Consider the following 57,671-nt stretch of genomic DNA (forward strand, 5'->3'; position numbering starts at 1 on the left):
TTCGTGACCGATGGTCAGCCCTTTAGCCACCGGGTATTCACCCCGCAGGATGTGCACGTCGGTGCCGCAGATCGTCGTGGTGGTAATGCGGACCAGCGCATCCAGCGGCCCGACTTCGGGGATCGGTTTGTCATCCAGCACGATGCGGTTTTTCTCAACGAATATCGCGGCTTTCATGGTTGCCATCGGGGTTCTCCTAAGCGTTCACGTGCGCTTGAGTTCAGCACGAACCTCAGCCTGCACCCGGTTTACGGACGGGAGGTTGATCATGGTCAATACTTAGAGACTGGATGTACGTCGCACGAGCCGCACGTCGGGCGGCTAATCCACGGGAGGTTCATCATGTCTGGTCAATCCCGCTTCATGCTGGTTGCATCACCGCTGATGGAACACAGCCCTGCTTTCGACAGGGCCGCTGCGCTGGCCAAGGCCGAAGACGCCGCGCTGCACATCGTCGCCTTCGACTATCTTGAAGGCCTGGCAACCGCCAGTCTGGTCAACGAAAAGGCCCTGGAACAGATGCGCCTGGGCTACGTCGATCGCCATCGCCAATGGCTTGAGGAACAGGCCCGCCCCTTGCGCAAAATCGGTGTCCACGTCACCACCGAAGTGGCCTGGGTCGAACGCCCGCTGGAGGAAATCCTGATTCACCTCAAAGAGCTGCCGATGGACGTGCTGATCAAGGCGCTGGAGCACGAATCGCTGCTGTCGCGGCTGATGTTTACCCCGCTCGATGTGCATTTGCTGCGCGAATGCCCGGTGCCTCTGCATTTCGTCAGCCACGCCGTGCACGCTTTGCCGCGAAAGATCGTCGCGGCGGTCGACCCCTTTCATCGCGATGACCATTACAAAACCTTCAACGACCGAATCCTTCACGAAGCGGCGAAACTGGCGAGCGCCTGTAATGCCGAGCTCGATGTGGTCTACGCCTATGACCTTTCATCCATCAGCGCCGACGAATTCGGCTTTGACAACGGGTCGGCATTCTTCTCGTCGGGCAAGGCCAAGACCGTATTCGATTACCAGGAGGATGCCTTCAACGACTTGGCCGAGCGCAACGGCATCGCGCCGGAGCAGCGGCACATGATCATGGGCAACCCGGCCAAGGTCCTCACCCGCTATGCCGACGCCTATGACGTTGACGTGATTGTCATGGGCCGGATCGGCCATCGCGGCATGGGCCGGCTGATCGGCAGTACGGTGGAGCATCTGCTGTACAAAATGCCGTGCAGCGTTTGGGTGGTGTATACCGAGCGGCTGGATGAGTAATTGATCCCTACAAAACACCACAAATCTAATGTGGGAGCGGCGGTGCGACGATTCGACTTGCTCGCGAAGGCGGAGTGTCAGGCAACATCATTGTCGACTGAGACACCGCCTTCGCGAGCAAGCCCGCTCCCACAGGGGTTTTGCATTGTCATAAAGCTTGTTCAGGTCAACGCCGCGTAATCACCACCTCAAGGTATTCACTCGGCACCACCAGCGATTTTTCTCCCGCTCTGTTCATGCGGTTGATCAGTTCGGTCAGGTCGTTTTCCAGCGCTTGGGCGCCTTCGGGAGGCAGCGCTGCGAATGCTTTGTGGACCGGGCCGTACCAGCTGCGGAACGTGTCGATGAAATGCGCGGCCGAGCGGTAACGGAAGTTGAAGGTCTTGCGCGTCACCTGGAGCAGAAAGTCACGCTCGTCGAACTGCGTGTGCAGCCAGGCTTCGGTGCCCCACTGCGAAGGCGGTTGAGCGCCCGGCGGTGGCGGCAGGTGGCGGCCGAGGGTCTTGAACATCTGGCCGACAAAACCTTCGGGCGTCCAGTTGGCGAGGCCGATCCGCCCTCCGGGGCGACAGACCCGCGCCAGTTCCGCGGCGGCCTTGGGCTGGTCCGGCGTAAACATCACACCGAAAGTCGAAAGCACGACATCGAAGCTGGCATCCTCGAACGGCAAGGCTTCAGCGTCGGCCACTTGAAACGTCACGTCCAGGCGTTCCGCCCTGGCCCGGTCTTCGCCGCGTTCCAGCAGCGCGGCCACATAGTCGGTAGACGTGACGTGGCAACCACGGCGCGCGGCAGCGAGCGTCGCATTGCCGTTGCCGGCGGCCACGTCGAGCACGCGTTCATCGCAAAGCAGGTCGCAGGCCTCGGCCAGTTGCTCGCCGACAATCTGCAAAGTGGTGCCGATCACGGCATAGTCGCCACTGGCCCAAGAGGCCATTTGACGGTTTTTCAAGGCAGTAAGATCAATGGGTGTACTCATGAATTCCGCTCCGTTGCGGGTTGGAACGCAACCCGGCTTATTCGGCCGTGGTGGGATCGATGATGGCCGTGACCTGGGAAATGCGGTTGGCCGGGAAATCGCTCTGCCTGGCGTGCTCCTTGATCAACTCTTCGTTGGGCGCGATGTACACGCAGTAGAGCTTGTCGCCGGTGACATAACTCTGCTGCCACTGCACCTCTGGCAAGTCGCGCAACGTCCTGCAGGACTTTTGCGAAGCCGCTTTCAAATCCCTTTCTGACAGTGTTCCAGCACCTGGATTCTCGCGTTCTATGACGAACTTCGGCATGGCAACCTCTCATTCTTGTTATTGATGACAGGGTCGGCAGACCCTGAGTGCCAACTATCGCGCCGGGCAACGCTGGCGTCCTGCCCGATCGTCGGCCAACCCTGCCCGATCGTCCGGAGATTTCAGGCTCCGGCGCGACAGGCTCACAATCAAGCTCCCCACCCAAAGCTGCCCGCCAACACGGGAAAACCACCATGGACGCCCTGTCTCAGACGCTGCGCGTCGTCCGCCCGGTCGGCGCGATTTTCATCAATGCCAGGTTCACTGCACCCTGCTACCAATCGCCGAGCGCCGACACGGCGGCGAAGGTGTGCTGGCGGCCAACCTGTTACGCAGCAGTAACAGCTCGTTGATGCGGATTGCCGAAGAGGTGGGCTACCAGACCGACACGGCGTTCAACCGGGCGTTTCGTCGAGAGTATGGAGCGCCACCGGCGGCGTGGCGGCGCAGTCAGGAGAAAAAACCAATGGCCCACAGCGTGCAGCCTGTGAGCCATTGATTTGAAGGTTTATGCGGCGGGTGCGGAGGCTTTGGCGTCGGCCTTGGCCTCTTCCAGCAACTGCTGAATCATCTTCTCCTGAGTCTCGTAGCGACCTTCACCGAAGTGGGTGAAACGCACCTGCCCCTTGGCGTCGATCAGGTAGTGAGCCGGCCAGTACTGGTTGTCGAAGTTGCGCCAGATCGCGTAGTTGTTGTCGATGGCCACCGGGTAGGTAATGCCGAGCTTTTTCACCTGATCCTTGACGTTGTCGATGATGCGCTCGAAACCGTATTCAGGGGTGTGGACGCCGATCACCACCAGGCCATCCTTCTCGTATTTTTTCGCCCAGTCCTTCACGTACGGCAAGGTGTGCTGGCAATTGATGCAGTCGTAGGTCCAGAAATCCACCAACACCACTTTGCCTTTCAGCGAATCGTTGCTCAGCGCCGGTGAGTTGATCCATTCGACCGCCCCGGACAGCGACGGCATGGCGCCTTTGGCGTTGTCCATGGACGAGTCTGCGTTGACCTTGCTGATGAAGTAATCGACGACTTTCGGCACGGTTTCCAGCACGCGTTGCTCAACCGTGGTCACGCCTTCGGACGAGGTGCCGGCCAGCAGTGTTTTGTCGGCACCGGTGGAAATCACCACCGCAGCCGCCAACACCGCAACACCCGAACCACGACGCAGCCAACCGGTGACCGGGATCGACGACTTCAATCGATTGACCAGGCCGCGACCAGCGAAGATCAAGGTGCCCAGGGACAATGCGCTGCCCAGGCCGTACGCCACCAGCAACAGGCTGGTTTGAGCGTTTGCGCCTTGCAGCATGGCGCCCGTGAGGATGACCCCGAGGATCGGTCCGGCGCACGGTGCCCAGAGCAGACCGGTGGCAACGCCGATCATGATCGAACTCAACGAGCCGGACATTTTGCGGGTGTCCGGATCGAGGCGGTTGCCCAGCGCCACGAAGGGACAGGCCAGCCAGTCACCGACACGGGCGGAAATCAGCGACAGGGCGAACAACGCCATCACGATCAGCGCTACGTGGCGACCGGTGTTGTTGGCGTGTATCACCCACTCGCTGCTGACCACGGCCAGGCTGGAGATCAGGGCGAAGGTCAGGACCATGCCGCCGAGGGTGAGCAGGATCGAGGAACGTGTGCGTTTAACACCGGCGAACAGGAACGGCACGACCGGAAGGATGCAAGGGCTGAGGACGGTCAATATGCCGCCCAGGAAAGCGATGAGAAACATGGTTGTCACCTTGAAAATGGTGGTTAGGATTCGAAATTCACCCCTCACCCTAACCCTCTCCCCAAGGGGGCGAGGGGACTGACCGAGTGGTTTGGTAGAAATTCCGCGACCTGAAAGCCTGAGTCGAACTCACACTCTGAAAAGCATGGAGATCGGCTCCCTTTCCCCCTCTCCCCCCGTGGGGAGAGGGCTGGGCTGAGGGGTCGATTCCACTGACACCCTCAAGCCGTCTGGGTATCCAGCAACTGCCCCTGCGGCGTACGGCCCGAACCATCCTCTGCCAGAAAGGCGCTCCCACCCTTCTCCGCCACCGGCGTCAGCTGAAAGCAAGTCGCGCTGCCACAGCTTTTTTGTTCAACAGCAGCGTTGGCATGGGCAGCGGCGCCAGCCACGGAGAAGGCAATGGCAGTCAAAAAGCGGGTGATGTTGTTCATGACGTGCTTCCTGTTTCAATTGGGATGGACAATGGGTCAGCGCAGGACTCAGTTGTCTGAGTTGCAGCCATCAGCAAATTTTCGATAGTCCAGAACCTGGGTTTTGTTATGGGAATCCAGGTAAGTCAGCTGGGCATCCACAACCCCACAGGAAGTCGAGGCGTCCTGTTTCAGCGACACCACTTTCTTGATGTCCAGGTGCGTGCCGTAGGTGTAGGTTTTAGCGGTGATATCGGCTTCGGCGCGGGCCGACAAGGTGCAGATGTTCAGGGCGGCAAACAAGCAAGCGGCGTAGACGGCTTTGGTGTTCATGGTGGTTTCCTCAAGGCTTCAATAGGTCAATCGTTGATTTGGCCGAGGCGACTTGGCTTGCCTCGATGGAACCTATTAGAAGCCCGCGAGGTATCCCGACTGTGTCGGGAACAGACGCGTGTAAATCGGTACGTATCAAAACCGGGCCGGGATACAGAGCGATACAAATGCCCTGAAAATGGGTGTTTTTGCGTCCACGTGTATCCGCCGATATGCCAGATACACTGCAATACAAAGGGCTACGGGCGAACGGGCCAAGGCTCGATAGACTGCGCGACATCCCCCATCTACAGAGGCCTGGCCAAATGCAACACGTCGATCACATTCTTATCGTGGACGATGACCGCGAGATCCGGGAACTGGTAGGCAACTACCTCAAGAAGAACGGCCTGCGCACCACCGTCGTGTCGGACGGACGGCAAATGCGCACCTTCCTGGAGTCCACGCCGGTGGACCTGATCGTGCTCGACATCATGATGCCGGGCGACGATGGCCTGATGCTGTGCCGTGAGTTGCGCGCCGGCAAGCACAAGGCCACGCCAGTGCTGATGCTCACCGCACGCAACGATGAAACCGACCGCATCATCGGCCTGGAAATGGGCGCCGACGATTACCTGGTCAAGCCGTTCGCTGCCCGTGAACTGCTCGCCCGCATCAACGCCGTGCTGCGCCGCACACGGATGCTACCGCCCAACCTGGTGGTCACCGAAAGCGGTCGCTTGCTGGCCTTCGGGCGCTGGCGCCTGGACACCTCGGCCCGGCACTTGCTCGATGAGGACGGCACGATGGTCGCGCTCAGTGGCGCGGAATATCGGTTGCTGCGGGTGTTCCTCGATCATCCTCAACGGGTGCTCAATCGCGATCAACTGCTGAACCTGACCCAAGGCCGCGATGCTGACCTGTTCGACCGCTCCATCGACTTGCTGGTCAGCCGCTTGCGCCAGCGCTTGCTGGACGATGCCCGCGAACCGGCCTACATCAAAACCGTGCGCAGTGAAGGCTATGTGTTTTCGCTGCCGGTGGAAGTACTCGGGGCGCCATCATGAGCTTCACCGTTCGTTGGCCCCGCACCCTCGCCTCGCGGCTGTCGCTGATCTTCCTGATCGGCTTGATTCTCGCGCAGGCGCTGTCTTTCGGCGCGCAGTACTACGAGCGCTACGAAAGCACGAAGAACACCATGCTGGGCAATCTGGAAACCGACGTCTCGACCTCCATCGCCATCCTCGACCGCTTGCCGGCCGAAGAACGCATGAGCTGGCTGCAACAACTGGATCGACGTAACTACCGCTATTTGTTGAACGAAGGCTCGCCGGGCATGCCCATGAGCGATTCGCCCATAGCGATGACTTCGATCAAAGAGGCCATCGGCAAGGATTACCCGATGACGGTGACCGACATCCCCGGGCCGGATAAACATTTTCAGGTCCACCTGAAACTCGCGGACGGCAGCCCGGTAACCATCGACGTGCGACCCTCGATGGTGCCGTTGTCGCCGTGGTTACCCATCGTGTTGCTGGGGCAACTGGCACTGATGCTGATCTGCACCTGGCTGGCCGTGAGAATCGCCATCCGCCCCCTCACCCGCCTCGCCCAAGCGGTAGAGACCCTGGACCCCAACACCCATGCGGTGCACCTGGACGAAAAAGGCCCGACCGAAGTCGCCCATGCCGCCAAGGCCTTCAATTCGATGCAGGCGCGCATCGCCGCTTACCTGAAGGAGCGCATGCAACTGCTGGCGGCGATTTCACACGACCTGCAAACCCCGATCACCCGCATGAAACTGCGTGCCGAATTCATGGACGACTCCGCCGAGAAAGACAAACTCTGGAATGATCTTGGCGAGATAGAACACCTGGTGCGCGAAGGCGTGGCCTATGCCCGCAGCGTTCATGGCGCCACCGAGGAAAGTCGCCGCACCCATCTGGATTCGTTCCTCGACAGCCTGGTGTTCGACTATCAGGACATGGGCAAAGACGTGCAGCTCGACGGTAAAAGTGACGCGGTGATCAACACCCGGCCGCACGCCTTGCGGCGAGTGCTGGTGAACCTGACGGACAACGCGCTGAAGTTCGCCGGCACCGCCGAGTTGTGGGTGGAAAAGAAGGCTGACGGCAGTTTGTCGGTGAAGGTGATGGACCGCGGGCCAGGGATTGCCGAGGAAGAATTGGCCCAAGTGATGGAACCGTTTTATCGCGTGGAGAACTCGCGTAACCGCAGTACCGGCGGGACCGGGTTGGGGTTGGCGATTGCGCAGCAGTTGGCGTTGGCGATCGGGGGATCGTTGACGTTGAGTAATCGTGAGGGGGGTGGGTTGTGCGCGGAGCTTAGATTACCGGCTCAGTAACATGATCGTTCCCACGCTCTGTGGGAACGATCGGTTACTGTGGCGAAGGGGCTTGCCCCCTCTCCACGGGTGACCTGAGCGTCAAGATCCTGCGCGACGACAATCGTCCCGGCACCCTGACCCTGGATGAATACTGCGAACGTCCGCACGCGCTGGTGTCGTTTTCCGGGGATTTGACCGGGGCCATCGACAACGACCTCGCGCGCATCGGCCGCTCACGCCGGGTGGTGCTGGCGGTGCCGCAATTCGCCGGCCTGCGCGCCTTGCTGGCCGGCACCGATATGCTCGCCACGGTGCCGGACTACGCGGCGTGCGCGCTGATCGAAGGCAGCAGCCAGTTGCGTGCCGACGACCCGCCGTTTGACATCGTGCTGTCCGAACTGTCCATGGTCTGGAACGGGGTCAACGATAACGATCCGGCAGAACGTTGGTTGCGCTCGCGAATTGCCCAACATATGTCGGCGCCGCTGCCGGGGCACTAACCGATGGGAAAGATGCGGGGTCGGTCTCTCGCAGGTACACCGGCAAGTCAGTGACCGGCGGCATGACCGGAATCTCGAAATACATCTGGATCACCCAGCCGCGGTGATAACTGGCGTGATTGACCACATGCATCAGTATCGCGCCGGCGCTCATGATGCCGCTTTCCCCCGAGACAAAACTGAACTCGACGGGTTTATCCAGCGAGGCATCGGTCTGTCGTTCGCTCCAGTCGCAATACCAGTGATCGATGACCTTTTGCGCCAGGCGCAGCTCAGCGAGGTCGGGATGCAGCAGATCGTGTGACGTCTTGAAGCCGTGCCCTCGGCCTTCGAGGTGGGCCTGCCAGATGCAGTCCACTACGTAGATGTGGTTCAGGGTGCCGATCATGTTCTTGAACACCGACACGCGCTCTTTATTGACCTCACCCGGCGGCAGTGCGGCCAGGCTGTCAAAGAGGCGTTGATTGGCCCAGCGTTTGTAATCGGCAAGCATGCGGGCAGTGCGTACGTTAATCATCGCAGGTCTCCCATTGTGATGGGCGCACTGCCAAGCATAGCCCTCAGGGCGAGCGGCATTGCAAACGCTGATTACCGGTCACTTCGCCGTAACACGGACTGTGTAGCAGCTGCCGAGCCTGCGAGGCTGCGTTCGGCTGCGAAGCAGTCGTAAAACCTGAGACCGCGTTGCATCAGGTAGACCGCATTCGCCGGACTACGACGGCTTCGTCCGATCGCGGCCCGCGCCGAACGCAGCCTCGCAGGCTCGGCAGCTGCTACACCGGTCGTGGTGTGGCTAATATCGTCGTCACCCGATCAGCCAGCGCCAGGCAACTGGTCAACCCCGGCGATTCGATTCCGAACAGGTTCACCAGCCCCGGCACACCATGCTCGGCCGGGCCACTAATGACGAAGTCGGCCGCCAGCTCGGTCGGTCCGGTGATTTTCGGGCGGATGCCGCTGTAGGCGGGTTGCAGGCTGTTATCGGGCAACGCCGGCCAGTAGCGCCGGATCGCCTGATAAAACCCATCGGCTCGGCGTGGATCCACACGATAATCGACGTGATCGACCCATTCGACGTCCGGCCCGAAGCGCGCCTGGCCGCCCAGATCCAGCGTCATGTGCACGCCCAGTCCCGCACTTTCCGGGGCCGGGTACACCAGATGCCGGAACGGCGCCCGGCCGCTGAAACTGAAATAGCTGCCCTTGCACAATCGTGCCTCGGGAACGTGCTGCGACGGCAGACCTTCAATCCGGCTCGCCACCTCAGGTGCCGGCAGTCCGGCGCAATTGATCAACTCGCGGCAGCTCAAGGTCATCGGTTGGGCGCCGCCCATCTGCAGTTCGAAACCTTGCTCGGTGCAACGGGCCGACGCCAGTGGCGTATGAAAAACCAGCGACGTGCCGCTGGCCTCGGCATCCGCCTGAAGCGCCAGCATCAGGGCATGGGAATCGACAATCCCGGTGGACGGCGACCAGAGCGCAGCGACGCAGGACACTGCCGGTTCAAGTTCCCGCGCCTGTTCGGCCTCCAGCCATTGCAGGTCATCGACGCCGTTGCTGCGACCCTGCGCCAACAACTTCTGCAAGGCCGCGCACTGACCGTCATCCGTGGCCACGATCAGCTTGCCCAGGCGCTGGTAATCGACGCCGCGCTCATCGCAAAAGGCGTAAAGGCGTTGTTTGCCCTCCACGCACAATTGCGCCTTGAGGCTGCCGCTCGGGTAGTAAATGCCGGCGTGGATCACTTCCGAATTGCGCGAGCTGATGCCCACGCCAATGCCCTCGCCCGCCTCGACCAGGATCACTTCCCGCCCGCTGCGGGCCAGGGCTCTGGCGACCGCCAGCCCGACCACTCCGGCCCCGACCACCACGCATTCGATATCGATGCTCACCTGCCCTCCGCTCCTTTCACGCCAGCCCTCGTTCCCGATAATCGATCAGGCTGGAGAATATCGCCAGCAGCATGGCCATGACCACGAAGAAGATCAGCACCAGGAAATACGACCCGGTGAACGCTGAACATGCTGCGCATGACGAGGCAAGCGTGCAGCGATGCTGCAAAGGCAAGGAACCATGTCCGTGTGTTCTCGATTCAATGGACGTTGTTTTTCGTAGGAGCATGGCTTGCCCGCGATGGCGATCTCAAGAACGCCATCGCGAGCAAGCTTTGCTCCTACAGTGCCTGGCTGCTACCCAGGCTTGTGGTTATCCAAAACCCGATTGACCGCTAACTCACCCAACATGATCACCCGTTGCAGCACCAGCACCGTTTGCCGTCGCGGGCCGTCCGTTACGTCGGCGAGATCGTTGACCAGGGCGCTGGCTGATGCCAACGATTCACAGGCCTCGACGAGCAACGTTTCGTCATCCACCGCTGCGTCGATGGTGAAAATGGTGCTGGGTTTGCGGGGCGGTATCTGCGTTTTCGACGCCCCGGGGTTGAGGTAAAAGCTGAGTGCGCGGTCGGCCGCCTCTTTCATTTTCTTGGGGTCAAGATCAATAAAGGCGTCGTAGGGTACTGGACCGGTATTCGGGGGGTTGGGCGTAACTTTGAACATAGATGAAGCTCCTTGTTGCAGATTTTAAGGAGCCATCACCCTCGCTACCAAACGAAGGGTGGCGGCCATACGCGGGTTGGTAGACCGGCTGCAACAGGAAACCCGGCGCTCACAAAGGAGCCCCACGCATGACCACCATAAAAGCAGAGTCCCAAAAAAGAGACGGCATAAGGTGTTGCCATACGGCTGTTACAAGGCGGGCTACCAAACCCGATCACTGTTTTGCAGTGACCGGGAAACGATATAGCCTGCCCCATAGCCGCACAAGCCGGCGGATTCTGGCGTACGCGTAGGTAACGACGCAAGGTGTTGTAGCCGCTTATGACGTAACACCGAGTGTCTTTAAACGCGTGTCGTTAAACAGGTTTATGCACTGCGCCAGATCCGACGCCATCGCGAGCGAACTTTGCTCCTACGGTGCGCATCATAAAAATGACAATTAACTGTCATTTACCTGAACAAGTTCTAACTTCAATAACAGGATCCGACGTTTTTCCATTCAATTGCGTTTTAATCAACTATTGAAGGTTGACTTCACCCACCTGCCTGAGTAAATTGCGCGGGCCGGTTTCACAGGCCTTTTTTCAACTCACAAAAGAATCCAATGGACACAGTATCTAGTCGCTGCCGGGTGACTGCGAATTCGCAGGCTCTGGCACATAACCCAGAACATGACGGGACTCGACTTTTCGGTCGGGTGAGCTGCGCTAGAGCTTGATGCTCCACCGTAACTTGCCTCGCCGGCGTCAGTCCGGTCCAGAGGTATGTTATGAACTTCAAATCCACTGTAATGCCCGGCGTACGCGCCTTTGCCTCGACCATGCGGGTCAAGCTCTGCCGTGAGCGTCCTGCCACAGCCCGGGCCAGCGCACCGTTTTCCAGCCCATCCTCCCCTGCCAAGTCGCAACGGCGTGCCAACTGGCGCGTCTGCCCGATGACGGGTCAGCTTCAGCAACGCTGGAGCCTCGACGATAGCCAGGAACCACCGAGTCGGCGCATCGCGCGCCTGTTCCAGCAGGCCGGCCTGATGTTCGGCCTGTTCCTCGGGGCGCGCACTTTCAATTGAACTGAAGGCACTTTAAAAGCCCTCCCTTAACGTTTTCCTTATCAAGGAATTCGGCAACTTCTTATTGCCTGTTAAATAGTGAGTTAGTTATGGACGAAGCCAGTAGACGGTTCGCTGCCCGTCACTTTTCAATCGACGGACAGCGAACATCAACTATTAAAACGCAACGATCAGAATCGATCGCTTATTGGCGGCTCGACATACGTGCGCTCGTCTTTAATTAGCTGAGGTAACTGTGTGTCGTGCCGCGAACCGGCGGCAGGAGCACAGCAATGACCCTTGTAAAAACCGCAAAGAAAACCGCCCAAGGCGCCAGCAACGACAATGCCAAACTGTCGATGCGCGCCGCCCGGGAAGCGCAGAACGGCCTGGCCGTCACGCTGACCAACCTCAACGCCACCACTGATGGCCTGACCGAATTCGAAGCCCAGGGCCGCCTCGCACGCAACGGTCACAACGAAGTGGCCCACGACAAGCCGCCTCACGCCCTCATCCAACTGCTCAAAGCCCTGAACAATCCCTTCATCTATGTGCTGCTGACCCTGGCCGGCATCAGTTTCTTCACTGACTACTGGCTGCCGATCAGGAACGGTGAAGCGGATGACGCCGACCTGACCAAGGTCATCATTATCATGACCATGGTCAGCCTCAGCAGCCTGCTGCGGTTCTGGCAGGAATACCGTTCGGCCAAGTCCGCCGAAGCCCTCAAGGCGATGGTGCGCACCACCGCTACCGTGCTGCGCCGCGAGCACAAGGACGGCAAATCGGTGCTGCGTGAAGTGCCGATGCGTGATCTGGTGGCTGGCGATATCGTTCAGTTGAGCGCTGGCGACATGATCCCGGCCGACATCCGCCTGATCGAATCCCGCGACCTGTTTATCAGCCAGGCTGTGCTGACCGGTGAAGCCTTGCCGGTCGAGAAGTACGACACCCTGGGCAATGTGGCGCAAAAGTCCGCCACCAGCACCGCGCCAGATCAGTCGAACCTGCTGGACCTGCCGAACATCTGTTTCATGGGCACCAACGTGGTCAGCGGCACGGCCAAGGCTGTGGTGGTGGCTACCGGGGCTCGGACTTACTTCGGCTCACTGGCCAAAGCCATCGTCGGCTCGCGGGTGCAAACCGCGTTCGACCGTGGGGTGAACAGCGTCAGTTGGTTGCTGATCCGCTTCATGCTGGTGATGGTACCGATTGTGTTCCTGCTCAACGGCTTCTCCAAGGGTGACTGGGGCGATGCGTTCCTGTTTGCCCTGGCCGTTGCCGTTGGCCTGACCCCGGAAATGCTGCCGATGATCGTCAGTGCCAACCTGGCCAAAGGCGCCATGGCTATGGCCAAGCAAAAAGTGGTGGTCAAGCGCCTCAATGCGATCCAGAACTTCGGTTCGATGGACGTGCTGTGCACCGACAAGACCGGCACCCTGACCCAGGACAAGATCATCCTCGAACACCACGTCGACAGCCACGGCCGGCGCGACGATTCGATCCTCGAACTGGCGTGGCTCAACAGCCATCACCAGAGTGGTCTGAAGAATCTGATGGACCAAGCCGTGGTGCAATTCGCCAACGTTAATCCAACGTTCCGTGTGCCGTTCGCCTACAGCAAAGTCGACGAATTGCCGTTCGACTTCGTCCGTCGGCGCCTGTCGATCATCGTCAAGGACAGCCGCGACGATCACCTGTTGGTGTGCAAGGGCGCGGTCGAGGAAATGCTCAGCATCGCCTGCCACATCAATGAAAGCGGCCAGGTGGTCGCGCTGGATGCACAGCGACGCAAAGACTTGCTGGCCCTGGCCAACGAGTACAACGAGGACGGTTTCAGGGTACTGCTGGTTGCCACCCGCGAAATCCCGAAAACCCAAAGCAAAAACCAGTACAAAACCGCCGATGAGCGCGACCTGGTGATTCGCGGCTTCCTGACCTTCCTCGATCCGCCAAAGGAAACTGCCGGCCCGGCCATTACCGCACTGCGCGACATGGGCGTGACGGTCAAGGTGCTGACCGGCGACAACGCCGTGGTCACCTGCAAGATCTGCCGTGAAGTCGGCCTCGATCCAGGCACGCCGCTGCTCGGCCAAGACATCGAGCACATGGACGACACCACCCTCAAGCTGCGGGTCGAAGAACGCACGGTGTTCGCCAAGCTGACACCGCTGCAAAAATCCCGGGTGCTCAAGGCGCTGCAAGGCAACGGTCACACCGTGGGTTTCCTCGGCGACGGCATCAACGACGCCCCGGCGCTACGCGATGCCGACGTCGGGATCTCGGTGGACAGCGGCACGGACATCGCCAAGGAGTCGGCGGACATCATCCTCCTGGAAAAGAGCCTGATGGTGCTCGAAGAAGGCGTGCTCAAGGGCCGCGAAACCTTCGGCAATATCATGAAGTACCTGAACATGACCGCCAGCTCCAACTTCGGCAACGTGTTCTCAGTGCTGGTGGCCAGTGCGTTTATTCCATTTTTGCCGATGCTGTCGATCCACCTGCTGCTGCAAAACCTCATGTACGACATCTCTCAGCTGACGTTGCCGTGGGACAAGATGGACAAGGAGTTCCTGCGCAAACCGCGCAAGTGGGATGCGAAGAACATCGGTCGCTTCATGCTATGGATCGGGCCGACCTCGTCGATCTTCGACATCACCACGTTTGCCCTGATGTGGTACGTGTTCGCCGCCAACAGCGTGGAAATGCAGAGCCTGTTCCAGTCTGGCTGGTTCATCGAAGGATTGCTGTCGCAGACGTTGGTGGTGCACATGCTGCGCACCCAGAAGATTCCGTTCTTCCAGAGCACGGCTGCATTGCCGGTGATTCTCGCGACCGGCGTAGTGATCTGCCTGGGCATCTACATCCCGTTCTCGCCGCTGGGCGCGCTGGTCGGCCTGGTGCCGTTGCCATGGGAATACTTCCCTTGGCTGGTGGGTACTTTGCTCAGCTACTGCGTGGTGGCGCAGACCATGAAGACGATCTACATCCGCCGGTTCAAGCAGTGGTTTTGATCGCCTGAACACCACCAATCCCCTGTGGGAGCGAGCCCGCTCGCGAAGGCTGCGGGTCAATCAACATCGATGTTGGTTGACAGTCCGCTTTCGCGAGCAGGCTCGCTCCCACAAGGGACATGCGTTAACCCTACCGAAAAAAGGAGAGTTCTCATGTCGGGAACGACTCTACTGATCAACCTCGCGGGCGCCATTGCATTGTTGCTGTGGGGCACGCACATGATTTCTTCGGCGCTGTTGCGCGGCTTCGGCACGCCACTGCGCCACTGGATGGGCCGGCACCTCAACCACCGCTGGCTGGCCCTACTCGCGGGCATCGGCATCACCGGCGTCTTGCAAAGCAGCACCGCCGTCAGCCTGATGGCCACCTCGTTCACTGCCGCCGGCACCCTGGGCCTGGCCCCGGCGCTGGCGGTGATGCTCGGCGCCAACATCGGATCGACCCTGGTGGTGCAGCTGCTCAGCGCTGACATTTCGATCCTTACACCCATCGTTTTACTGACCGGCCTGACCGTCTTCCGGCTGCGGGATGACTCGCGTTTCGAGAGCGTCGGCTGTGCATTGATCGGCCTGGGGCTGATGCTGATGGCCCTGCATATGCTCGGCTCGACACTGGCCGACGTGGAAGGCACGCCCGTGTTCCAGCTGATCATGCAAAGCCTCGACGGCGACCTGCTGATTGCGCTGCTGGTAGCGCTGATCCTTACCTGGCTCTGCCATTCGAGCGTGGCCGTGGTGCTGCTGATCGTGTCCCTGGCCGCCACCGGAATGCTCTCGGCAACGACCATCGTCGCGCTGGTGCTCGGGGTGAACATTGGCGGTGCGTTACCGTCGGTGATCAATGCCGGCTCGAACATCGGCCGACGCCTGCCCCTCGGCAATCTGCTGGTGCGGGCCTTGGGCGCGGCAGTGGTGTTGCCCTTGGCCGGGTGGCTAGCTTCGCTGAATCTCGACCCGGCGGCGCGGGTGGTTTACCTGCACACCGGCTTCAACCTTTTGCTGGCGCTGGTGTTCATCGGTTTCACCGAGCCCATGGCCAGACTGCTGACTCGCCTGTTGCCGGAGCCGGCGCGGGATGTCGATCCGGGCATGCCGCGCTACCTCGACGAAGCCGGGCTGGAGGTGGCCAACATCGGCCTGTCCAACGCCTCCCGCGAAGCCCTGCGCATCGCCGACATGCTCTCGGCCATGCTTGAGCGCACGCTGCAGCTGTTCCATACCTCGGCGCCGGCCTGTGCCGATGAGGTGCGGCGCATCGATCAATCCACGGACCTGTTGAGCGCGGCGATTCGCGCCTATCTGGCGGACATTGGCCAGGAAGGCATCAGCGACAGCGATGCCGATCGCGCCCAGGAAATCCTCACGTTTGTGATCAACCTCGAACACGCCGCGGACATTCTTTCCGCCAGCCTCACGGAGTTGGCCGTGCGCCGCTTGCGCCGCGGTGAACACTTTTCGGTGTTCGAGTTGCGCAACATTGCGCCGTTGCACGAGGCGCTGCTGGAAAGCCTGAGCCTGGCGATCACCGTGTTCCTGCGCGAAGACATTGCCACCGCGCACCAGTTGATCAGTCGCAAGGAGAGCGTCCGGCGACTCGAAGCCGACGCCAGCCGTCAGCACTTTCGCAAACTGCAGGAGGACAAAAACACCTGGGCTGAATCCGGCGACATCTTTCAGCGCGTGCTGCGTGACTATCGTCGGGTACACCACCACATCGCCGCCCTCGCCTATCCGCTGCTGGAACGGGCGGGTGAGCCGTTGGGCGATGATCAGGCCAAGGAGGCCTCGCCATGCGCGTCCTGATATGTGCCGGCCGCCATTACGCCGACAGCCGCCAATGCCGCCGCGTGCTCGACGCCTTCCAGCGCCTGCACCCGGTGCAGGTGCTGATCCATGGCGGCAATCAATACCTGGGCGCCGACATCGAGGAATGGGCCCGTGAACACGGCGCCGACATCGTGCGCTACCCACCCAACTGGCAACGCCACGGCAAACTGGCCGAACGCCTGCGCAACCACTTCATGCTGCACGACAGCCGCCCCGACGTGGTCATCGCCCTGCCCGGCGGTGAAGACACTGAAGAACTGGTCGCACAGGCGCGGGGGAAGGGTTTGCAAACGTTATCGGTAGCGGATTGGGGCTAAATCCAGATCTGTCTGTAAAAGAGGAGCCGTGTGGGAGCGGCGAGGGGTTGAGTTTTTTTCAGAAGCAGGCGTTGGACTGATAACGCTTCGGCAGGGAACTCCTGACGACCGCCACGCGTCCTACAGATGTGGTACTTCCTTTTTTTGCTTCACGCTTTCAGAGGACACCGTCATGCGCCGTCTGATTATCATCTCTTCACTAGTGCTTTGTTTGCCCGTTGGTTCAGCCATGGCCGATGTAGATGCAAAAGATGTCGCCACCTCGGCTGGGGTATCCGCATCGCTGTACTCGACGTTCAAGGATGACAAACGGGTGATTCCGGCCCGAGATGACGCCTCCAGCTTCGTTGCCAGTGGCGGCGCGATTCGTGGTGTTTATCTGGAGTCGTACTTAAAGCAGATTCGTCTGGAAAATCCCGGCCTCAACGCCAGCGACGAAGACCTGGCCAGAGCAATCCTCGTCCAGCAAGGCGTAGCTGCGGATCAATAAATGCTGAAAAAGTAGCGGTGGGGCTTGCGGCACCCGGATAGTGTTTGCAGCCCTACCTTGCTTCAGCACCCGTGGATAATCGCGCCCAACCCGCCACCAGTTGCGCGCTGATGCTCACGCCGCCGCACACCACAATCACCACATCATGGGTTTCGGCAATCGCCGGATGGTTCAGGTATCCAATCGCCAACGAAACGCCGCACGCCGGCTCGACCAACTGACGCAGGTCGTTGGCGTAACGCACCACGCCCATGATCGCCTCGTCATCGCTGAGCACCACGCACTCGTGGGGGAAATCGAGGATGTGCTGCACCGGCCAGGCGGCCACCAACGTAGCGCCGAGCGACCGGGCGACCGTATCGATCCGGGCAAATATAACCGGATGTCCAGCACTGACAGCGGCGGCAAAAGACGCAGAACCCTGGGTTTCACAGGCGATGATCCGGCAGTCCATGCGCTTGTGGCGGATCAATCCGGTGAGAATCCCCGCCAGCAATCCTCCGCCCCCTACCGACATCACGAGCGCATCGACCTGAGGGCAATCCTCGAGGATTTCATCGACCATCGTGCTGTGCCCTTCCCACAGCACCGGGTGATCGAAGGCTGGCACGTATTCGGTGTCCGCGCCCTGCGCGAGTTCCTTGGCCCGTAGATTGGCTTCGTCCCAGACCTTGCCGTGGACGATCACCTCGGCACCGGTTTTCCTGATCCGTGCGCGGGTGGTTTCCGGCGTGGTGTTCGGCACCACAATGCAGGCTTTCAACCCCAGTCTGGCGGCAGCCACGGCGGTGGCGAACCCGGCGTTGCCGCCGGAAGGACAGATCACTTTGCGTTTCCCTTGCGCCGCCGCCTGGCTGCACAAAAGCCCAATACCGCGAAGTTTGAAGGAGCCGCTGGGCTGCAGGTTTTCCAGCTTGAGCCAGATTCGTCGGGCTGGGGTCGACAGGTCTGGATGCAGAATCAAGGGCGTTCTGATGTGAAGCATGGAGGTGCTCCTTAAGGGTGAACGGTCCTAATCCAAGCTTAGTTCACCCTGCCCGGCGGCTACCGCTTCAGCGATAACGCGGTGCTGCCGTGGAGTTGCCGAACAAGCCTGACAGCGTCTGGCGCTGGGCTTCGTAGGCGTCCCACTGGTCGCCTTGGTGCAGGCCCGGAATGGTCACCACTTCGCCTTGCGCCAGGCCCTTCAACGCGGCATCGACCATGTCCTGGGCAGACATCACGATCTCTTGCGGCAGGTTTTCCACCGGGTTGCCGGCCTCGCTCCAGAAGTCGGTGGCGGTAGCGCCGGGCAATACGGCCTGGATATGTATGCCTTTGTCGGCCAGCTCGCGGTGCATCGATTGGCTCAGGCCGAGGACAAACGCCTTGGTCCCGCCATACACGCCGTTGAGAATTTCCGGGGCGATGGCAACGATCGAGGCGATATTGATCACAGTTCCGGTGCCACGGGCAACGAAGCCTGGCACCACCGCGTAAGCCAGGCGCATCAACGCGGTCACGTTGAGGGTGATCATGTCTTCCATGTCATCCACCGGGCTGCCGAGCAAAGGCATGACAGCGCCGACCCCGGCGTTGTTGACCAACAGGGTGATACTGGCGTCGGAGCGTAGAATTTCTTCGACCCGCCGCAAGTCGGCCTTGTCTTTCAGATCAGCGGCAACCACTTCCACGGTGCGACCGGTTTCGTTACTCAGGTGGTTGGCCAGGGCGTTCAATTTCGCCTGGCTGCGGGCGACCAGAATCAGGTCGTAACCTTGCCGGGCGAGACGGTCGGCATACACCGCGCCGATGCCCGAAGAAGCGCCAGTGATCAGAGCGGTACCTTTGGATGAGAGAGCCATGTCGATTTCCTTCACAGTGAGGCGATAACTTCGCCGGGTGTGAACCGTTATAAAGGGTCTAACGCCCGTCTCAAATGACGTTTAAAGTACGTTTTTCGGACATCACCTTTTGAGGACATCTCGATTACTTCCGTCGCATTTGTAGTGTTTGAAGGGTTCCAGTCCATGGCGCTGGCGGCCATGCCGGTGTTCGAGTACGCCAATTTCAGCGCTGGCGAAGCGCTTTATGACGTCAGCGTATTGTCTGAAGACGGCCGCACATTGCGCGCTTCCGGTGGGCTAAGCGTCGGCACCGAGGCCTTTGGTGAGCGGGTGTTCGACACGGTGATCGTGGTGGGCGGCGATGCCATCCTCGAGCAGGCGCCCGAGGGCGTACTGAACTACCTGCGCGCAAACGTTAAAACCGCACGGCGCACGGCGTCGATCTGCTCCGGGGCGTTCGTCCTGGCCCAGGCCGGTTTGCTCGACGGACGGCGGGCCACCACCCATTGGGCTTATGCACGGGAGCTGCAAGCGCGGTTTCCGTCGATCAAGGTCGAAGAAGACCGCATCTACGTCATCGACGGTTCGATCTGGACCTCCGCCGGGATGACCGCCGGCATCGACCTGGCGCTGGCCATGGTGGAAAAGGATCACGGCGCCGCGCTGGCCCGTTCCGTGGCGCAGAAACTGGTGATGTACCACCGCCGCGCGGGCGGCCAGTCGCAGCACTCGGCGCTGCTGGAACTGGAAGCGAAATCCGACCGGATTCAAACCGTCCTCGGCTATGCGCGAGAACACCTCACCGAGACGTTGTCGGTCGAGCAACTGGCAGACGTCGCGCGCCTCAGCCCTCGGCAATTCAGCCGGGCTTTCCGGGCGGAAACCGGTCAATCACCGGCCAAAGCCATCGAGAACCTGCGCCTGGAAACGGCGCGGCAGATGCTGGAACGCGGGCGCCTGACTCTCGATCAGATCGCCGAAGAGTCCGGCTTCAGCGACTGCCGCCGCATGCGCGAAGCCTTCCTTCGGGCGTTCGGGCAGCCGCCGCAGGTGATTCGGCGTAATGCCAGGGCCGGGTTGAACGCGTGAGGGGCGCCGGGCCTCTAAACTGAAAAAAACAGACGAGGTGCTTATGAAAATCTCGACCAAACTGGCGTTTTTCGCCGTTGTTTCCACCCTCGCCTACCTTGGGCTCGCGGTGTGGGGGCTTGGCGGATTCTCGGCGTTTTTCTCTCATGGACCGTTGGTGGTCATTGTGTTGGCCGCTTTGGTGATGGCCATCGCGTCCTTGTTCACTGAGGTCAACCTGAGTTCCGGTGAACGTGAAGACCGGGCCAATCGTTGGGTGCTGCCGGCGTTCGGGGTGATTGGATTATTGAGCGGGTACCTGCCGGCCTACACCGACCGGATCGATTTCTGGACCTTTGGTGGCGAAGGTGTGCGCTGGCTCGGGGCATTACTGTTCATCATCGGCGGCACGCTGAGGTTGTGGCCGGTATTTGTGCTGGGCAAGCGTTTCAGTGGACTGGTGGCGATTCAGCTGTCTATCAATATGCCTTCAAAATAAAGATCATCAAGACAGTTACTCCCACATTAGATTGCATGCAGGCGGATTTTGTCGTCTTGATCCACATGGGCGACGACCGACTCATAGCTGGCGAGCGTGGCGTGCGGAGTCTGGAGCGGATGGTCGTGGGTTTCGGTCACCACGATCAGGCCAGCGCCCGCCGCCTCGGCGGCGAGAATGCCCACGGTGGCGTCTTCGAAAATCAGGCAATCGGCCGGTTCAACGCCCAAGCGCTTGGCCGCCAGTCGATAACCCGCGGGATCAGGCTTTCCGACACTGACGTCTTCGGCAGTGACCATCACCAAAGGCTGCGGGATACCCGCCGCGGCCATCCGCCGCAGCGCCAATGCCTTCGGCGCCGAGGTGACGATCGCCCACTGGTTGGCGGGCAGCGACTTCAGGAAATTCGCCGCGCCAGGCACCTCGATAATCCCCTCGACATCCTCGATTTCCGCCTCGGTGATGAACGCCGCTTCAGCCTCGGCATCCACGCCGGGCAACGCCAGACGATTGATGGTGTCGATGGCGCGAACGCCATGGATGGTGGGTAGGAAGGAGTCGACATCGACGCCGTGGCGCAAGGCCCAGGCCGCCCAGATCCGCTCGGCAGCGGCGATGGAATTTAGGACGGTGCCATCCATATCGAACAGAAAAGCGCAGTACGGGGTATTGAAGACAGATTCTTGAACAGACAAGGGGGAGCTTCCTCTCGCAAGTGCCAGGCGGGTTCGCCGAGCAATGTAGCATTTGCGAGGGAGCTGCCGAAGGCGGCCCGTGCCTTCGGAAACGCCTGCAGAGGATTTCGTTGCTAAGCGGGACGCAGTGCCTCAACGGGCGGGGTGCCGTAGCATGTCGCACCAAGTGTGCCGATTCTTGAAATGTAGGCCTGCCACAACGCGCATCGTGACAGGTTGTAGTGGTCTGATGTGCCGCAGGTTTTACAGGGTACGTTTTGACTTCAAGGCACCTTCCACACAGTCCAGCAACTGCCCAAGCGCCCACGGTTTCTTGATGAACGACACCGAATGCCTGACCCCGGCGCTTTCCGGCGTTTCGAAACCGGACATGATCATGATCGGCTTGTCCGGCCAACGGTCGCCAAACAGATTGGCCAGGTCCGCGCCATTGAGTTTGCCCGGCATGGTGATGTCCGTCAGCAATAGACGGACGCCTTCGGAGTGTTGTTCCAGATACTTCAACGCGGCATCCGCGCTGGCCTGCGGTTCAACCACAAAGCCTTCGTCCTGAAGAATTTCGCAGAGAAACTCCAGAATCAACGGGTCGTCCTCAACCACAAGAATCAACCCGCCAGGAAGGTTATTGCCCGCCGTCGATACTGGACTCATGACCGTGACACTCCCTGATTGCCTAAATGATTTCGCGGGCTTAAATCCGCTACCTATCAGGTATGAGCAGCGGACTTCGCGGAAATTCATTTTGATGTAATCGGGCAATGAATCAGGCGCCATACAGCGCTGTATGGGCGCCTGCAAACCAGGGTCTGGCCTCGAAGGAGGGTGTTGGGATCAGTACGACGGAGCGTCTTTTTTCATGGCGTCCTTGGACATCGCGTCCTTCTTCATTCCGTCCTTGGACAGGGTGTCTTTCTTCATCGCGTCCTTGCTCATGGAATCCTTGGTCATGGCGTCCTTTTTCATCGTGTCTTTGTGCATGGCGTCTTTAGACATTGAATCCTTGCTCATGCTGTCGTTGCTCATGCTGTTATTGGTTGTAGCATCGGCGGCAAACACGCTGGCGGTGCCAAACGCCAGGCACATGGACAGTACGGTGGTCGCTAACTTTTTCATGATGAAACTCCTTGAAGCACAGGTTGCGAATGAGCGCAGCGGGTGCCGCGCAGTGAAGTGGCCAGGCGCCATCAGCTACCACCGAACCAGTTGTAGCCCTGGTCTTCCCAGTAGCCCCCCGGATAGGTGTTAGTGACGAACATCGCCTGAATATGTTTGGGATTCTTGTAGCCCAGCTTGGTGGGCATGCGCAGCTTCATCGGGAAGCCGTATTCGCGAGGCAGCACCGCGCCGTCATAGGTCAGCGTCAACAAGGTTTGCGAATGCAGTGCGGTGGCCATGTCGATGCTGGTGTAGTAGTCGTCCGCGCATTTGAAGCCGACATACTTGGCATCCGTGTCGGCACCGACCCGCTTCAGGAAGTCGCTGAACCGTACGCCGCCCCAGCGCCCGATCGCGCTCCAGCCTTCGACGCAGATGTGTCGGGTAATCTGTTCGGTCTGCGCCATGGCTCGCAGCTCTTCGAGCCGCCAGCTGCGCTTGTCCGCGACCATGCCGGTCACTTCCAGTCGATAACTCGCCTCCTCCACCGTCGGCGCCTCGTCGATGCCGTAGAAGGCATTGAACGGAAACGGCCGGGTGATCATTGACTCGGGATAGGTCGGCGCCAGGGTATTGGGGTTGAACAACCAGCCCTGCACCCGATCGTTGAACCGGGACATGGAGGACAACGCGGTTTCGACGCTCTCGTTGTCGGTGAGGTTGCAGCCGGACAACATGGCCACGCCGCCAAGGGTCAGGCCGCGCATCAGGAACGAGCGTCGTGAGCGGTCCTCGATCTGCGGTGCAATGATTTTCCTGGCATCCGTCAGGATGGACGACTCGTCCAGCCCTGAGCCTTCGATGCGCTTTTTCATACGGGCTCCTTGCGACCGACAATCATCGCCCACAACGTTTTTGGAACCAGCGCGACCATCACCAGATGAACCGCTACAAAGGCCACCAACAGCGCCATCGCGATGAAATGCACGTGCCGTGCGCCTTCGTAACCGCCCAGCAGTTCACGCAACAGCGGAAACTGGACGGACTGCCACAACACCAGCCCGGAAATCACCAGCAGCGTGATGTCGACCATCACGAACAGGTACGCCACCCGTTGCACCTGGTTGTAATGACTCAGATCGGCATGCCCCAATCGCCCTCGCAACCCCGCCCACAGGTCATGCAGGACACCTTTAGGCGAAACCGGGAAAAAGCGCCGTGTCAGACGACCACTGACGAGGTTGATGATCAGGTACACAAGACCGTTGACGGCCAGAAGCCACATCGCCGCGAAATGCCATTGCAACGCCCCGCCGAGCCAGCCACCCAAGGTGATCGTTTTGGGAAAACTGAAGTCGTACAGCGGGGAAGCGTTATAGATTCGCCAACCGCTGGTGACCATGACCAGCACCGCCAGGGCGTTCAGCCAATGGGTCAGCCGTAGCCAGCGGGGATGTGTGCTGACCGTGGGTGAAGCAGGTAACTGCGACATGATGGGCTCCCGGCGGTTGATCGTTGGTGCCGATTATGTGAGCCGATAGATCGCCAAATCCTCACGTAAAGTTAAATTAAACGTGATAACTCCCCCCCAATAACCGGTGGTCCGCCCTTGGCTCAATTGTGGTTAAAATGCCGCCCCAACAAATTGCTGGCCCTGCCCGATGAACGCTGACGCTCTATCCACCCTCCACGCCCATTTAATGACGGCCCTGGCAGCGGCCCCCGCCGAAACCCGCCGGCTGTTCCACGGCCGTGGCCGGCGCTGGCCGGGGCTGGAGCAATTGACCGTCGACTGGTTGCAAGGCGTGGTGCTGGTGTCGCTGTTCAAGGAACCCGAAGCGTCGCAGCTGGAAGCGTTGAAACAGAAGCTGATGGACGTCACGCAATCGCCTGCGTGGACGCAATCCGGCGCGCACACGCTGTTGCTGCAACATCGCTACCTGCTGCAAAGCACGACCGAGTGGCTGTTGGGGGACGCAATCGACGAGATGACGATCACCGAGGGTGGTCTGCGTTACCGGGTGGACCTGGGCCGCAAACAGAACACTGGCCTGTTCCTCGACATGCGTTACGGCCGCGACTGGGTGCGGGCCAATGCCCAGGGCAAGCGCGTGCTGAACCTGTTCGCCTACACCTGCGGATTCTCGGTAGCGGCCATCGAAGGAGGTGCCACGCACGTGGTCAATCTGGACATGTCCAGCCCGGCCCTGAGCCGTGGTCGCGACAATCACCGGCTCAACGGCCACGACTTGAGCAAGGTGACGTTCCTCGGTCATGACCTGTTCAAGTCCTGGGGCAAGGTGATCGGCAAGGGCCCTTACGACCTGGTGATCATCGACCCGCCGTCCTTTCAGAAAGGCAGTTTTCTGCTGACCAAGGACTACCAACGCGTGCTGCGCCGACTGCCGGAATTGCTCAGCCCTCAGGGCACGGTTCTGGCGTGCATGAACGATCCGGCGTTCGGTCCGGACTTCCTCATCGACGGCGTCACCCGCGAAGCACCGAGCCTGCGTTTCGAGCAACGGTTGGACAATCCGCCGGAGTTTGCGGACGCCGATGTTGAATGCGGGTTGAAGGCGCTGGTGTTCAGGCTGGAGGATTGAGCACCAACGCAAACAACTCACCATGCCCATTCACATTGAGCTTGTGATAGAGATTGCGCCGGTGCACCTTCACCGTCTCCGGGGAAATGCCCATCTGCTGGGCGATGGCCTTGCTTGAGAAGCCCTGAAGAATCAGGCGCGCCGTTTCGATTTCCCGCACTGACAGACGCGCGTCGAAACGATCCAGCAGGGTCGCCAGATCCCCGGCCACCACCTCGGTTGCCGGTCCTTCCGGTGGCATCAATTGCAGGTGACGGCGCATCGCCGCCAGCACCCAATCGCGCACGCAGAGCAGACGGCCCTGTTCCTCAAGCGTGAATCGCGTCGAGCGTCCCAACGACAAACCGAGCACGGCGCCATCGATGTTGACCATGAATTGCAACTCGTCACCGCCCACCACGCTGCGGAAGTAGCTCAGGTAATACTCGCTCTGCTGGAACTGGTCGGGGGCCACCGATTCGAGGCTGTGCAAGCCGTCGGTAATGCCGGCACAGGCGGCCTGATAAAACGGATCGAGCAGGTACATGCCGGCGCTGTAATCCGCCAGTTCTTCTTGCTCGGCAGCACTGCCCTTTGAGTCGAAGTCGATCAGCAGGCGCGGCACCCGCCCGGCCCGCATCACCGCGACCAATGCGTTGTCCAGCGGCACCAGCAACCGCAGGGTGTCGACCAGCGCACGCCAGAAGCTGTCCTGCCCCAAGGCACCAAATACCCGCGCCAGCCCTTGGTGCACCGGTAACTCTTTCAACAACGCGTCCACGCCCTACCCCTTTCGAGTAACCCATGATGGGAATGGGTGAGTCCACTCCCTGCCGATACGCTGCAAGCACCTGATCATCACCGGCCTGCAGCAGGCCAGGAGTGCCGCATCATGAGTCGTCACCGCTCGTATATCAATCTTGGACTGGGCGCCTGTTTGTCGGTCTCTTTATCGGCGATTGCCACCGAGGGCCCGACGGTTCACGTCTACAACTGGTATGACTACATTGGCCCTACGACCCTGCAGGATTTCAAGCGTGACACCGGGATCGCGCCGGTCTACGACACCTTCGACAGCGCCGAAGTGCTGGAAGGCAAATTGCTCACCAGCCGCAGCGGATACGACGTGGTGGTGGCCAGCAACTTCAGCTTGCCGACCCTGATCAAGGCGGGCGCCCTTGCGCCTCTGCCCCACGCTCAGATGCCTGACTTCAAAAACATGGACGCTGATCTGTTGGCGAAACTGGCCAACAACGACCCGGGCAACCAGTACGCCGTGCCCTATCTGTGGGGCACCAACGGCATCGGCTACAACATCGACAAAGTCCGCGCGGCGCTGGGCGACAAGGCGCCGGTGGGTTCCTGGGACTTGGTGTTCAACGAAGAAAACCTGGCCAAACTCGGCCAGTGCGGCGTAGCCATGCTCGACTCACCGGCCGAAATGCTGCCAGTCGCCCTGCACTACCTCGGCCTGCCACCCAACAGCACCAACCCCGAGGACTACAAGAAGGCCGAAGCACTGCTGCTCAAGCTGCGTCCGCACATCGCCTACTTCAATTCGTCCAAGTTCATCAGCGACCTGGCCAACGGCAACATCTGCGTGGCGGTGGGTTGGTCCGGCGCGATGCTGGAAGCCAAGACCAATGCCGAGCAGGCGAACAATGGTGTGAAGATCGCCTACAGCCTGCCGAAGGAAGGCGCTCCGGTGTGGTTCGACACACTGGTGTTGCTCAAGGACGCGCCACATCCGGAACAGGGTTTGGCCTTCATCGACTACCTGATGCGTCCCGAAGTCATCGCGCCGGTCAGTGATCACCTCTCCTACCCCAACGGCAACCGCAGCGCGACGCCACTGGTGGCCGAAGCGACCCGCAACAATCCTGCCGTGTATCCGTCGGCCGAAGCCATGGCCACGTTATTCACCCTTCAGCCTCTGCCGCCCGCCACCGAGCGCGTGCGGACGCGGATCTGGAGCAAAGTCAAAAACGGTCAATAAACCCAAATGACCGACAAATGACCGTCAGCCAGGTGAAAGCCATGTGGGAGCGAGCTTGCTCGCGATGAGGCCATCACATTTAACACTGATGGCGACTGACCCAACGCTATCGCGAGCAAGCTCGCTCCCACAGGTTCCGCGCCCAACCTGGCCCACTTTTTCTGCCACGAGATGAGAGAAACGATGAAACCACGTGCCCGCGACCTGAACATCCAGTTAGGCCAACTGCAACCCGGCCCACTCAACGCCATCACCGATGTGCCCGGCGTACGAGTCGGCCACAGCAATGTGCGAGGACGCACCGCGAACGGCCGCGACATCCTGACCGGCGTCACCGTGATCGAGCCGCGTGCCGGTTCCACCAGCCTGCAACCGTGCTTTGCCGGCGTCCATGTGCTCAACGGCAACGGTGATGCCACGGGTCTTGAGTGGATTCGCGAGGCCGGCCTGTTGACCAGCCCGATCGCCTTCACCAACACCCACAGCCTGGGCGTGGTGCGTGATGCGCTGGTGACGCTGGATCGTCAGGAGCAACCCGATGACGGGCGACTCTACTGGAACATGCCGGTGGTGCTGGAGACCTTTGACGGTTTGCTCAACGACATCAACGGTTTCCACGTGAAGCCTGAACATGTGGCCGAAGCCCTGCGCACGGCGCTGGGTGGGCCAGTCATTGAAGGTGCCGTCGGCGGCGGCAGCGGCATGATCTGCCACGAATTCAAGGGCGGAATCGGCACCGCTTCGCGACGTCTGAGCAGTGCTCAGGGCGGCTGGACCGTCGGCGCCATCGTCCAGGCCAACCATGGCATCCGCAACGAATTGCGCGTCGACGGTTACCCGGTCGGGCGTTATATGGAAAAGGCTGACTCGCCGTTCCTCAAGGCGTCCTTGCCGCATCCTGGCATGGGCTCGATTGTCGTCTGCCTGGCCACCGATGCGCCGTTGCTGCCGCACCAGTGCACGCGCCTCGCGCAACGCGCCAGCCTCGGCCTGGCCCGCACCGGCGGCGGCAATGAAGACCATAGCGGTGACATCTTCATCGCTTTCGCCACCGGTAATCAGCACGTGCCGCCTGCCGCTTACGAGAGCAAACGTGCGCCGACCACCGACAACCTGAGCATGGTCAACAACGACCACATCAGCGAGTTGTTCCTGGCCGCAACCGAGGCGGTGGAGGAAGCGATCATCAATGCCTTGCTCGCCTCCGACACCGCCGAGGGCAATGGCCATGCGGTACCGGGGCTGGATGCCGGGACGCTGCTCAACGCCTTGCGTCGGGCGGGTTGGCCGGGTGAACAGGGCTAATAGGATTGAGGTGTCTGGAGGCCGCAAAGAGCTCGCGACCGAGGCTTTTCGCGGCGTCCTGGTGCACCGCTGGGTCCCGAATTTCCGATTCGAGCAGCAGCTCGGACGTCACCACCCGCGCACCGCAATAATCAAAAATCCCATGATCAATCTGCGTCTTCATGGCCTCGGCATAACCGTGCCGGGCGTAGGTTGCAGCGTCGGCACCGCCCACACCGATCAGGTGAACCCGCAGGTGGCCAAGCTTCTTCTCCAGCTTGGCATCCGCCGTGAAATCGAACGCCCAGCCGTTGGCGAACACCCGATCAATCCAGCCCTTGAGCAGTGCCGGCATCGACCACCAGTAGACGGGATAAACCAGCACCACCGCATCGGCGCGGTCTATCCGCGCTTGCTCGGCAATCACATCAGCAGGAGGCGGCGCTTCCCGGTGATGCACCGCCAGATCAGCAGCGCTGAACCTTGGGTCGAACCCTTCGGCCGAGAGGTCGGCGATTTCAACGGTATGGCCGGGATCGTCCAGGGCGATGCCCTGAGCAACTTGCGCAACCAGGCTATGGGTAAGCGAACGAGGATCGTGATGAGCCACAACGATAAGCGCGTGCATGCTGGAAACTCCTGATTGAGAGCACAAGGCGGACCTTATATACTCTTGGTAAGTTACGATCAGTAAGTTACTTTTGGTACATAGTCATGTCAACCACCGAAACAGACGCGCAAGATTCCGCGCCGCTACCGCGACGACGAATGTCCCGGGAGGACCGCCAACGCCAGTTGCTGGACGTCGCCTGGCAACTCGTTCGGGAAGAAGGTACGGACGCGCTGACATTGGGGCGCCTTGCCGAGCAAGCCGGGATCACCAAACCGGTGGTATACGATCACTTCACCACGCGATCCGGGTTGCTGGCGGCGCTCTATCAAGACTTCGATGCCCGGCAGACTGCGCTGATGGATGCGGCGCTTCAGGACAGCGAACCGACTTTACCCGGCACCGCCAGGGTGATTGCTTCGTCGTACGTTGACTGCGTGCTGCTTCAGGGCAACGAGATCCCCGGCGTCATCGCGGCACTGGCCAGCTCCCCGGAACTGGAGAAGATTAAGCGTGAGTACGAAGCGATTTTCCTGAACAAATGCCGAACCGCCCTCGCCCCTTTCGCTGGCGCGGGTGAGATCAAGCCCGCGGGATTGCGGGCGATGCTCGGTGCGGCGGAAGCCTTGTCACACGCCGCCGCGAATGGAGAAATCAGCGCCGTGCAGGCACAGGACGAACTGTACGAAACCATCATCGCAATGGTCGAAAGAAGTGCCCGTGGCGACGCTGGAAACATCGCGAAAACTGACGCCGGACAGATGGATTCGACTAACGGTACTTGAGCGCCAACCCCCAACTTTCTACGATGATTCTACGCAGCCGCTTGTTTGCTCAAGCCGTTGCGTAAGTGGTGAGTGAAATGAACCCCTACCAAGCTCACCACTTGTTTTATGCGCATCTTGAGCCTCGAGGGCTCTACTTCCTCCCCATCAAAGAGCTTTGAGGCTCTTTTTTTATCTGCACGAATTCCAGACACAAAAAAACCCTTGGCGCGTTGTCCGCACCAAGGGCTTTTTTTGCATTGAGTCGAAGTAACTAGACCAGCCGCAGCCGAGGAGAAGGAGCTGGCACCGCACCTTCACCGAGTCGCTCCCGAACAAACTCATTCGCCTTGCGCGTCATCTGGTCCAGATGCCGGTCACGCTGTTTTTCCGCATCGAGCATGGCCCGCTTGCCGTGTTTTTGCAGCAGGTACGTATGAATCTGTCGCACCTCCAGCGAGCTGTAGATCGGCGCCACGTCCAGCAGGCCCATCAAGCCGTCGCTGCCATGATCGCGGGTGTTCATCAGTACCTGCGTACCACGCCCCCCCACCACCTGAAAGCCCATTGCCTCAAAATACGGAACCTTGGTCACCGCGCACGTCAGCTCGGCATGCGGGTAGCGGCCGACCATTTCCTGCAGCATCCGCCGGGCAATACCTTGGCGCCGATGGCTGGCACTCACCGCCATATACGCAACACCGCACGCATCGGGATCGTCCTTGACCGGCAGGTACAGCAAGAAGCCGACGACCTTCTCGGGGTCGTCTTCGTCGGTCGCGACGAGCAACTCCACCGCAATCCCTTTCGCCCCGTTCAATGCTTCCAGATAGAGATGAACCTCGAAGCCGATCGCGTACTGGTACACGTTGTACAACAGGTTGCTCGGCGCGATAGCGACCATGCTGATGTCAGTCAGGTAATCGACCACCATTTGCAGGATCTGGCTATTGATGTGCTCGGGGCACGGGGTTTTGAAATGGATGATCTGGGGCATTCGTGGCTCTGACTCTGGGGCGGACGTGAAGAGTGTGTTCGCGGGCGTGCCTATCATAACGTGCCGGGGCAGCGTGCGCCGCAGCACGTTACTGCTCCGGCGCAACCATCCGAAACCGGATATTGATCTTGTCAGAGACAACACCGCCGGCCCATTCACCTTCACCGACTTTGAAGTCGCTGCGCTTGAGCGTTAACTGACCATCGAAAATCCCGATGGCGTTGTCGGTCTTCAAGAGGACCGGTACCTCCACTTCACGCGTGATCCCCCTGAGCGTGAGTTTGCCGGTGATTGAGTAGTGGTTGTTGCCCAGCACTTTCACGCCGGTCGATTCAAACGTCGCCACTGGATATGTTGCCGTGTCGAACCAGGCTGGTTTTTGCAGTTCGCTGTTGGCGTCGCTGCTTCCGGCATCGATGCTGTCGAGCTGGATGGTGAGCGCGGCCCGGCCTGCCGACGGGTTCGCCGTGTCGAAATCAAGCGTGGCCTCGAACTTGCGGAACGTACCGTACACCCGCGAGGAGAACTGTTTAAACGTGAAGGAAATCGTGCTGGCGGTTTCATTGACCTGCGTGTATTCGACCGCCTGGGCGCAAGGCAACGCGCCGAATGCAAGGGCGGCCACTAGCACGGCGCAGGTCGGGAATCGATGTTTCATGGGATTCTCCGGTTGGGCTCCCGTCTTGAGCTGAGGCGCCGCACACGTGAGCCAGCGATAGGTGGACTAAAGCAAACAAACGCCGTTAATTCCACCTGCCACTCAGGCTTCCGACTTGTTAGCTGCCGAGAAGGTTGCCGGCACCCGACACCATGTTGCCCTGTCAGTCGTCGGCACCGAACGAATGCTCGACAGTGGTTATTTCCGGGCCAAAATGGCCCAGGAAAAACTCATCAAGGCATCGGGTGTTCCCTACACCATCCTGCGGGCCACGCAGTTCTTCGAGTTCATTGGTGCCATTGCTTACTCGGGTCGCGAGGACGGCAACACCATCCATTTAACGGCCGCCGCGTTGCAGCCGGTGGCCTCGGTCGATGTCGCGGCCGCACTGACGGCTATCGCTCAAAAAGCGCCGAACAATCAGACCGCGGAAGTGGCCGGGCCGGATCGCCGGTTTCAAGCTCGCCGAGATGGTGCCGCTCATCGCTGCCAAGAACACACTGAAAGCCTTTCCCTTGGAACTGGCCAACGAGGCGATCGATCTCAAGCGCCAGCAAATTTTCAAGAAAATAGCCGACTTGCTGGCCTTGGCTGATCACCTCAGCGAACTCAAAAGCGAGATCAACTCACTCTTTGAACCGGGCGCAGTGATAACGCCTCATAGCGATGCGTCGAGCGCTGGCCTAGATAGATGAACGCCGATTGCAGGGCAACTTGCGGCGCTCGTGGACGGAAGCCCAATTCGGTCCTGGCCTTGGTGATGGTGTATTCCTGTTTAACGCCGTGAAACATCCTCACCTGACTGAGCAACATCTGGGCTGGTCGACCGGTCAACCCGGCCCAACGCTCCTGTATCCAAGCCACCGCGACCAACAGCCATTCGGGTGCCCGCGGTGGTTGGCGATAGCCCGGTGAAACCACGTTCGCCGCATCAATGATCTCGGCCAGTGAAGAGGACCGCTCATTCGCCAGAATGTAACGCTGCCCTGACCGGCCTTTTTCTGCCGCGAGGATCATCCCCAGGGCGACATCTCGCACGTCGACAAAATTGAAATGAAAGCCTGGGTCCAGAGGCATTTGTCGCCGTCTGACCGAATCGACAAACTTCATGGTGTCAGTCAGCTTGGCCGCGTTGGGGCCGATCATCGCCGAGGGCAACACCGCGACCATCCAAAGATTCAGCGCCTGAGCCGTTCTCCAGGCCATTTGCTCCGACAGGATCTTGGACGCGTAATAGGCATTCTCGCCCTCGTCATTCCAGTGCTCTTCATCGAGCGCCTGCCCGTTCTGACCGATGGCCGCAACGGAACTGACATACACCACGCGCTTGACCCCGGCCTTCGCCGCCGCCTGCAAAACGCGACGTGTTCCTTCCACATTCGGTTCGATAATCTCGGCGTGCGGATGCCTCGCCCAGTGCTTGAACACCGCCGCGACCTGAAACAATAGGTCGACCCCGTTCAACGCCTCGAGCATGGTCGCTTCGTCGAGCAGTTCGGCATACACCCTTTCGCAATCCAGCCCCTCGAACGCTGCCGTATCGTTTACATCACGAACCCCAGCGCGAACTCGGTAACCCTGATCGAGCAAGGCTCTGACCAAGGAATTGCCCAAATGACCGTTGGCCCCCGTGACCAGACATAACTGACTCATACAATTGTCCCCCTCGCTTGACCAAGCATCCGTTTTGGCGAGGACAACCATAGACTCTGCCCCGTGGGACAGAGTCAAGCTTCAACACTAATGACCGGAAAGCTGTTGAGCGGCGCTGGACTCTCGCAGCCACGCCCGCTGCAACAGCTTGATGACTTCGGCATCCGAAGTCTGAGTAAAGTCCATGTACCAACGGCCGATCGACATGAGCCAGTCGGGAATGAGCGGGCATATCAGCTCATCCACTTCGCTGCGCAGCGCCTCCGCCGTCTCAATCGGCGCCACCGGCACGGCGACGACGATGCGAGACGGCGCATGCACACGCACCGCGTGGATCGCCGCCATCATCGAGGCGCCTGTCGCCAGGCCGTCGTCGATCAGGATCACCACCTGATCCTTGAGTTGCACAGGCGCGCGCGTTCCCCGGTAAACCTGCTCGCGGCGCAGCAGCTCCCGGGTTTCCCGTGCAACCACGGTGTCGAACGTGGCCTGATCAATCGGGTGGGTCCGCAACGCGTGTTCATTGAGGATTTGGATGTCGCCGCTGGCGATGGCGCCCATGGCGAGCTCCTGATGGGACGGAACCCCGAGCTTGCGCACCAGCATCAAGTCCAGACGAACGTCCAGTGCAGCGGCCACCTCATAGGCGACCGGCACACCGCCTCGGGGCAAGGCGAGGATGATGACATCGGGTCGATGCGCGTATTTGAGCAACGGCTCCACCAGACGTCGACCGGCAGCGGCCCGGTCCTGCAGGATGGTGGGCGATGAGGGACTCATTTGAAAACCTCCTCAGGCGATCACGCCTGTCGGTTCGCAGCACACGGTCACTCAGGATTGTCGGTCTGAAGGTGGCCGACAGCAAGTCCGCCCGCCTACACCAACCGCTCAATCTTCTGATGCTGCCAGACCATTTTGTAATACGCCGTCTGCAACACCAGCATCCCCAGATACGCCACCGGAAACGCCATCCACACACCCTGCAACCCGAAGTGCCCGTCCAGCACATACGCCACCGGCAACTGCACCCCGACCACACAAAAAATCGAAATCGCCATGGGCACCAGCACCGAGCCGCTGGCGCGCATGATGCCGCCGACAATCGCCTGGAAGCCGAACACCAACAGACTCCACAGCATGATGTGCAACAGATGCTCCGCCTTCGCCCGGGTGGAATCATCCGTGAGGAACAACCCCAGCAACCAGTGCGACAACAGATAACCCAACACCACCAACCCACCGGTCAGGCACACATTGATCAACAGCCCCGTGCGCAGAATCGGCCCCATGCGCTCAAGCCGCCCTGCCCCAATCGCCTGAGCGCCGAGGATCGACGCCGTGATCGCAATCGACAGCGCCGGAAACTGCACGTAATTGACGATCTGCGTCACCGCCCCATACGCCGCCGTCGCCTGCGAACCGTGCTGATTCACCAGCGCCAGAATCACCAGCTCCGACACCGACAACACCACCATCTGCAACCCGGTCGGCAACCCGATGCGCAACACCTTGCCGAGAATCACCAGGTCCAGCCGCATCGCCGCAAACATCTCCCGATCCGGCGCCAACGGATGCCCCTTGCGAATCAACCGCCACGCCAGCCACCCCATCGCCGACAAATTACCCGCCAACCCCGCATACGCCGCACTCTGAATCCCCATCATCGGCAACCCGAACCAACCGCGAATCAACGCCGGCGTCAGCGCCAACCCGATACACGTCGACACCACCAACGCGATCAGCGGCGACACCGTATCGCTCACCCCGCGCAGGAGTTGGGTGAAGAGCACGTAGACCAGGAGGGACGGCATGATCCACATCATCACGTGGGCGTAGGACACGGCGTCGTCGATAACGTCGGCCGGTGTGCCCAAGCCTTGCAGGGCTGGCCTTGCGAACACACTGCCGAGTACTGCCGCTGTCAGGCCGATCATTGCGCCTAACAGCAAGGTTGTGCCGGCGATGATTTTCACCAGGTGCGGTTCACGCGCGCCCCAGGCTTGGCCGATGAGCACGCCCGCGCCCGCGCCGAGGCCGATGACCAGGGCGATGAAGAAGAAGACGATGGGGAACATGCCGGAGACGGCAGCCAGGGCTTGGGTGCCGAGCATTTGGCCGATGTAGATGCTGTTGATGGTGCCCGACATGGATTGGAGGAAATTGGAGAGGACCATGGGGGCCAGGAAAAGGAGGTAGGTTTTCCAGAGGGGGTGTTGGGTGGCGGGGGTTTGCATTGAGGGTCCGTCTCGGGTGTGGGCTCGTGTTTTGGAAATTCTACGCTAGGGGACTGGGCACCACCCGATTCGATTTCGCAGATTTGGATAGCAAGAGTAATGTCCGTATATGGACTCCTCCTCATTGCAAGCCCCTTTTCTTTGGCGCCCGTGCCGACTGCACACGTATATTCGGCCTCTAAATACGGCATCGTTTCGATGCAGGGCCATGATGGGCTATTCGCGCGCCGGCTCCCGATCGCTTTTTCGTGCTTTTCGCACGTGGACATTCGAGGGTTTTGCCGACGCCGGTTCGACCGGTGTGCCATCGTTCAGGTTGCTTCGCAATCGTGGTTAAGAGTTGTTTCTCTCGTAGAGCACGTCGGGTAAATAGATCAGGCCGCTGCCTGATTCGGTTGGTAATCAGTACCGTGGCGCAGCATCGCCCAAGCCATGCGTGCAGTTTTGTTGGCCAGCGCAATAGCGGCCACATTGGGATGCGATCGCTCGGCTAAACGAACGGCCTACTGGCTAAGTCGATCCTCTTTGGATTTGGCTGTGCGTAGCGCCGAGCGTGCGCCATGCACCATCAATGTTCGCAGATACGCATCACCGCGCTTGCTGATACCGAGTAGTCGATCCTTACCACCAGAACTGTGTTGCCTCGGTGTCAGTGGTGAGGCGGCAAACTGTCGGCCATTGGCAAACTGACGGGCATCACCGAGAGCGACGACGAGCGCTGTGGCGATCATTGGGCCGACGCCGCGCAGCTGTTGAAGACGGACGGCGGACGGCTCGCTTGTCGCGATCGCCGTGATCTCGCCGTCGAATTTGCATACTCGTTCATCCAGCGCACGAAGGTCGCCCCACAAACCATCCAGCAGACGACGAAAGCGCTGTTGTTCGATGGTCTTGACGGCGACGAAGCGCATGCTGGGGCGACTCATCGCTTCGCAGATTGCCTCGGCATCGTTGGCGTCGTTCTTGTTGCTCTTGACGTACGGTTTGACGAACTGCGGCGCTATCAGCTTCACCCGGAATCCGCGTGCTTGTAGTTGCCGGACCCAGTGATGCGCACCACCGCAACTTTCCATGCCTATCTCACAGCCAGGTTCGATCTTCTCCAACACCGTTTGCAGCCAGCGGTCATGCGGCAGACGCTGCCGCCAGACGGGTAGCTCATGACAATCCACGCCGTGGATCTGAAACACGTTCTTGGCCAGGTCGACCCCAATGCGCATAAGCTTCATGTGTGGACTCCTCCTCACGGTTGACTGTGGTTCGTACTTTCAGTCTGGCACTCAAGATGCCGAAGTGAGGAGGAGTCCATCCCATTGCTTTTGGCCAGAAGCGGTCACTGGGATGCGCCTGGAAAACGAGTTGATTCAATGGGCATCAAAATTGACTGTGTGTGCCGACACGATGGCTGATATCTTTCCCGCGCACCAAATCGCGTCCAATCGACGCTGACCCCATCAAGGAAGATAAAAACAATGAATATATTATTCATCGCTTCGCTAGGAATTTTATCGCTAATTCAAACTTCACTATCCTTCGCGGATAATGTTAATGGAAAAAGTCTCTATTTACAGCGATGCGCCATGTGCCACGGAATAGATCTCAAAGCAACAGGACCATTGTTTAATAAAAGCAATCCTCCTACACCTAATCTAACAACATCCGCTTTCAAAAAACGATTAAATGATTATCCGGGCGTAATTGTATCATCGATAATACTTCGTCCAAATGGAGACTTGATTCCAAAAACTTTGCGAGAGAATGGTGTAAAGCTATCGCCGTACTCATGGAGGTTTAAAGATCTGCGCGATTTAAATCAATACATGGGTGGTGTGATTTCAAAAAATCGATGATTTTTGAGATGAGAGGTAGGCACAGAAATCTAAAAGCCATTTCAGGTTTGAGGGCTTGTGGGGCAATGCCGGTGAGCCAGTCGGCCTCTCGCGGGCATATCGCTAATGAACAATCTCGGATCAATACAAGCTCGGGCGGCTCTTCGCATCCAGCAGCAGTCGGCTGCGGTCGTGACAGGCAAGTAACGGCCAAAAGCGGAAGGTCACGTTTCGAGTAATATGCAATGGGGCACTGTAGAAATTATCCTTATCACGTGTCCTGTCAGTGCTGACCTGGCCTGTAAGTGCTAAGCAGGATCAGGCCATGTATCGACTATGCCCAACGAAAGGCCGGGTAGCTCTCGCAGGAGTATGCAAAGGAACAAGCTGTATCCAACCAGTAATGTGTCGCTTATCGAATCCTGACAGTGCCAGTTTGAAGGTGATGGCTGCTATTGGCCGTTCTCTGCCTCATACCTAGCAGTTATAGCTACCCAGTTTGGCTGTTCTGATGTGGGCGAATTCAGACGCCGCACTGCGGGTACGATGCGGCTGGGACCTAGCCTTGGATTCGATGGCGGTCAGCAGAACCCACCCTAAACTCTTGTAGCTTCGACAAACCTTTTTTCACCGCAATGCGCGCCTCAGGGTTTGGCACCCCCAACGAAACATGTCGTTGTTTGCTCGGCGCGCATCACTCTTCGTTTCGGATATGGACATTAGCTTTATCGATACTTTATCTCCGAACAGCATCATAATCGTAGGGTTTAGTTCCATAGAAAGAATGGATTTCTGTTACCCAAGACTCGTCGGCCATATTAGGCCAATTGTCCTTGTCAAAACCTGGTGCATTTTCCAAGCGTTCTTTCTCTACGTTTAGTACGAAGCGCTTATTTACTGTATCGAGTGTCAATGCATTCCAAGGTACCGCAAACAGTTTTTCTCCCATGCTAAGAAAGCCACCAAAAGATAGAACAGCATAACTCACTCTACCGCTGCGAACATCCAGCATGATTTCCTTAATATCTCCCAAGTCTTCCTCATTATGGTTATAAACATCATTTCCAATGAGTGTGTCTGCCCCCATCAGGTCGGGGCCAGGCCCCTGTTCCTCAGAGCCGGCATCTCGTAGGAGGTTGGTTTTGTACATGCCATAAGTATCGCGATCTTCGTAGTTCATTACTATCTCCTATCAGCAATCGTCAATCAATCAGAAAAATGTACCCACCGCCTTGATGGCTGTATTAGTGGGAGTCACCCGCTTTCGAAAAAGTTGAATTTTTTTCTGCATGACGACGAATGGTAGGTTGAAGCAAAAAGTCACTCAACTTTTAATTAGTGCGCTATCCATGTGTGATGCTTGTTTTTATTTTGGGCATTAACCAGATCGATATCATAGATGCGTGGAGGAAGCGATTTCTCATTATGGCAACTGATTTGCATATGACTTCATAAATATGAGGATTAAGTTTGGGTCGCTGCTGCGACCAAACTTATTTGAATGTTAGTTAATATAGGGAAAAGTCCAGCAAAATCTGGAGCAGGACATAAAATTGGCAGGTATATGTCTGCTTTTGGCCGATAGCAGTCGCCCGCGGAAGGGGCGTAACGGTCCTAGGACCACCATAAAAATTCCTACACAAACCTCGGAATCCCTCACCTTTCCCGCCGTTCTGATGAGGCCTATAGTCCATCTCGTCGCCCAAAATGGCGATTCGGGTTTGGCGACCCGAGAAACGAATGCGAGGGCCGCCTGCCCATTTGCAGGCGTCGTCGCAACTGCAAAACCGCTGTACTATGGCGGTTGCGCGCGGGAGACCTTCGGGTCTGCCGGTTTTCGTTCCCGGTTCGCCAACCTGCGCGCAACTGCCACCCTATTCGTTTGGCGACGATCTGTTGGCGGTCTCATCTAACTGAACGAGATCTCGCCTATGGAAAGATACATGCCCCTCACCGGAATCGACCTGATCCCGGCTTCCCTGCTCATCGACACCCAAGCCCCACTCGACGTCCTGCAAGCCATGGCTGACTACCGCATCCGCACGGTCACCCAAGTGCTGGAAAATATCGCCTGCCGCGCCGAACTCGGTTGCGACACGGTGGTGTTGAAAGACTTTTCTCAGCTGTTAGTCATTCCGTTACGCGACGGCTGTGACTTGATGGACGTGATCGGTCGACGCTTACGAGCGCAGGTGAAGGAGTAAGTAAAAACGGGCGCCTCAATGGGCGCCCGTTTTTCTGCAATTGCGATCTGTGCGTAAACGCGGCTGACGGATCCTTTCGTGAGCCCATTGACCGAAGTCATTTCACAAAAAATATGTGAAATAAAATGTGAAGATAATTTTGTTTAGAAAGCCTCAAAAACCCCTGAAGCCCAGTAAATCAGCGCTTGTTCATCTATTCAATATGTGAAATAAAATGTGAAGCCTTTCATACGGTACAAACCGCTATGTCCCTGATCACATCCAAATCCTGGCTCGACCCGATTCTCCCTGACGCATTGCCTCCTTCAATCATTGCTCTCGCGGACGCGCTGCCCAGAAAGACACAATTCCTAGCCGGACGCCTGCCGCCTGAAACCGCTGCACGCCTCGGCCGTTTGCTGCAAATCACCAATACGTACTACTCGAACCTGATCGAAGGGCAATACACCGAGCCCGCCGAAATGCAAAAAGCACAAGCGGCGCCGGTCAAAGATCGCAAACAGCTTAAAAACCTGGCGGTTGAACAGATGGCGGTGCAAGCATTGCTCGAACGGGTCTTGCGCCAACGCGCGCCGTTTGCCTGGGGTGACATGTTCGCACCTGAGCTTGTGAGCACAGCACATAAACGGCTTTTTCGCGGTGCCAGTGATGCGGAACGAACGCTGTCATATGGCTCGATCATGCAGCCCGGTATGCGCTCGGTCACAGGTCAGAACGTTGTCGTTGGTAATCATGATGCACCGGACGCTTGTGCTGTAGAGGGAATGCTACGACACCTTCAGGCAGGCTTCGGCCGACAGACAGACTCCCGCCGTCAGCTTATTTCTGCGCTTGCCTACCATCATCGCCTCGCGTGGGTTCACCCCTTTGCAGACGGGAATGGTCGGGTTGCTCGGTTGGTCACTCATCTTCAGTTGGTGAGTTTGGGACTGAAGCCAACGTTATGGTCACTGTCTCGCGGCCTTGCAAGGCAACACCAGAATTACTACACCGCACTGACCATGGCCGACCGCCGAAGAGAAGGTGATCTGGACGGACGCGGCCAGCTGTCTCAGCGACGCTATTTCGAATTCATCGAGTTCATGCTGCAGGTTTGTCACGACCAGGTCGATTACATGACCGCCGCAGTGGACCCGTCTCAGCTTCGAGAGCGCGTGATACGCGCGTTTCACTACAATGAAAAACTTGTACAAGAAGGCATTCGCCCGGAAAGTGCGCCTGCAATCATTGCGCTGATCACTCAAGGAAGCCTGCCGCGCAACGAAATAAAGACCTTCACCGGCCTTACACCACGCCCGGCAATCGATGAGCTTTCGCGGCTAATCAAAGTCGGCCTGGTGGAAAGCCGAACGCCTAAATCCCGGTTCGTCACGCCCGGCCTGCCCGCTTGGTTTGCTCAAGATATTTTTCCGGATTTGCATCAACGGTTTCAGTAATTGGATTTAATGAAAACGGGCGCCATCAAGGCCCAATGCCAGTCAGTTAAGAAATTTCAGCGGCGATGCATTTCCTTGTAGCAGCAGGCGAAGCCTGCGTTCGGCTGCGAAGCAGTCGTGAATCCGGCTAACGCGGTCCGCCCGACGCACCGCAATAGCTGATTTTACGACTGCTTCGCAGCCGAACGCAGGCTTCGCCAGCTGCTACAAGGATCGCGTTTTGGCTTAACTGATCGGCATTGGCCATCAAGGTGCCCGTTTTTTGTGTCCATGATCAAAGTGGTTCACCAGCATCCAACAGACGGCTGACCTTCCCTCAGGAAGGCAAAGACCGCGTACCCGAGACGTTCAAGCAGGCCCTTGAAATGACAATCAAGCCCTCCGCGTAGAGCAATACTCCACAATGAGCTGAGTGACCGCTGCCACAATCGCCTGATCCGCTTCAGGCGAGGTGAACAGCCGACATTGCGCATCCGGCAAATCCGGCAACCCTTGTTCTACCCCAATCACCGCCAATCCTTGCCCCAACTGACTGAGTGGCATGGGCGCTACCGCGAAGCCTGCCAGGGCCGCCGCCCGCAACCCGGCGGTGCTGCTGCACAACATCGCCGTGCGTTGGGCGATCCCCGCCTGCGCCAACCTCGTCAGCGCGGCCTCGCGATAAGGGCACGGCTCGGGGAACAGGGCCAGCGGCAACGGCGTGGGTAACCGGGCGACGGGTTGCGCCGACCAGGCCCACACCAGCGGTTCCTGCCATAGCAACAGCCCCGCTTCGCTGGTTTCGCACAGCGAACCGATGACCACCTCCAGATGCCCTTGCTTCATCAGCGCCAGTAACGTACCCGGAATGTTCACCTGCACCTCGATCTTCATCCCGGGGTACTGCGCCGCGAATTCCTGAACAGTGCGCAGCAATCGAGACTCGACAAAATCTTCGGACACCCCGATCCGCAGCCGCCCGTGAAACGGCGTGCGGGTCAGGTCTGTCCAGGCATCACGGTTCAGCGCGAGGATCGTGCGCGCATAAGAGACCAAGCGCTCGCCATCGGCCGTCAATTGCTGGAAACGGGTGGTGCGCGTCAACAGGGGTTTACCAATCTGTTCTTCCAATCGCCGCACGTGGCCACTGACCGCCGACTGAGTGAGGTGCAGCTTCTGGGCTGCACGGCTGAAGCCGTCTTCATCGACGACAGTGACAAATGTCTTGAGCAGCAGAGCATCGAACATAGTTTTATACGTGATCAATCGAGTTGTAATTTACGATTTATATTTCAAATACAACTATGTTGCAATGCTCCCACCTGCCCTGCCTCCCCATCACTCAAGGTGTGCCATGACGACTCTTCTCCATATTCAGTGTTCTCCACGCAAACAGCGTTCGGCTTCCCTTGAAGTCGCCCGCAGCTTCATTGCGCGCTATCAAGCAAACACCCCGGACACCGAAATCATCACCCTTGACCTCTGGAACATGGCGCTGCCGGAATTCGATGATCTGGCCATGGAGGCCAAATACGCCGGGCTCAATGGCACGCCGTTGACCCCCGCACAACAAGACGCCTGGAACACGTTAAATGAGTTGGCAAATCACCTGCACCGCGCGGATGTACTCGTGATGTCCGTACCACTGTGGAATTTCAGCATCCCGTACAAACTCAAACACTTCATCGACTTGGTATCGCAGAAAGACATCCTGTTCAGCGTTGACCCGGAACGGGGTCTGGAAGGCATGCTGCACAACAAACTCGCCGTGGTGATGTACGCCCGTGGCCTGGATTTTTCGGCGCTATCGATCACACCGGCGGAGCGCTTCGACTTCCAGAAGCCCTACGTGGAAGCCTGGCTGAAATTTATCGGCGTCACGGAGGTGCATTCGGTGATTGTGGAGAAAACCATCCTGGGGGAAGACGTCGATCTGCGCGCGCGTGAGGACGCGACTCGGCAGGCCAGGAGCCTGGCAGACAGTTTGTCGCTGACGCTTCAGGCCCCCCGGTTACACATCGATTCATTACAAACCGAAAAACCTGAATAGCCACAGCCCACCCATACCAACCGCCAGCGTTAGGACAGTATTGCGAGTGCTTACTGGTCGGCAGACGTGGAAACCCTGGGCCATGCCAGTGGTAAGCGCCCAGCGCATCGAGCACGTCGTCTGTTTCTATGCCTTTGGCGATGACCGCCATGCCAAAATCGTGACCAAAATCGACGACGATACGTACGATCAGCTCATTTGCTTGATCGCTTTGCATGGCCAGTACAAAGGATTTGTGGATCTTGAGGTTCGCTGATGGGCAAATCCTTCAACTGAGCCAGACTCGTATGGCCGCCGCCGAAATCATCGATGGCGATATGGATGCCCATCGTATGTAACTGCCTGAGGATGGTACGACCGGCATAGGAATCAGCAGCAAAGAAACGCTCGCCGTGCTCAGCAACGATTCCTGTCGCCAGCTCGCCAGAAGCCGGTAAGAACTGGATTAGAACCCTGCCTCACAGTGGATTCTTCGTGATTCTGCGGTTATATGAAGCGCCCAAGGCATTCTTCGACAAGGATTGGAAACCGAGCTATTCACAGAAGCAGGATTAAAGATATTCATCGCTAAAGGATGAACATATCCTGGCCCTGCCAGTTTTTTTCGCCTCGTAAAGTTGCTTGTCCGCAGCTTCTATCAACGCTTGGAATTCAAGGTCGTCAGTGGGCGTCAATGTTGCGACGCCTAGGGAAAGAGTCACCACACGAGCTACATCAGAAGCAGAATGCTCGATACCCAGCGCCCGGATATGCTCTTGCATTTTTTCTGCTAGTTGGACCGCTCCGCAAAGACCTGTATTGGGAAGAATGCAGGCAAACTCTTCGCCACCATACCGAGCGACCAAGTCGTAGGGGCGTCTAACCGTTTCAGATAACGCTTGGGCAACAGATTTCAAGCAGCTATCTCCAGCCTGGTGCCCATATTGGTCGTTGTAGCGTTTGAAAAAGTCAACATCCACCATGATGAGCGACAGCGGCTTTTGCTCTCGAAAGCACTGGCGCCAATCCGCCAATATGTCCTCATCGAATTTGCGTCGATTAGCCACTCCAGTAAGGCCATCCATTAATGCCATGGAACGCAGTAGATCGTTCTGTAGTTTCAGGGTCAGGTGTGTTCGCACACGGGCTCTAACAATGATTGGATTGATGGGTTTGCTGATGAAGTCGACCGCGCCAAGTTCCAGACCTAGTACCTCATCCGACTCCTGCTGCTGTGCGGTAATGAAGATGATGGGGATGTCCTGGGTCGCAGGGTCAGCCTTGAGTCGACGGCATACTTCATGCCCGTCCACACCCTCCATGACCACGTCCAGCAGAATCAGGTCGGGTAGTTGGGTCTGGCATACCGTGATCGCCTGCTCACCGTTGGTGGCCATGAACACATCACAGTCCTCACGAAACAACTCATGGAGTACCCGAATATTAATCGGTTGGTCGTCGACAATGAGGAGTTTGGGACGGTTATGGGGATGTGGTAACCAGGTTTCCATCGATTGTTCCATCAGGCAGATCTCAACAGTTCACGACCAATCGGCATCGCAGCGGAAAAGTCTAGCGACTGCACCATAACAACCAGTTCGTCGAACTGTGGGCGCAGGGATTGCGGCGTTTTTGACGCCAATGCGTCTGCCAGCTCTATGGCTTGAAGGTTGCCCGCTTCCAGCAACAGCAAAATCTCCTCAAGGGATTCTCGCCATTGCGTGAGCGCCATCAATTCGGAGTCAACACAGACCTGTGCGCTCGGGCTCTGACCAAAGTCGACATTCATCTGCTCAAGGCTTTGTTGCAGTAATCTGCTCAACTCATCAAACCATGTTGAGTCAGCAAAGATGCGCGCTACAGACCCTGCATCTGCGGATTGTAGTTTTTGCTCCAGATCGCCGGCCAGTAGCGACATCGCCTTGGCACCCATGGTGCCGCTGCTGCCTTTAATGGAATGGAGCACGAAAGCTGCCCCCGATGCGTCTCGCCGCTGGATCTGATCGTGCAACCGGCCAAGCAGTTTTTCTAGCTCGGGGCCAAAGTTACGCAGCACGTTGCGGATCAAATCGAGGTCGCCACCAAAGCGACTAATGATTGATGCACGCGACTCGATCACGCCTTCTCCTGTATCGGCTTGGCCCGAGCCTGGAGATGCCTTGCGATCCTCAAGGCCCACTTGAAAAAGCAATGTTGCCACGAGTTGTTCCAGATCGATGGGCTTGCCGACATGCTCATTCATCCCCGCAGCAAGACAGGCCTCACGGTCGGTATTGGAGGCATTCGCGGTCATCGCCACAATCGGCAGCGCTGCAAAGCGTGGATTCGATCGAATGCGACGGGTCGCCTCCAAGCCATCAATATCCGGCATCTGGATATCCATCAACACGACGTCGAAGGGCACACTCTCAGCCATCACCCTGCTCACCCCTTCCAGCCCACCTTCAGCCAGCGTCACTCGAGCGCCTTCCCCTGTCAGTAACTCATCGGCAACCTGTCGATTAAGCATGTTGTCTTCCACCACCAATAGCCGCAGCCCGGCCAGACGCTGCGGCCTGTCAACAGTTGACTTGGACGGGAGTGACTGCGCAAGGCCTTTGCCGTTGAGTGCTCGCTGAACAGCGTCGGCTAACTGCTTGGGCGTGACAGGCTTGGTGAGAAACCCCACGAAGGGAGCGTCTCCCATCTCGTTTGCGTCGGCCAGCACTTCACGGCCGTAAGCGGTAATCATAATGACCATTGGAGGAGGTACGCCGTTGCCCTGCTGACGGATCAATTGAGCAGCGCTCAGCCCATCCATATCGGACATCCGCCAGTCCATCAGTACCACGTCGTAGGCTTCGCCTCTCGCTTGGGCGTTTTTCACCCATTCCACTGCTTGCGTGCCACCACTCACGTGGTCGGCCTCCCACCCTAATGCATGAACGGTTCGCAACAGCAATTCACCCGCCATGGCGTTGTCGTCGACTACCAGTATCCGTATGGACACATCGACTCCAGGGCTGTCAGATCTCAGCAGCGAACTGGGCGCTACATCCAGGGTGATATCGAACCAGAAGCGACTTCCCCTACCCTGCTGGCTCTCCACCTGAAGTTCACCGCCCATCAAGCTGACCAACCGCTTACAGATCACCAAGCCCAGACCGGTGCCGCCAAAGCGGCGGGTGGTTGAAGCCTCGGCCTGAGTGAATCCTTCAAAAATGCGCTGAAGTTGCTCCGGGTTGATACCGATACCTGTATCAGAAACAGCGATGCGCAATCTCACGGAGTTTTCCGTGCGCATCAGTTGCTCGACGCTGACCACGATCTGGCCTTCCAGGGTGAACTTGAGGGCGTTACCCGCCAGGTTGATCAGCACCTGTTGCAGCCGCAGGCTATCGCCTATCAGGTCGTTGGGTAGATTGGAGTCCAGGTCGAACATGACCTCGACTTCTTTCTGGCCCTGGTTGCCGGCCAGCACAACGGCGAGGTCACGCATGAGCGATTCGAGTTCGAATGGGTGCACGTCGAGTTGCAGCTTGCCAGCCTCAATCTTGGAGTAATCAAGGATGTCATTGAGCAAGCCCAGCAGTGATTTCGCAGCGGACTGTGCTTTGGTCACATAGTCGAGTTGACGACCATTCAGGTCAGTGTTCTGCACCAACTGCAACATGCCCAGCACGGCGTTCATCGGCGTGCGTATTTCGTGGCTCATGTTGGCCAGGAACGACGATTTGGCTGCACTCGCGGTGTCGGCCTGTTCCTTGGCATACAGCAGATTTGACTCCAGCTCGCGCTGGGAGGTTATATCCCGATTGATACCCGTCACACGCAAAGCCGCACCGCTCGGACTGCGTTCGACCTGCGCGCCTGCCTGTATGAAGCGGATCTGGCCGTCCGGGCGAACGACACGAAAAGTGGTGTCGTACACACCACTCCCCTCGACTGCGGCACTCAGCTTTTCAGCCGCTGCCACCGCATCGTCGGGGTGAACTCGCGAATACCAGTGCTCATAATCCAGACCATTATTGCGCAACGTCAGTGGCTGACCGTAGAACTCGAACATGCGATCATTCCACTGCAAGGCATTGTCGGCCAACGTCCATGACCAGACGCCCAGTTCGGCTACTTCAGCAGCCATCAGCAACTGATCATGAATCGCCATCAGTTCACTACGTTGTTGCTGTGTTGTCTGCAGGCTCGCAGCCAGCTCCCTTTCCGCCGCTTTACGTTCGGTGATGTCCACCGCGATGCCCAGGTAGCCGCTCAATTTCCCTTCGTCATCACGCATGGAGGTGACCACCAGCGTGACAGGAAACCGCGAGCCGTCCTTACGTATGTAAGTCCACTCCCGGGTTTCTGCACCTTCAAGCTCAGGTTTATGGGTAAACACACGGAAACCATCGATTGCCTGAGCGTACTCCTCGCTCAGTTCAACGCTACGAGCAGCGAGTTCCTCTGGCACATGTATCGATTCAGGTGTGTTTTGACCCAGCAACTCATCGGCGTGATAGCCCAACAAATGCTCGGCGCCTTTGTTGAACACACGGATAACGCCATCGAGATCCGTCGCAATGATCGAGACCTCAGTGGCCGAGCGCAGCACAGTGCCTAACAATAGATTGAGATGCCGCAACTCGGAAGTTCGCTGAGCAACCTGCTCCTCCAGGTTTGAATTGAGTTCAAGAATTCGGGCTTCTGCTACTTTTTTCGCCGAGATATCCCTTAACGTCTTGGAGACTCCAACCACGCGACCACCCTCGCCCTTAATGGGTGAGATGCTGGCGGAGATATCGATCAGCCGGCCATCTTTACGGCGGCGTTGGGTATCAAAGCCAGTGATATTCTCCCCGGCCCTTATGCGCGCAAGGATATGGGCTTCCTCAGCTACCAACTCCTCAGGAACAACCAGACTGACCAACGTCTGGCCCACAGCCTCCTCGGCGGTATAGCCAAAAAGGTGTTCGGCCCCCTTGTTCCAGTTGGTGACAATGCCATCGAGTGTTTTTCCAATAATGCCATCGACCGAGCTTTCGACGATGGCGGCCAGCCTTGCCTGTTCGGCGAGTATCTGCCGCCGACGTTGACGGCTGACACTCACGACACTCGTCAGAGTAGCCAGTAGAAGAGTAAGCAGACCACCCATTAACAGGACGACTGTTGGTGAAACCTGATGCAGGCGCTGGATGAACAACGGGTGCGCGCCGAGTTCGATTTGCCATCGCCTCCCGTACACCTCGCGCTCCAACTGATGGGTCATCAGCGTTTCACGGCTGGCCGAATCGTCGGTGCTTTCATAAAACAGCTTCTCTTGCCCTGGGACGGTGATATCCCTCAGCCGCAGATGCACCGCTTCATTTTCTATGCGCAGGCCCTTAAGTACCTGCTCTGTCTGCAACACGACATAGCTCCAGCCAAACGCTGCTGTCTCTCGGTCAACAGCGGTCGCCGGAGTCTCTCCGCCGCGAAAGATGGGCATCAACACCAGGAAAGACTGCTGCGGTTTCGCTGTGTCCTGTATCAAAGTGATGGGCCCGGTTATCCGTGCCACACCGCTTTGTATCGAGGATTGGGCAGCCTCTCGCCGCGCTGTTTCCGACGCTATGTCCAAGCCAATTGCAGCCTGGTTACCCTCAGCCGGTTCGACATACTGGACAACGTAACGCTCGCCTGAATGGGGTGAGAATTGACGAATGGAGAAATCGGCTTTGCCATCGGTCCGAGCGTATTTGAGAAACTCCCGTTCATCGCGCTCCGATACTCGCCTGATAAAGCCCAAAGCACTGGCGCCGGGGAACTCGGCAGCGAGGTCGCGCGTTTTGTGATATTGGCCAAAAACTTCGCGACTGATGCCATGTTCACCCGCTGTCAGCACCGCTCCACGAGCGCCACGCAATCCGTATTGGTAAAGATCGAGGCGAGTTAAAACCAGCTCTGCGGCTTCCTCTGTAGCCGCGGCGATCGCGTCTTGAGCCTGCTGTTCGTTGATGCGTTCGAGGATCCAGCCACCCAGGATGCTTGCCCCTAACCCCACCACCAGAGTGATGGCTACTCCCCTGCTCAATGCAAAAAACTTATGTTTTCTCACCCGCATTGTCCCATTGCAGAAGACCTTCAAGCCTTCAATATTAAAGTTAGAACCCTGTTGAGAGCGTCTGTAACTTAGTTTGCATGCATCACCCCCGAATGCGCTCAGGCCAGGCCCGCCAATCGTTGAAGTCTTTCGAGGTCCGCTTCAGGCTCTCCATTATTCATAGCACCCTATGCCCCTGGCCCTCCCACTTCTGGATTTGATAAAGCACACAAAGCTCGCCTATTCGGTGCAGCAACGCAGCACTCTGTAGTGGAGCAGCCAACAGCGCTGCTTATCACGGAGCGGGCCACCCCTACACCAGTTTGATCGATGCCATTAAACGATTGGGAGGGCTTACCAGAGTCACGGCGATATCCACTTTAATTTTGGGTGTAAAAAGGCCTGTTGCAAACGATTCGTGCGCCGGATCTGAAAATACCGCTGATTATGATCACCGAGCGTTCCGATCGAGAAAGTGTCTTGGCAGTCAAGTCTCTGGGGAGCAGCGCTTTTTTTACCAAGCCGTTTCAAGTGTCGCGTGTCTTTGAATGCTTCACAACCGAATCTGTTCCTCACCGGCGGACTATACAAGCAAGCAAACAGCTCGCAGGTAAATAGGCGGGGGGATGCATGAATGCTGCGATAGCGGAATAACTCGAGTGTCTTAAGCCCTGCACTGCGACGGTGCGACGCCGCCGTCCGTTATGTCGCAAGTCAGGTGGACATAACATTCCGATTAGCCGCTGACGCAGCTATGCTCGCTAGGCATACAAACATCGGCCAGCGCTTTTGGCAGACTACAAGCCTGCCGTAGTTGTGTGCTGCAAGGTGCTCGTGACGCAGCCATCAGGTCTAGAGCTGCGTCGGGAGCACTCCCACCCTCATCACTCCATTCGTCGAGGGCGTGTCATGCAAGGAAACATGGACAGTCATTGGACCCACGTCTTCTTCCGGTTCTGGCGTCTGCCTGCCATTTACTATCGCCAGTGGAGCGAATCACGTCGTAAATTCGAGTACGAATCACTGCTGCGCTCGGAGTTGTTCAGCGCCGAACAGATGGCCAGCCATGGAACTCTACTGGCCCAACAGCACCGTATTAGCGGCCGCACCGCGAAAGACTCGCTGCTGGCGCGCCTGGCTGACAACGAGACGACGCTAGCCAGTAGCTGCAAGGCGCTCACTGCGGCACCGTTGTCCGCCCGGCGTGCAACACCGGCAGCGGAATGGTTGTTGGACAACTATTACCTGGTCGAAGAGCAAATCCGCACCACCAAGTCCCACCTGCCCCGAGGCTACAGCCGTGAGTTGCCGCAATTGGCCGATGGCCCGTCGGCTGGATTGCCACGGGTCTACGACATCGCTCTGGAGACCATTTCACATGGCGACGGCAGGGTCGATGAGGAGAGTCTGAGCCGTTTTGTAGCGTTCTATCAGACGATAACACCCCTCACACTCGGCGAATTGTGGGCGATTCCGATCATGCTACGCCTGGCTCTGATCGAGAATCTGCGGCGAGTAGCTTCGCGAGTCATGTCTAACTGGGATGACCGCAACCTGGCCAATGACTGGGCCGATCACTTGATCGAAACCGCCGAGCGCGATGCCAAAAGCGTGGTTCTGACGGTAGCTGACATGGCGCGCTCGGAGCCGCCGATGACCTCATCATTCGTCGCTGAACTGGCGCGACGGCTACAAGGGCAAAGTGCCGCGCTGATACTGCCATTGGCCTGGATCGAGCAGATGCTCAGCGAGTCAGGACTCAACATCGAGCGCCTGGTGCAGGTGGATGCCCAGCAGCAAGCCGCCGATCAGGTGTCCATCAGCAACAGCATCGCCAGCTTGCGTCTGATGTCGGCCATTGACTGGCAGGAGTTCGTCGAACACCTGAGCCACGTCGAGCATGTGTTGCGCACAGACCCGGCAGGGATCTACGCGCGTATGGATTTCGCGACCCGAGATCACTATCGGCATGTGGTCGAACGCTTGGCCAGGAACTGTGACCAGACTGAAAAAAGCGTCGCACAAGCGGCCATCGCCCTGGCCGATGCCCGGACAAGGCCCCCACCCGAGGGTGACGTGGCTGGACATGTGGGTTACTACCTGGTGGGCCATGGACTCAATGAACTCGAGCATCGAATCGCCGCTCGAGTGCCCTTGGGCGAGCAATGGCCACGCCTGCTGCTTCGCGCACCACTGACCTTCTACCTGGGTCTGGTGTTGATCCTGTCAATGCTGTTCGCCTGGCCTTTCCTTGAGGCCGTTTATCTCGACGCAAGGCCTGGATACCTGCTGGTATTGCTCGCGATACCCACGCTGCTGATGTCCAGCCGCTTGGCCATCGGGCTGGTCAATTGGCTGATCACTATCACCATGCCCCCCTGCATTCTTCCCCGACTGGATTACAGCCAGGGTATCCCGCTGCAAGCGCGCACGTTGGTGGTCATTCCCACCCTGATAGCCCATTGCGTGGATGTCGAAGAGTTGGTCGAAGGCCTGGAAGTACGCTTCCTGGCCAATCGGGATGCCAATCTGCACTTCGCCCTGCTCACCGATTTCATGGATGCTCCCACCCAGGAGCTGGAGCAGGATGCGAGCCTGATGTTGCTGGCACGGCGGTTGATTGAAGGGTTAAATCAGAAATACCCCGACCCACACAATGACCGCTTTTTCCTGTTGCACCGACCAAGACGCTGGAACGAGGCCGAGCACACCTGGATGGGCTATGAGCGCAAACGCGGCAAACTCGCCGAGCTCAATGCCCTGCTGCGAGGCCGGGGCCAGGAGTACTTTTCACTGATCGTGGGCAATATCCAGGCACTGACTGCCGTTCGATACGTGATCTCCCTCGACACTGATACCCAATTACCACGTGATGTTGCACAGCGCTGCATCGGCGCGATGGAGCACCCGCTCAACCACCCCGTGTTCGACCCGCACAAGGGCCATATCAGCAACGGTTATGCAATTTTGCAACCGCGAGTGGGCATCAGCCTGCCGAGCAGTGCACGCTCTTCCTATGCTCGGCTGTTCGGTAGCGATGCAGGCGTCGATCCCTACACCCGCGCGGTTTCGGACGTCTATCAGGATCTGTTCCAGCAGGGTTCATTCATTGGCAAAGGCATCTACGCCGTGGATGCTTTCGAGCACGCCCTGGAAGGCTGTTTCCCAGAGAACCGCATCCTGAGCCACGACCTGATCGAGGGTTGTTATGCCCGCTCGGGGTTACTCAGCGACGTGCAACTGTTCGAAGAATACCCCACCCGTTACAGCGCCGACGTCAAGCGCCGGCATCGCTGGATTCGCGGGGACTGGCAGTTGCTGCCTTGGGTCATGCCCTGGACGCCCAAGGCAGGTGGAGGGCTAGAGCGCAATCGTCTTTGCGCCGTGGCACGCTGGAAAATTTTTGACAATCTTCGGCGCAGTCTGGAGCCGAGCGCTTTCCTGATAATGTTGCTGTGGGGCTGGCTTGGAGCAATGGAGCCTGGTTCGTGGACCTTCGCGGTGCTTATCCTGGTACTGATCCCACCGCTGTCGAGCGCCTTGCAGGAGCTAATGCACAAAACCGTCGACGTTCCGATCGAGCAGCATTTGACCGCTGCCCTGAGCACCTCCAGCCAACACTTTATGCGGGCGGTCCTTCCTCTGGTCTGGCTGCCGTTCGAAGCGTTATACAGCCTGGATGCAATCGGCCGTACGCTGTGGCGCATGCTGATCAGCAAGCGTCGTCTGTTGCAGTGGAACCCTTCACGGGAAGTAGAACGCAGCGACAGCAACACGCTATCTGAGCTGTACCGCACAATGTGGATAGCCCCATTGCTGACGACGGTCCTTTTTGTACTGTTACTACCCACTCCGAACGTGCTCGCCCTGGCCGGACCCTTTTTGGTGCTGTGGCTGACGAGCCCGGCTGTCGCTTGGTGGCTCAGTCGGCCTTCCCCCCGGGCGAAGTTCAATCCTTCAGCGCAGGAGCTGCGCTTCCTGCGCTCCCTGGCGCGCAAAACCTGGGCGTTCTTCGATCAATACGTCGGTCCGGCCGACAACTGGTTACCCCCTGACAACATCCAGGAGCAGCCCCACCTTGCCATTGCACACCGTACTTCGCCGACCAATATGGGCATGGCGCTGCTGTCCCATCTGGCCGCGCACGATTTTGGTTATCTGAGTGGCGAGCGGCTACTGGAGCGCCTCGATCAGTCCTTGTCCAGCATGGCTGGCCTTGAGAGCTACCGCCGGCACTTCTACAACTGGTATGACACCTTGACGCTCAAGCCCTTGCCACCGCTCTACGTATCGACGGTAGATAGCGGGAATCTGGCAGGGCTGCTATTGACCTTGCGCCCAGGGCTGTTGGACCTGATTGATGCGCCACTGTTTGATCTGCGGGTGGTCAATGGGCTGATCGACACCCTGAATGTGCTGCAAGACACCCTTCTCGCCGCGGGCCTGGACGACGCCGAGGTACGAACCCTGCAAGACGAAGTGCTCCTGGCGCAGGCCCGGATTGTTTCGAACCCTGACGACGCCCCCGAGACGCTCCTGACCTTGCTGGAGCGCATGCATGCACCCACTGCCCTCAGCGACTTGGCGACGGTCGGTGAGGCCGCTTTCTGGCTCAAGGCATTGTGCACGCAATGTCAGGATCTGCAGGCCGAGCTGCTGCGCTTTAGACTGCCGCCCGCCATCGACAGGGCAGAGCCGTTGGCGCTCAGCTGGCGCCAATTGGCGCAAATCGATGTCGCTCGCTGGTTGCCGGCTCAGCAGGCTCAAGTGACGTCCGTGCAGCGCCTGGCTGTGCAGCGCATTGCCTCGGTCACCCGCCTGGCCAATCTGGCCGACACCATGGCGAACATGGACTTCTCCTTTCTCTATGATTCCCGGCGCAATCTTTTCGCTATTGGCTATAACGCCAGCGACCACAAGCTGGATACGGGCTATTACGACTTGCTGGCCTCAGAGGCGCGGCTGACCAACTATGTGGTTATCGCTCAAGGCCAGTTACCTCAAGAAGGCTGGTTTAGCCTTGGAAGGCTGCTCACCAGCAGCGGCGGCGTACCCGTGCTGCTGTCATGGACAGGCTCGATGTTCGAGTACCTGATGCCCATGCTGGTAATGCCCAACTACGAAGGTACCCTGCTCGACCAGACCTGCCGCGCCGCGGTCGCCTTGCAGATTGAGTACGGCAATCAGTTGGGCATTCCCTGGGGAGTTTCCGAGTCGGGTTACAACATTCAGGATGCTCACTCCAACTACCAGTATCGCGCATTCGGTGTACCAGGCCTGGGTCTCAAGCGAGGACTTGGCGAAGACACCGTTGTCGCCCCCTATGCCAGCGCCCTGGCGCTGATGGTGGCCCCCGAGGCCTCGTGCCGGAACCTGCAGCGACTTGCCGCGCTGGGCCTGGATGGGCGCTATGGCCTGTATGAAGCCGTGGATTTCACCGAGGCGCGCTTGCAACGCGGGCAGCGCTGCGCAGTCGTCTATTCCTTTATGGCGCATCACCAGGGCATGAGCCTGCTCGCACTGACTTTCCTGCTTCTTGACCGTCCGATGCAGCGACGTTTCGAATCCGACCCGCAATTCCAGGCGACCACCCTGCTGTTGCAGGAGCGTGTGCCGAAGACCGCCGCACAGTACCTGCATGCCGCAAGCGCGCCGGCTGCGGACCGGGCATCACGAATACATGAAACCAAGCTGCGAGTCTTTTCCGATCCTGACCGCAAACGCCCTGCGGTGCAGTTGCTCTCCAATGGCCGCTACCATGTGATGGTCAGCAGTGCCGGCGCAGGTTATAGCCGCAGCAACGAGATTGCTGTCACCCGTTGGCATGAAGACTTCACCTGCGACAATTGGGGGATGTTCTGTTACCTGCGCGATGTTGCAAGCGGCACGTTCTGGTCCGCCGCGCACCAACCGACGTTGCGCCATCCGGAAAGCTACGAAGCCATCTTCACTGATGCCCGTGCCGAATTCCGTGTACGTGAGCAAGACTTCGACACTCATACCGAAATCGTCGTATCACCGGAGGACGACATCGAGTTGCGCCGCTTGCACATCACCAACCGCGCGCAAGTGCGCCGCAGTATTGAACTCACCAGCTACGCCGAGGTAGTGCTGGCTTCGGCCATCAGCGATGCGATGCACCCAGCCTTTAGCAATCTGTTCGTGCAGACCGAGCTGTTGCACCCGCTGCAGGCAATCATCTGTACGCGTCGGCCACGCTCCAGCCAGGAAACAGTGCCCTGGATGTGTCATTTGCTGGCAGCGCATGGTGTAGATGTCGACGCGCTCTCCTACGAGACCGACCGTGCGCGCTTTATCGGTCGTGGGCGCAATGTTGTGGCCCCGGCGGCAATGGACGATGAGGTCGAACATTTATCAGGAACCGCCGGCCCGGTACTTGATCCGATTGTAGCGATACGTTGTCGCGTTACGCTGGACCCCGGTCAGACGGCGACCATCGACCTAGTGACCGGCCTTGCCGACAGCCGTGACAACTGCCTGCACCTGATCGACAAGTACCGCGACCGTCATTTGGCCGATCGCGTCTTTGACTTGGCCTGGACCCATAGCCAGGTGCTGCTGCGCCAGCTCAACGCTTCACTGAGCGACGCACGTCTGTTCGAGCAGATGGCCGCGTCGATCATCTACGCCAGCGCTGCATTACGGGCCGAGAGCAGCGTGCTGGTGGCCAACCGGCGTAACCAGTCCAGCCTTTGGGGACAGGCCATATCGGGCGACTTACCCATCGTGCTGCTGCAGATCAGTGATCTGGCTAACATCGAGTTTGTTCAGCAGGTGGTCAAAGCTCATGCCTATTGGCGTCAGAAGGGCCTGTCGGTCGATCTGGTGATCTGGAACGAGGATCAGGCCGGCTATCGCCAGCAACTGCAAGACCTGATTATGGGACTGGTTACCTCGGGCAGTGAAGCGAGCCTGGTCGACCGTCCTGGCGGGATTTTTGTGCGCCAGGCACAACAGTTGTCGGGCGAGGACCGGACACTGATGCTATCGGTGGCCCGCCTGGTACTCAATGACGGCCACGGCAGCCTGGCCGACCAAGTCCATCGGCGCCGCGCGGACCCTTTGCTCCCCAGGCTCGAACCAAGTCTTGTGCGAGCGGAGCAACCACCTGTGGTTTTTGCCGCACATACCGACTCTGCCTTGATATTGAGCAATCCCTACGGTGGCTTCAGCCCGGACGGTAACGAATACGTAGTAACCCTGCAACCAGGCCAACCCACACCCGCGCCTTGGGCCAATGTGCTGGCCAATGCGCACTTCGGCACGGTGATTTCCGAAAGCGGCGCAGCTTACACCTGGAGCGAGAATGCTCACGAGTATCGTCTCACCCCTTGGCATAACGACCCGATCTCTGACCCCAGCGGTGAGGTGTTGTACCTGCGCGACGAAGATACCGGCCACTTCTGGTCGCCGACCCCGCAACCCTGCCCAGGTACTGGCCTTTACCGTACTCGCCATGGTTTCGGTTACAGCGTATTCGAGTATGAAGAGGACGGCATCCAAACCGAGTTGTGGGTCTATGTGGCGCTGGATGCACCGATCAAATTCTCGCGCCTGAAAATTCGCAATACCAGCGGCCGGCCGCGGCGTTTGTCGGCAACGTGCTATGTGGAGTGGGTGCTGGGGGATTTGCGCAGCAAGTCGGCCATGCATGTGGTCACGGAGGTGGACCCATTCAGTGGCGCTCTATTCGCGCGCAACGCCTTTTCGATCGAGTTCTCCGGGCGCGTCGCCTTTCTCGACACGGACTCGACGGGGCGCAGTTTTAGCGGTGATCGTGCCGAATTTATCGGTCGCAACGGAACCCTGCGAACGCCGGCAGCACTGACTCGCGCCCGACTGTCCGGACGGTGTGGTGGTGGTTTCGACCCGTGCGCAGCGATGCAGGTCGCACTGGAGCTGGCGGACGGCGAAAGCCAGGATGTGGTGTTCCGTCTCGGCGCCGAGCAGGACACCAAATCAGCCACCCACCTGGTGCAGAAATACCGCGGCGCCAAGGCCGCGGCGAGTGAACTGGACGCTGTGCGTATGCATTGGCGCACGACCTTGGGAGTCATACAAATTCAGACTCCCGATCCAGCCATCGATGTGCTGGTCAACGGCTGGCTGATGTATCAGGTCATCGCGTGCCGCTTCTGCGCGCGTAGCGGCTATTACCAATCCGGAGGAGCCATTGGCTTTCGTGATCAATTGCAGGACAGCATGGCAATGATCCATGCCGACCCGGCTGCCGCGCGCCGACACCTGCTGCTCTGCGCCGCGCATCAATACCCCGAAGGCGACGTACAACACTGGTGGCATCCACCGCAAAGTCGGGGTGTGCGAACGGGCTGTTCCGACGACTTCCTCTGGCTGCCCCTGGCAACCAGCCGCTACGTGTCCATCACCGGTGATCGCAGTGTACTGAGCGAAGTGGTGGGTTATATCGAGGGGCGCGCACTGAATGCTGGCGAAGACTCCTACTACGATCTGCCCGGCACTTCGCAACTCCAGGAAAGCCTCTACCAACATTGCGTGCGCGCCATTGAGCATGGCCTCAAGCGCGGAGTCCATGGGCTGCCGTTGATGGGGGGCGGAGACTGGAATGACGGAATGAATCGGGTCGGCGAGCAAGGCCTTGGTGAGAGCGTGTGGCTTGGCTTCTTCGAGTATGAGGTGCTGCTGCAATTCTCCAGTACTGCGCAGCTGGAGGGCGACAAGGTCTTCGCCCAGCGTTGTACCGACCAGGCGGCAACCTTGCGTGTGAGCCTGGAAAATCAGGGTTGGGATGGCGCTTGGTACCGCCGCGCTTACTTCGACGACGGCCAGGTATTGGGCTCTGCGAATAACGAGGAATGTCGTATCGACTCCATAGCGCAAAGCTGGTCGGTGCTCAGCGGGGCTGCATCGCAGGTACGGCGCCAAACGGCCATGGATTCACTGGATCTGCACTTGGTCCGGCGCGATACCGGCGTGGTGTTATTACTGGACCCGCCGTTCGACAAGGGTGCACTGGATCCCGGTTACATCAAAGGCTACGTACCCGGCGTACGCGAAAACGGTGG

General features: G+C 58.8%; 48 protein-coding genes and 5 pseudogenes (2 of these 53 cut by a window edge). 24 read left to right on the plus strand and 29 right to left on the minus strand.

Annotated features, from left to right (window positions below):
* A protein-coding gene (locus QFW87_RS17485) for an NAD(P)-dependent alcohol dehydrogenase (RefSeq protein WP_283180730.1) crosses the window boundary here: on the minus strand, positions 1-186 show its beginning. It extends 888 nt beyond the left edge of the window; only the first 186 of its 1,074 coding nucleotides appear in the window; the start codon lies at positions 184-186; its stop codon lies off the left edge, out of view.
* A gap of 156 nt (positions 187-342) precedes the next feature.
* On the opposite strand from QFW87_RS17485, the gene QFW87_RS17490 reads away from it, so the two are divergent.
* On the plus strand, positions 343-1,269 hold the full coding sequence (locus tag QFW87_RS17490; protein ID WP_283180731.1) for a universal stress protein: 927 nt from the start codon (positions 343-345) through the stop codon (positions 1,267-1,269).
* A 166-nt stretch (positions 1,270-1,435) separates the two neighbouring features.
* Here the strand turns inward: QFW87_RS17490 and QFW87_RS17495 are convergent, their stop codons facing one another.
* Both QFW87_RS17495 and QFW87_RS17500 read right to left on the minus strand, forming a co-directional pair.
* Positions 1,436-2,248 carry a class I SAM-dependent methyltransferase gene (locus QFW87_RS17495; RefSeq protein WP_283180732.1) on the minus strand — a complete coding sequence of 271 codons (813 nt, stop codon included), beginning with the start codon at positions 2,246-2,248 and terminating at the stop codon, positions 1,436-1,438.
* Positions 2,249-2,285: 37 nt separating this feature from the next.
* The gene (locus QFW87_RS17500) at positions 2,286-2,555 is read right to left on the minus strand and encodes a DUF4242 domain-containing protein (protein ID WP_283180733.1); all 270 of its coding nucleotides are present in this window, start codon (positions 2,553-2,555) and stop codon (positions 2,286-2,288) included.
* Between the two features lie 310 nt (positions 2,556-2,865).
* Between QFW87_RS17500 and QFW87_RS17505 the strand changes: the two are divergent.
* Positions 2,866-3,054 (plus strand): annotated as a pseudogene (locus QFW87_RS17505) (AraC family transcriptional regulator); the annotation flags it as partial.
* A gap of 9 nt (positions 3,055-3,063) precedes the next feature.
* Here QFW87_RS17505 and QFW87_RS17510 read toward each other — a convergent pair.
* The 3 genes from QFW87_RS17510 to QFW87_RS17520 all read right to left on the minus strand — a co-directional run bounded on the left by QFW87_RS17510 (position 3,064) and on the right by QFW87_RS17520 (position 5,039).
* Complete coding sequence (locus QFW87_RS17510; protein ID WP_283188371.1) at positions 3,064-4,293, minus strand: cytochrome c biogenesis protein DipZ; 1,230 nt, start codon at positions 4,291-4,293, stop codon at positions 3,064-3,066.
* A 221-nt stretch (positions 4,294-4,514) separates the two neighbouring features.
* A complete protein-coding gene (locus QFW87_RS17515; RefSeq protein WP_283188372.1) occupies positions 4,515-4,727 on the minus strand; it encodes a hypothetical protein in 213 nt (70 codons plus the stop codon).
* 48 nt (positions 4,728-4,775) lie between these two features.
* Complete coding sequence (locus tag QFW87_RS17520) at positions 4,776-5,039, minus strand: DUF2790 domain-containing protein (protein ID WP_283180736.1); 264 nt, start codon at positions 5,037-5,039, stop codon at positions 4,776-4,778.
* A 305-nt stretch (positions 5,040-5,344) separates the two neighbouring features.
* Here QFW87_RS17520 and QFW87_RS17525 point away from each other — a divergent pair, with 305 nt between their 5' ends.
* The 3 genes and pseudogenes from QFW87_RS17525 to QFW87_RS17535 form a co-directional block, all read left to right on the plus strand.
* Complete coding sequence (locus tag QFW87_RS17525) at positions 5,345-6,085, plus strand: response regulator (RefSeq protein ID WP_283180737.1); 741 nt, start codon at positions 5,345-5,347, stop codon at positions 6,083-6,085.
* On the plus strand, positions 6,082-7,383 hold the full coding sequence (locus QFW87_RS17530) for a HAMP domain-containing sensor histidine kinase (protein WP_283180738.1): 1,302 nt from the start codon (positions 6,082-6,084) through the stop codon (positions 7,381-7,383). Before QFW87_RS17525 ends, QFW87_RS17530 begins: the two co-directional genes overlap by 4 nt.
* Before the next feature lie 71 nt (positions 7,384-7,454).
* Positions 7,455-7,865, plus strand: a pseudogene (locus tag QFW87_RS17535) (LysR substrate-binding domain-containing protein); the annotation flags it as partial.
* Here the strand turns inward: QFW87_RS17535 and QFW87_RS17540 are convergent.
* From QFW87_RS17540 to QFW87_RS17555, 4 genes are all read right to left on the minus strand, one after another.
* Positions 7,786-8,382, minus strand: coding sequence for a DinB family protein (locus tag QFW87_RS17540; protein WP_283188373.1), 597 nt, complete (start codon positions 8,380-8,382; stop codon positions 7,786-7,788). The pseudogene QFW87_RS17535 and the gene QFW87_RS17540 sit on opposite strands and share 80 nt — an antisense overlap.
* A 256-nt stretch (positions 8,383-8,638) precedes the next feature.
* Positions 8,639-9,757 carry an NAD(P)/FAD-dependent oxidoreductase gene (locus QFW87_RS17545; RefSeq protein ID WP_283188374.1) on the minus strand — a complete coding sequence of 373 codons (1,119 nt, stop codon included), beginning with the start codon at positions 9,755-9,757 and terminating at the stop codon, positions 8,639-8,641.
* Between the two features lie 16 nt (positions 9,758-9,773).
* A complete protein-coding gene (locus tag QFW87_RS17550) occupies positions 9,774-9,932 on the minus strand; it encodes a hypothetical protein (RefSeq protein ID WP_283184662.1) in 159 nt (52 codons plus the stop codon).
* A 122-nt stretch (positions 9,933-10,054) separates the two neighbouring features.
* Positions 10,055-10,423, minus strand: coding sequence for a DUF6124 family protein (locus QFW87_RS17555; RefSeq protein ID WP_283180741.1), 369 nt, complete (start codon positions 10,421-10,423; stop codon positions 10,055-10,057).
* Between the two features lie 769 nt (positions 10,424-11,192).
* Between QFW87_RS17555 and QFW87_RS17560 the strand changes: the two genes are divergently transcribed.
* The 5 genes from QFW87_RS17560 to QFW87_RS17580 all read left to right on the plus strand — a co-directional run bounded on the left by QFW87_RS17560 (position 11,193) and on the right by QFW87_RS17580 (position 17,116).
* Positions 11,193-11,489 (plus strand): hypothetical protein, encoded by a 297-nt coding sequence (locus QFW87_RS17560; RefSeq protein WP_283188375.1) that lies wholly within the window; start codon positions 11,193-11,195, stop codon positions 11,487-11,489.
* A 272-nt stretch (positions 11,490-11,761) separates the two neighbouring features.
* On the plus strand, positions 11,762-14,482 hold the full coding sequence (gene mgtA / locus QFW87_RS17565; protein WP_283188376.1) for a magnesium-translocating P-type ATPase: 2,721 nt from the start codon (positions 11,762-11,764) through the stop codon (positions 14,480-14,482).
* 153 nt (positions 14,483-14,635) lie between these two features.
* Positions 14,636-16,285, plus strand: a complete 1,650-nt coding sequence (locus QFW87_RS17570) for a Na/Pi cotransporter family protein (RefSeq protein ID WP_283188377.1) — start codon at positions 14,636-14,638, stop codon at positions 16,283-16,285.
* On the plus strand, positions 16,273-16,626 hold the full coding sequence (locus QFW87_RS17575; RefSeq protein WP_283180745.1) for an SLOG family protein: 354 nt from the start codon (positions 16,273-16,275) through the stop codon (positions 16,624-16,626). The genes QFW87_RS17570 and QFW87_RS17575 overlap by 13 nt, the downstream gene beginning before the upstream one ends.
* A 172-nt stretch (positions 16,627-16,798) precedes the next feature.
* Positions 16,799-17,116 carry a DUF2388 domain-containing protein gene (locus tag QFW87_RS17580; protein ID WP_283188378.1) on the plus strand — a complete coding sequence of 106 codons (318 nt, stop codon included), beginning with the start codon at positions 16,799-16,801 and terminating at the stop codon, positions 17,114-17,116.
* A 52-nt stretch (positions 17,117-17,168) separates the two neighbouring features.
* On the opposite strand, the gene QFW87_RS17585 is transcribed toward QFW87_RS17580, so the two are convergent.
* Both QFW87_RS17585 and QFW87_RS17590 read right to left on the minus strand, forming a co-directional pair.
* Positions 17,169-18,101, minus strand: coding sequence for a pyridoxal-phosphate dependent enzyme (locus QFW87_RS17585; protein WP_283188379.1), 933 nt, complete (start codon positions 18,099-18,101; stop codon positions 17,169-17,171).
* 67 nt (positions 18,102-18,168) lie between these two features.
* Entirely contained in the window at positions 18,169-18,960 is a 792-nt protein-coding gene (locus tag QFW87_RS17590) for an SDR family oxidoreductase (RefSeq protein WP_283188380.1), read from the minus strand.
* A gap of 123 nt (positions 18,961-19,083) precedes the next feature.
* Here QFW87_RS17590 and QFW87_RS17595 point away from each other — a divergent pair, with 123 nt between their 5' ends.
* Both QFW87_RS17595 and QFW87_RS17600 read left to right on the plus strand, forming a co-directional pair.
* Positions 19,084-20,031 carry a GlxA family transcriptional regulator gene (locus QFW87_RS17595; protein WP_283190931.1) on the plus strand — a complete coding sequence of 316 codons (948 nt, stop codon included), beginning with the start codon at positions 19,084-19,086 and terminating at the stop codon, positions 20,029-20,031.
* Between the two features lie 43 nt (positions 20,032-20,074).
* Positions 20,075-20,482, plus strand: a pseudogene (locus QFW87_RS17600) (isoprenylcysteine carboxylmethyltransferase family protein); the annotation flags it as partial.
* A 53-nt stretch (positions 20,483-20,535) separates the two neighbouring features.
* On the opposite strand, the gene QFW87_RS17605 reads toward QFW87_RS17600, so the two are convergent.
* The 5 genes from QFW87_RS17605 to QFW87_RS17625 all read right to left on the minus strand — a co-directional run bounded on the left by QFW87_RS17605 (position 20,536) and on the right by QFW87_RS17625 (position 23,791).
* Positions 20,536-21,204, minus strand: coding sequence for an HAD-IA family hydrolase (locus QFW87_RS17605; RefSeq protein WP_283188381.1), 669 nt, complete (start codon positions 21,202-21,204; stop codon positions 20,536-20,538).
* Positions 21,205-21,447: 243 nt separating this feature from the next.
* Entirely contained in the window at positions 21,448-21,855 is a 408-nt protein-coding gene (locus tag QFW87_RS17610; protein WP_283180750.1) for a response regulator, read from the minus strand.
* Between the two features lie 180 nt (positions 21,856-22,035).
* Complete coding sequence (locus QFW87_RS17615; RefSeq protein ID WP_283180751.1) at positions 22,036-22,317, minus strand: pentapeptide MXKDX repeat protein; 282 nt, start codon at positions 22,315-22,317, stop codon at positions 22,036-22,038.
* A 71-nt stretch (positions 22,318-22,388) separates the two neighbouring features.
* Positions 22,389-23,174 carry a molybdopterin-dependent oxidoreductase gene (locus QFW87_RS17620; RefSeq protein WP_283180752.1) on the minus strand — a complete coding sequence of 262 codons (786 nt, stop codon included), beginning with the start codon at positions 23,172-23,174 and terminating at the stop codon, positions 22,389-22,391.
* Complete coding sequence (locus QFW87_RS17625) at positions 23,171-23,791, minus strand: cytochrome b/b6 domain-containing protein (RefSeq protein WP_283188382.1); 621 nt, start codon at positions 23,789-23,791, stop codon at positions 23,171-23,173. Before QFW87_RS17625 ends, QFW87_RS17620 begins: the two co-directional genes overlap by 4 nt.
* A gap of 169 nt (positions 23,792-23,960) precedes the next feature.
* On the opposite strand from QFW87_RS17625, the gene QFW87_RS17630 reads away from it, so the two are divergent.
* A complete protein-coding gene (locus QFW87_RS17630) occupies positions 23,961-24,902 on the plus strand; it encodes a class I SAM-dependent methyltransferase (protein ID WP_283188383.1) in 942 nt (313 codons plus the stop codon).
* Here QFW87_RS17630 and QFW87_RS17635 read toward each other — a convergent pair.
* A complete protein-coding gene (locus tag QFW87_RS17635; protein ID WP_283180755.1) occupies positions 24,886-25,662 on the minus strand; it encodes a helix-turn-helix transcriptional regulator in 777 nt (258 codons plus the stop codon). The genes QFW87_RS17630 and QFW87_RS17635 overlap by 17 nt on opposite strands.
* A 111-nt stretch (positions 25,663-25,773) precedes the next feature.
* Between QFW87_RS17635 and QFW87_RS17640 the strand changes: the two genes are divergently transcribed.
* Complete coding sequence (locus QFW87_RS17640) at positions 25,774-26,877, plus strand: polyamine ABC transporter substrate-binding protein (RefSeq protein WP_283188384.1); 1,104 nt, start codon at positions 25,774-25,776, stop codon at positions 26,875-26,877.
* A 183-nt stretch (positions 26,878-27,060) separates the two neighbouring features.
* The gene (locus tag QFW87_RS17645; protein WP_283188385.1) at positions 27,061-28,182 is read left to right on the plus strand and encodes a P1 family peptidase; all 1,122 of its coding nucleotides are present in this window, start codon (positions 27,061-27,063) and stop codon (positions 28,180-28,182) included.
* Here the strand turns inward: QFW87_RS17645 and QFW87_RS17650 are convergent.
* Complete coding sequence (locus QFW87_RS17650) at positions 28,139-28,789, minus strand: NAD(P)H-dependent oxidoreductase (protein ID WP_283188386.1); 651 nt, start codon at positions 28,787-28,789, stop codon at positions 28,139-28,141. The genes QFW87_RS17645 and QFW87_RS17650 overlap by 44 nt on opposite strands.
* Positions 28,790-28,875: 86 nt before the next feature.
* Here QFW87_RS17650 and QFW87_RS17655 point away from each other — a divergent pair, with 86 nt between their 5' ends.
* Positions 28,876-29,556 carry a TetR/AcrR family transcriptional regulator gene (locus tag QFW87_RS17655; protein ID WP_283188387.1) on the plus strand — a complete coding sequence of 227 codons (681 nt, stop codon included), beginning with the start codon at positions 28,876-28,878 and terminating at the stop codon, positions 29,554-29,556.
* Positions 29,557-29,809: 253 nt separating this feature from the next.
* Here the strand turns inward: QFW87_RS17655 and QFW87_RS17660 are convergent, their stop codons facing one another.
* Entirely contained in the window at positions 29,810-30,532 is a 723-nt protein-coding gene (locus QFW87_RS17660; protein WP_283188388.1) for a GNAT family N-acetyltransferase, read from the minus strand.
* Positions 30,533-30,620: 88 nt separating this feature from the next.
* Positions 30,621-31,190: a YceI family protein gene (locus QFW87_RS17665; RefSeq protein WP_283188389.1), complete on the minus strand. Its 570-nt coding sequence runs from the start codon at positions 31,188-31,190 to the stop codon at positions 30,621-30,623.
* 112 nt (positions 31,191-31,302) lie between these two features.
* Between QFW87_RS17665 and QFW87_RS17670 the strand changes: the two are divergent.
* Both QFW87_RS17670 and QFW87_RS17675 read left to right on the plus strand, forming a co-directional pair.
* Positions 31,303-31,641, plus strand: a pseudogene (locus tag QFW87_RS17670) (NmrA family transcriptional regulator); the annotation flags it as partial.
* A gap of 19 nt (positions 31,642-31,660) precedes the next feature.
* Entirely contained in the window at positions 31,661-31,885 is a 225-nt protein-coding gene (locus QFW87_RS17675) for a hypothetical protein (RefSeq protein WP_283188390.1), read from the plus strand.
* Here the strand turns inward: QFW87_RS17675 and QFW87_RS17680 are convergent.
* The 4 genes and pseudogenes from QFW87_RS17680 to QFW87_RS17695 all read right to left on the minus strand — a co-directional run bounded on the left by QFW87_RS17680 (position 31,812) and on the right by QFW87_RS17695 (position 36,306).
* Positions 31,812-32,843: an NAD-dependent epimerase/dehydratase family protein gene (locus QFW87_RS17680; RefSeq protein WP_283188391.1), complete on the minus strand. Its 1,032-nt coding sequence runs from the start codon at positions 32,841-32,843 to the stop codon at positions 31,812-31,814. The two genes, QFW87_RS17675 and QFW87_RS17680, sit on opposite strands and share 74 nt — an antisense overlap.
* A gap of 87 nt (positions 32,844-32,930) precedes the next feature.
* On the minus strand, positions 32,931-33,623 hold the full coding sequence (locus QFW87_RS17685; RefSeq protein WP_283188392.1) for a phosphoribosyltransferase: 693 nt from the start codon (positions 33,621-33,623) through the stop codon (positions 32,931-32,933).
* 95 nt (positions 33,624-33,718) lie between these two features.
* Positions 33,719-35,077, minus strand: coding sequence for an MATE family efflux transporter (locus QFW87_RS17690; RefSeq protein WP_283188393.1), 1,359 nt, complete (start codon positions 35,075-35,077; stop codon positions 33,719-33,721).
* A gap of 374 nt (positions 35,078-35,451) precedes the next feature.
* A pseudogene (locus QFW87_RS17695) lies at positions 35,452-36,306 on the minus strand (IS110 family transposase).
* Positions 36,307-36,549: 243 nt separating this feature from the next.
* On the opposite strand from QFW87_RS17695, the gene QFW87_RS17700 reads away from it, so the two are divergent.
* Positions 36,550-36,927, plus strand: a complete 378-nt coding sequence (locus QFW87_RS17700) for a c-type cytochrome (protein ID WP_283188394.1) — start codon at positions 36,550-36,552, stop codon at positions 36,925-36,927.
* A 715-nt stretch (positions 36,928-37,642) separates the two neighbouring features.
* Here QFW87_RS17700 and QFW87_RS17705 read toward each other — a convergent pair.
* Positions 37,643-38,086 (minus strand): PRC-barrel domain-containing protein, encoded by a 444-nt coding sequence (locus QFW87_RS17705; protein WP_283188395.1) that lies wholly within the window; start codon positions 38,084-38,086, stop codon positions 37,643-37,645.
* Positions 38,087-38,837: 751 nt separating this feature from the next.
* Here QFW87_RS17705 and QFW87_RS17710 point away from each other — a divergent pair.
* Together QFW87_RS17710 and QFW87_RS17715 are read left to right on the plus strand one after the other, a co-directional pair.
* Positions 38,838-39,110 carry a hypothetical protein gene (locus QFW87_RS17710; protein ID WP_046046671.1) on the plus strand — a complete coding sequence of 91 codons (273 nt, stop codon included), beginning with the start codon at positions 38,838-38,840 and terminating at the stop codon, positions 39,108-39,110.
* A 245-nt stretch (positions 39,111-39,355) separates the two neighbouring features.
* On the plus strand, positions 39,356-40,546 hold the full coding sequence (locus tag QFW87_RS17715; RefSeq protein ID WP_283188396.1) for a Fic family protein: 1,191 nt from the start codon (positions 39,356-39,358) through the stop codon (positions 40,544-40,546).
* A gap of 372 nt (positions 40,547-40,918) precedes the next feature.
* Here QFW87_RS17715 and QFW87_RS17720 read toward each other — a convergent pair whose 3' ends face one another.
* Positions 40,919-41,773: a LysR substrate-binding domain-containing protein gene (locus tag QFW87_RS17720; RefSeq protein ID WP_283188397.1), complete on the minus strand. Its 855-nt coding sequence runs from the start codon at positions 41,771-41,773 to the stop codon at positions 40,919-40,921.
* Between the two features lie 106 nt (positions 41,774-41,879).
* On the opposite strand from QFW87_RS17720, the gene QFW87_RS17725 reads away from it, so the two are divergent.
* On the plus strand, positions 41,880-42,575 hold the full coding sequence (locus tag QFW87_RS17725; RefSeq protein ID WP_283180773.1) for an NAD(P)H-dependent oxidoreductase: 696 nt from the start codon (positions 41,880-41,882) through the stop codon (positions 42,573-42,575).
* 82 nt (positions 42,576-42,657) lie between these two features.
* Positions 42,658-42,831 (plus strand): hypothetical protein, encoded by a 174-nt coding sequence (locus tag QFW87_RS17730; protein ID WP_283180774.1) that lies wholly within the window; start codon positions 42,658-42,660, stop codon positions 42,829-42,831.
* A 295-nt stretch (positions 42,832-43,126) separates the two neighbouring features.
* Here QFW87_RS17730 and QFW87_RS17735 read toward each other — a convergent pair whose 3' ends face one another.
* Together QFW87_RS17735 and QFW87_RS17740 are read right to left on the minus strand one after the other, a co-directional pair.
* Positions 43,127-44,077, minus strand: a complete 951-nt coding sequence (locus QFW87_RS17735; protein WP_283188398.1) for a PleD family two-component system response regulator — start codon at positions 44,075-44,077, stop codon at positions 43,127-43,129.
* A complete protein-coding gene (locus tag QFW87_RS17740) occupies positions 44,077-48,627 on the minus strand; it encodes a PAS domain S-box protein (protein WP_283188399.1) in 4,551 nt (1,516 codons plus the stop codon). Before QFW87_RS17740 ends, QFW87_RS17735 begins: the two co-directional genes overlap by 1 nt.
* Before the next feature lie 900 nt (positions 48,628-49,527).
* Between QFW87_RS17740 and QFW87_RS17745 the strand changes: the two genes are divergently transcribed.
* Positions 49,528-57,671: the 5' portion of a glucoamylase family protein gene (locus QFW87_RS17745; RefSeq protein ID WP_283190932.1), read on the plus strand. It continues 526 nt past the right edge of the window; 8,144 of the gene's 8,670 nt are visible here — the first part of the coding sequence; it begins with the start codon at positions 49,528-49,530; the stop codon falls past the right edge of the window.

It is taken from the genome of Pseudomonas sp. PMCC200344, from assembly GCF_030053095.1.
Taxonomy (GTDB): domain Bacteria; phylum Pseudomonadota; class Gammaproteobacteria; order Pseudomonadales; family Pseudomonadaceae; genus Aquipseudomonas; species Aquipseudomonas svalbardensis.

Coding starts and splice junctions, on each gene's coding strand:
- QFW87_RS17490 (WP_283180731.1), top strand. CDS start 343: ATGTCTGGTCAATCCCGCTTCATGCTGGTTGCATCACCGCTGATGGAA.
- QFW87_RS17495 (WP_283180732.1), bottom strand. CDS start 2,248: ATGAGTACACCCATTGATCTTACTGCCTTGAAAAACCGTCAAATGGCC.
- QFW87_RS17500 (WP_283180733.1), bottom strand. CDS start 2,555: ATGCCGAAGTTCGTCATAGAACGCGAGAATCCAGGTGCTGGAACACTG.
- QFW87_RS17510 (WP_283188371.1), bottom strand. CDS start 4,293: ATGTTTCTCATCGCTTTCCTGGGCGGCATATTGACCGTCCTCAGCCCT.
- QFW87_RS17515 (WP_283188372.1), bottom strand. CDS start 4,727: ATGAACAACATCACCCGCTTTTTGACTGCCATTGCCTTCTCCGTGGCT.
- QFW87_RS17520 (WP_283180736.1), bottom strand. CDS start 5,039: ATGAACACCAAAGCCGTCTACGCCGCTTGCTTGTTTGCCGCCCTGAAC.
- QFW87_RS17525 (WP_283180737.1), top strand. CDS start 5,345: ATGCAACACGTCGATCACATTCTTATCGTGGACGATGACCGCGAGATC.
- QFW87_RS17530 (WP_283180738.1), top strand. CDS start 6,082: ATGAGCTTCACCGTTCGTTGGCCCCGCACCCTCGCCTCGCGGCTGTCG.
- QFW87_RS17540 (WP_283188373.1), bottom strand. CDS start 8,382: ATGATTAACGTACGCACTGCCCGCATGCTTGCCGATTACAAACGCTGG.
- QFW87_RS17555 (WP_283180741.1), bottom strand. CDS start 10,423: ATGTTCAAAGTTACGCCCAACCCCCCGAATACCGGTCCAGTACCCTAC.
- QFW87_RS17560 (WP_283188375.1), top strand. CDS start 11,193: ATGAACTTCAAATCCACTGTAATGCCCGGCGTACGCGCCTTTGCCTCG.
- mgtA (WP_283188376.1), top strand. CDS start 11,762: ATGACCCTTGTAAAAACCGCAAAGAAAACCGCCCAAGGCGCCAGCAAC.
- QFW87_RS17570 (WP_283188377.1), top strand. CDS start 14,636: ATGTCGGGAACGACTCTACTGATCAACCTCGCGGGCGCCATTGCATTG.
- QFW87_RS17575 (WP_283180745.1), top strand. CDS start 16,273: ATGCGCGTCCTGATATGTGCCGGCCGCCATTACGCCGACAGCCGCCAA.
- QFW87_RS17580 (WP_283188378.1), top strand. CDS start 16,799: ATGCGCCGTCTGATTATCATCTCTTCACTAGTGCTTTGTTTGCCCGTT.
- QFW87_RS17585 (WP_283188379.1), bottom strand. CDS start 18,101: ATGCTTCACATCAGAACGCCCTTGATTCTGCATCCAGACCTGTCGACC.
- QFW87_RS17590 (WP_283188380.1), bottom strand. CDS start 18,960: ATGGCTCTCTCATCCAAAGGTACCGCTCTGATCACTGGCGCTTCTTCG.
- QFW87_RS17610 (WP_283180750.1), bottom strand. CDS start 21,855: ATGAGTCCAGTATCGACGGCGGGCAATAACCTTCCTGGCGGGTTGATT.
- QFW87_RS17615 (WP_283180751.1), bottom strand. CDS start 22,317: ATGAAAAAGTTAGCGACCACCGTACTGTCCATGTGCCTGGCGTTTGGC.
- QFW87_RS17620 (WP_283180752.1), bottom strand. CDS start 23,174: ATGAAAAAGCGCATCGAAGGCTCAGGGCTGGACGAGTCGTCCATCCTG.
- QFW87_RS17625 (WP_283188382.1), bottom strand. CDS start 23,791: ATGTCGCAGTTACCTGCTTCACCCACGGTCAGCACACATCCCCGCTGG.
- QFW87_RS17630 (WP_283188383.1), top strand. CDS start 23,961: ATGAACGCTGACGCTCTATCCACCCTCCACGCCCATTTAATGACGGCC.
- QFW87_RS17640 (WP_283188384.1), top strand. CDS start 25,774: ATGAGTCGTCACCGCTCGTATATCAATCTTGGACTGGGCGCCTGTTTG.
- QFW87_RS17645 (WP_283188385.1), top strand. CDS start 27,061: ATGAAACCACGTGCCCGCGACCTGAACATCCAGTTAGGCCAACTGCAA.
- QFW87_RS17650 (WP_283188386.1), bottom strand. CDS start 28,789: ATGCACGCGCTTATCGTTGTGGCTCATCACGATCCTCGTTCGCTTACC.
- QFW87_RS17655 (WP_283188387.1), top strand. CDS start 28,876: ATGTCAACCACCGAAACAGACGCGCAAGATTCCGCGCCGCTACCGCGA.
- QFW87_RS17660 (WP_283188388.1), bottom strand. CDS start 30,532: ATGCCCCAGATCATCCATTTCAAAACCCCGTGCCCCGAGCACATCAAT.
- QFW87_RS17665 (WP_283188389.1), bottom strand. CDS start 31,190: ATGAAACATCGATTCCCGACCTGCGCCGTGCTAGTGGCCGCCCTTGCA.
- QFW87_RS17675 (WP_283188390.1), top strand. CDS start 31,661: ATGGTGCCGCTCATCGCTGCCAAGAACACACTGAAAGCCTTTCCCTTG.
- QFW87_RS17680 (WP_283188391.1), bottom strand. CDS start 32,843: ATGAGTCAGTTATGTCTGGTCACGGGGGCCAACGGTCATTTGGGCAAT.
- QFW87_RS17685 (WP_283188392.1), bottom strand. CDS start 33,623: ATGAGTCCCTCATCGCCCACCATCCTGCAGGACCGGGCCGCTGCCGGT.
- QFW87_RS17690 (WP_283188393.1), bottom strand. CDS start 35,077: ATGCAAACCCCCGCCACCCAACACCCCCTCTGGAAAACCTACCTCCTT.
- QFW87_RS17700 (WP_283188394.1), top strand. CDS start 36,550: ATGAATATATTATTCATCGCTTCGCTAGGAATTTTATCGCTAATTCAA.
- QFW87_RS17705 (WP_283188395.1), bottom strand. CDS start 38,086: ATGAACTACGAAGATCGCGATACTTATGGCATGTACAAAACCAACCTC.
- QFW87_RS17710 (WP_046046671.1), top strand. CDS start 38,838: ATGGAAAGATACATGCCCCTCACCGGAATCGACCTGATCCCGGCTTCC.
- QFW87_RS17715 (WP_283188396.1), top strand. CDS start 39,356: ATGTCCCTGATCACATCCAAATCCTGGCTCGACCCGATTCTCCCTGAC.
- QFW87_RS17720 (WP_283188397.1), bottom strand. CDS start 41,773: ATGTTCGATGCTCTGCTGCTCAAGACATTTGTCACTGTCGTCGATGAA.
- QFW87_RS17725 (WP_283180773.1), top strand. CDS start 41,880: ATGACGACTCTTCTCCATATTCAGTGTTCTCCACGCAAACAGCGTTCG.
- QFW87_RS17730 (WP_283180774.1), top strand. CDS start 42,658: ATGCCAGTGGTAAGCGCCCAGCGCATCGAGCACGTCGTCTGTTTCTAT.
- QFW87_RS17735 (WP_283188398.1), bottom strand. CDS start 44,077: ATGGAACAATCGATGGAAACCTGGTTACCACATCCCCATAACCGTCCC.
- QFW87_RS17740 (WP_283188399.1), bottom strand. CDS start 48,627: ATGCGGGTGAGAAAACATAAGTTTTTTGCATTGAGCAGGGGAGTAGCC.